The following is a 56,269-nucleotide window of genomic DNA, read 5'->3' on the forward strand; positions in this document are numbered from 1 at the left end:
AAACCGGCTCGCGCATGTCCTACCGCATCACCATGGGCGTACGTCCGTCCGACCAGGAATGGAAGCGGACGCTCAACCGGGTGATCAGGGAAAACCAGGCGGAGATCAACAGGCTCCTGCTGAGTTACAACGTGCCGCTGATCGACGAACACGACAAACCGATCACCCAATGAAGGGAAGGGAGACTGTTTTTTTGCTGGTCGCTGCGAGCCTTATGGGTCTGGCCGAACCGACGCGGGCTGGCGAGATCGCCGAACCCAACGGGTACCGGATGGACGACTATCGGGCGCCGGTGCCGCCGACGCTGCAAGGCGCCAGGGTGGTGACGACGGCGGAAGCTGAAGCGCTGTGGCGAGCGAAGAAAGCTGTCTTCTTCGACGTGATGCCGAACACGCCCAAGCCGACCAATTTGCCGGCAGGAACGATATGGAGAGACAAGGTTAGAAAGGACATTCCAGGCAGTACATGGCTGGCCAACGTGGGATACGGCGCTATTTCGCAAGAGACCACCAGCTATTTTCGCCAAGGCCTCGAAGCCAAGGCCGGCACGGACAAATCGCGAGCGATTCTGTTCTATTGCATGACGAATTGCTGGATGTCCTGGAATGCCGCCAAACGGGCGATCGAGTGGGGCTACAGTTCGGTAATCTGGTATCCACTCGGGGCCGATGGGTGGGAAGGTGCAAATCTTCCGCTGGAGGTGAAAAGACCATATGAAACGAACAATTGAAGGAAGGTTGTGCAATTATTCCCGGTAGTTTTGCTTTTCGATTTTTCAAAACCTACTTTTTCGTTTGTCCATTTTGAGACGTGATGGACGAGCCATTGCTTCGGTGCCCTGCAATGGTTGGCTAACAACAGGGATCGGTCCCTTCGGACTGGTATAAGAGGAGAAATGTCATGAAGAAGAACTGGAAAAAACCGACCATGTGCCAGGTTGCTGCGGGCATGGAAATTTCTCGGTATCTGCCTGCCGAAATTACTCCCAAGAGGTAGGCCGCAGAGGTGCGTGTCCCTGGCAACAGGGGCACGCATCCCCGCAAGGGTTTTGGCGAAAGGTTTTGACGCGTGTAGGGCGCGCGCGGCACTTTTCAGGGCTGCAAATTGCCTGCTGGTCAGAGAAGCCGCGGGGCGGGCGTTTTCATGCATTTGAGGATCATCGGATCGGCGGCAGGCGGCGGCTTTCCGCAATGGAATTGCAATTATCGTCTCAGTCGTGCGGCCCGCTCCGGGATGGCTGGCGTGCATTCACGAACCCAATCAAGTGTCATCGCTTCGACGGATGGCGTCGGCTGGGTTCTTTTCAATGCCTCACCCGACATTCGCCAGCAGATCGCGGCAACGCCAGAGTTGCAACCTGCGCGCGACGCGCCGCTGCGTTCGACGCCTATCCGCGCGGTGGTGCTGACCAATGCCGATGTCGATCATATCGCCGGACTGCTCAGCCTGCGCGAGCGGCAGCCTTTCGCCATCTATGCAACGGCGCAGGTTCTGGCGACGCTGGAGGCGAATTCGATTTTCAACGTTCTCGATCCGGCGGTCGTGCCGCGGCGCATCCTGCCGACAGCGAAAGAATTGGTCATCTGCGATGCCGAAGGCAGCGAGACCGGCGTGATGATCGAGAGCTTTCCGGTGCCTGGAAAGATAGCACTCTATCTGGAGGACAAAGACCATCCGGATGCCAATTTCAGCTCCGACGCCGGTGACACGATTGGAGTCCGAATTGCGGGTATCGGCAGCCGCGATTCTGTCTTCTACATCCCAGGCTGCGCGCGCATCGATGCGACGCTGCGCGCGCGTCTTTGCGATGCAGCCTGTCTTCTGTTCGACGGCACTGTCTACACCGACGACGAGATGATCGTCGCCGGCGTCGGTCAGAAAACCGGCGCGCGCATGGGGCATCTGGCGATTTCGGGAGACGCGGGTTCGATCGCCAGTCTGGCCGATGTGAGGCTGGGCCGCCGCGTCTTCGTCCATATCAACAACACCAATCCGATCCTTGACGAGAATTCGGCCGAACACGCGGCGGTCAAGGCGGCAGGATGGGAAGTCGCAGGCGACGGCATGGAGATGGAATTTTGAACGATTTCCGCGATGCGGCCAAAGGCGGCCTGTCCACGAGCGATCTCGAAGCCGTGCTGAGGCAGGTCGGCGCCGAGCGCTACCACAATCATCATCCCTTCCATCACAGGATGACCAGCGGCGCGCTGTCAAAGGCCGAGATGAAGGCCTGGGCGCTGAACCGTTATTGCTACCAGGCTGTCATCCCGCGCAAGGATGCCATGATCCTCGCACATGCCGAGGATCCGGCGTTTCGCGCCGCCTGGCGCAAACGTATCGAAGACCATGATGGCGAGGACGGCTGGAGCGGCGGTATCGCGCGCTGGCTGCATCTGGCAACCTCGCTCGGTCTGGACGCCGAGGCCGTGAAGAGCGAAAGGCTGGCACTGCCGGCGACACGGTTCGCGGTGGGGGCCTACCTCTCCTTTTGCACCAACCGAACGCTGTTCGAGGCGGTCGCGTCGTCGCTGACCGAGATGTTCTCACCGCTCATCATCGGCGAGCGCGTACCAGCGATGCTGGCCAAATACGATTATATCACCGAGGATACGCTGGCCTATTTCAAGCAACGGCCCGAACAAGCCTCGCGCGACGCCGACTTCGCCCTCACCTACGTGCTCAGCCATGCTGATACGGCGGAACGCCAGCAGCAGGCAATAGATGCGCTGGTGTTCAAATGCGATATACTCTGGGCCATGCTTGATGCGCTTCAACACGCCTATGGCGAGCCGGAAAACATACCGCCCGGCGCCTTCCGCCCCGAGGCAGCCCCATGATGCTGCGCGAAAGAGCCTTGGTGTCGCTGCGATCGATACCCTTCCTGCCGAAGCACGTGCGCATACAGTACGATTCCGTGCGGCAGGCGTTCGCCGTGCTTTCACCGGAGAGAATATTCTGGCCGAACGATATCAGCCTCGACATATTGCGGCGCTGCGACGGACGGTCCACGGTCGGCGAAATCATCGCCGGCCTTGCCACGGATTATGAGGCCGAGGAGGAGGCCGTGGCGGCCGACGTCATCGCCTTCCTGCAAGAATGGTCGGACAAGCTGCTGGTGAAGCTATGAGCACGCCCCTCCTCCCTCCTATCGGCATGCTGGCGGAACTGACACATCGCTGCCCGCTGCAATGTCCTTATTGCTCCAACCCGCTCGAATTGCAGAAGGCCAATCGCGAACTCGACACACAGACCTGGCTCAGCCTGTTCTCGGAGGCCGCCGATCTCGGTGTTCTGCAGGTGCATCTGTCAGGCGGTGAGCCGACGCTGCGCCGCGACCTCGAGCAATTGATCGCCGGACTTTCAGCGCGCGGCGTCTATACAAATCTGATTACCGCGGGCGTCGGCATCGCCGAAGGCCGCATCGAAGCATTTGCCGAAGCCGGGCTCGACCATCTGCAATTGAGCTTTCAGGGCGCACGGCCTGAGACCACCGAACGCATCGGCAACCACAAAGGCAGCCACGACAAGAAGCTGGAGACGGCACGCCGCGCGCGAGCTGCCGGCTTGCCTCTCACCATCAACGCGCCGATCCATCGCCATAACATCGAGGAGGTACCGGAGTTCATCGATCTTGCCCTTTCGCTGGACGCGGAGAGGCTCGAGATCGCCAACGTCCAGTACGCTGGCTGGGCTTTGATCAATCGCGATCAGCTGATGCCCGAGCGTGCAGCAGTCGACCGGCAGGCGGAAATCGTCGCGGAAGCACGCGAGCGGCTGGCCGGCATTATCAACATCGATTTCGTGACACCAGACTATTTCGCCATCTACCCCAAACCGTGCATGGGTGGCTGGGCGCGTGACGCGTTCATGGTGGCGCCTGACGGCACCGTGCTGCCGTGCCATGCCGCGCAGACGATCCCGGCGCTCAGCTTCGAGCGTTTCAAACCACACACCCTCTCCTCGATCTGGGCCGATTCGCCGGCGTTCAATGCCTTCCGCGGCACGGACTGGATGCAGGAACCCTGTCGCGGCTGTGAACGACGCGAGATCGATTGGGGCGGTTGCCGCTGCCAGGCGATGGCGATCGCCGGCGATGCCGCCGCAACGGATCCGGCTTGCGCGAAATCGCCGATCCACGCGCGCATGGCGATGCTGATCGACGAAGCCAAGCGCACCGCGACAGTTCCTTCGGAGGACGAACCATTCACCTACAGGCGTATCGGCGTCGTGACCGAGCCCGCCTGACAGGTTCTTTCATTCCGCCGTATTCTCGCGCTCGCGCACTGCGTCGGCGAAAGCCAGGGCATCGCGATTGATCCCGACATTGTGCACACGAAAAATCGAAGCACCCTTCAATCGCAGGATGACGCTGGTTGCCGCTGTGCCAACGTCCCGCCCTTCGTCGCTTTCGCCGACCAGGTGATGGGCAAGGCGCTTGCGCGAGGTGCCGACGAGCCATGGAAAACCAAGAGCGCGCAGTTCGCCGAAGCGAGCCATGAGTTCAAGGTTCTCCTCTCCGCTCTTGGCGAAAGCGAAGCCTGGGTCCAGCACGATGCAGTCGTCCGGGATGCCGGCGTTGCGAGCGATCTCCAGCGATCTGTTCAGAAACAGGAACTGGTCGGCGATTACATCGGCCAATTTTTCCCGGTCGCGCCCGGTGTGCATGATGACGAGGCCAGCGCCGGCTTCCGCTGCGACGTGCGCAATGTCGGGTTCGCGCTGCAGGCCGTGTACGTCGTTGACGATATGTGCACCCGCCGCGACCGCGAGATGCGCCGTCTCGGCCCGATAGGTGTCAACCGAAACGATGCAGTCGCCGTCCGACGACAGCGCCTCGATGATCGGGAGGATACGCGATTGTTCCTCAAGCGCCGAAACGCTGCCGGCGCCGGGCCTGGTGGACTCGCCCCCGACATCAATGATCGCCGCGCCCTCGCCGATCATACGCCGTGCCTGTTCGAGTGCCCGCTCCGGCCGATCGAATTCTCCACCGTCGGAAAAACTGTCCGGCGTAACGTTCAAGATCCCCATCAGTAACGATCTCGCACCAAGATCGAGATACCGTCCATGAGCAAGTTGCCAACGGTTCATCGGGCGAGCGCGGCGAGCATCGACGCCACGCCTCCCTGGTGATCGCTCGGACATAGTCTGCCGGGTGCATTCTCGCGAGGGATGCTGAGCTCCATGCCACGCAATACCGCAGTTGGTGTCGTGGTCATCGTCATTGTGGAATTCGCGTCGTATTCGATCTTTCGGTCGCCCAGGCTATCATAACCCCACAGTGCGAGAAGCGAATGTTTGGGCGCCGCAGGGTGTGCGAAAGCCGCCGAGGAAGGAACCACGGAGATGGCAATGGCTATTTCGATTTTCGCCTGGTGTCGTCAGTTCGGGCCAGAGATTAACGGAGCCATCGCCGCATAGGCGTCTGCCTCCATGAGTATGGACGGATTCACTCATGCGCAATATGTATGAAGATTAAGCCTGCCGTGGCGCTCACATTTTTGCCCGCGTCGCTAAGGCAAGTAATGCTCGTTCAATGACGCTGCTAGCGCCTCCCGCCTAAGTGTCGATATCAGGGGATCTGGTCAATGACCGACAACAAGTCAGACGTTACCAAGGATTGGCAAGCGACGCAGGGCCAGAAGTCCTCCGCCACGCGTCTTCGCCTTTTCGCCGCACTCTCGTGGATCGTCGCCATTGGCGGCGAAATCTATGGGATTATGCTGCTTCGCCAGAACAAATTCGATCAGGCACACCTGCCGCTGATCATCGGCCTTCTGGTCGGCATCGCGATTTTCGCAATCGCCGGCAACTTGCTGTGGAAGGCGGCAAACAGGCACGATCCGGCCCGTGCATCCGACGCGGCCAGGTTCTTCTTCCAAAACCAGCTCGGCGCAATCATCACGCTGATTGCCTTTCTCCCGCTGGTTTTCCTGATCCTCATCGACAAAAACATGGACCCGCGGACCAAGAAGGTTGCCGGCGGCGTCGGCGCTGCGCTGGCCGTGCTCGCGACGGTCATGGGGATCAGCTTCAAACCCCCGTCGGTCGAACAATACACCCAGGATATGAACGCATGCGCAGCCCAGATCAAGTCGGGGCAGCCCACCACTGCCTGTTCGCCCGACGTCGCCGCTCAGGCGCAGGCGATCGCGACGGACACCGCCGCGGTGGCGGCGGCGACGCGAGACGCGAGCCACCCCGCAGGTCAGGACGTCGTCTACTGGATCGCGCCCGAAAACGGAGCCGCGAAGTCCACCGAGCCACATGTTTTCCACCTCTGCGCAGGCGTGAGTCCGCTAAAGGACAAGACCGTGAATAGTGGCTCCGTGACGGAAGCCTACGCACAGAACGCCGTCCGCATCACGAAGCAGATCGATATGGAACAGAAGCAGTGCGGGTTCACAGCCACAACCAGCACCAACTGAACCTGGTTGCGCTCGATCGCGTCCAGCCGTTGGTCTTGTCGAGAGAGGCGCGCAAGCGCAGGTCAGTATCGACTCGCCGGAGCAACGCTGTTTGCCATGGCTCAGAGCCCTAGCAGTCCGGCATGGCGTTGCTTGCCAACAGTGACGGCCCGATGTCTCGGTCGAGCGTAAAGCGCTCGCAACGCTCGCCGTCGGACTCATCGATGAAGCTTTCGACATGTTTGAATCCAAGCTTCGCAAATATCCGCACCGAGGCAAAATTGCGCGCCGCCGCTTCGCCCGTCACCCGTTCAAGCGCCAGAGTTTCGAAAGCGTAGCGGAGAACTTCGCGCGCCGCCTCGCTGCCCAGTCCGTGCCCCCAATGCGCACGCGCGAGCACAAATCCCAATGCGGCTGCCTTGGCGTCGGTTGCGCCGAAGGACAGGGTTATTGTCCCGATCGCTTCCGAAACTCCTACTTGATCTATGGACCACTGGATCGCCGTACCGTCAGCGAAACGCTGACGCGAACGGGCGAACCATCGCTCGCCCGCGCTTATGTCGTCGGGAACAGGATCGCCGGCAAGAGAGGCGGATTCGACATCCGTCGCGCGCGCAAACCATGCCGGGATATCCCGTTTTCTCGGCGCCCGAAGCACGAGCCTTGGTGTCGTGAGCTTGGGAAATCGGACAGTTTCCATCGAAGCATTTTCCACCTGAGGCGGCGCCAATGATAGCCGGAAAGCGGCGATCATAAGCAGCCGGCAAGCCCCCCGGAAAGCCGTCGGCAAGGCAGGCCGTCAACCCGCCAGGCGTCAGTCGCGCGATATGGACAGTCCCGCGAGAAGCGGAGCGTACGCGGCGAGCCTGCGGGATACAAATTCCGTGAAGAGCCGCACGCGCTTCGTCTTGCGTGTCTCCCCCTGCGTGAGAAGCCAGAGCGTTCCGTACATGTGCAGGTCGGTACCCGGCACCCTCACCAGCAGGGGGTCGGCATCTCCGACGAAGCACGGCAGTGTCGTGATCCCGAGCCCTTGCCGTACCGCAACGATCTGTGCCTCGGCGTCCGTGGTCCTGAATGGAACCTCCGTGGTGCGAACCTCGCCCTCGCGAGCCCAGTCCGGAATTCCATGAATGCTTATGACGATCCACCGGACGGGATCGGGCGCGCCCGCATGCCAGGCGGCAAGTCGATCGCGGGACATATAGACGCCGCCGAACAACTCTGGCCCCTTCAGGCCGTGAAGATTGAGCGGCAGGGTTTTGCGGTCATAGACGACGCGGATCGCCACGTCGGCCTCTCGGTTGGTCAGATTTGCCAGCTCCCCGGACGACAAGACGTCCATCTCGATGTCCGGATGCAGACGCGCGAACTCGGCGAAATCAGGCATGAGCAGGTGTGTCGCAAGGGTCGGAGCCAATGTCACCCGCAGAAGCCCGCGCACGCTCTGGTCGCGCCCGAAGACGCGTGTCTCCAACTGGTGCGACGACGCTTCCATCTGGTTCGCGAGCTCGAGCACCTCCTCGCCCGCAGCCGTCAGGCGGTAGCCCGAAGGCAGCTTTTCGAACATTTGCGCCCCGAGGCGTTCCTCGAGCTGTGCAACGCGTCGTAGCACGGTCGAGTGGTTCACACTGAGGCGCTCGCCGGCAGCCCGCACCGAGCCTCCGCGCGCCACGGCCAGAAAATAGCGAACATCATCCCAGTCGATCATGGCGCGATCCCGCACCGCGCGGTGCGCTTTCCAAAGCCCGTATCCAACGCAGTCGTACAGCAGTGTGGGCGGTTATCATAGCTTATGTCGACGAGCGCGGCCCAATTCCGAACGACGGACCCGACTCGTCGCGGCTGGCGGCAGTCGTCCGACCGGATCGATTTTGCACCACCGATGTGCGCACATCCGCACTCAAAGCCTGACCCCTGCAGACTTATTTCCAGGCTCTCGGGGTTCTTCCCGAATGATCAAAGGCAGAGCCTGGAAGGAAAAGTCATGGGAAAGCTAAACGGTAAGGTTGCAGTCATCACGGGCGGCGCTACCGGCATCGGCCGCGCCGCGGCAAAGCGCTTCATCGAGGAGGGCGCCTTCGTCTTCATCTTCGGCCGCCGGCAGGAAACGCTCGACGCGGCTCTGGCCGAGCTCGGGCCCAATGCCCGCGCGGTGACGGGCTCGGTCTCGGATGAGGCCGACCTCAACCGACTCTACGCGACGGTGAAGGCCGAGCGCGGAACCCTCGACATCGTCTTCGCCAATGCCGGGGCGGGAAGCCAGCTTGCGCTCGGCGAGATCACCGCCGAGCACATCGACCAAACCTTCGACACCAATGTGAAGGGTACGATCTTCACTGTCCAGAAGGCGCTGCCGCTGATGGGCCAGGGCGGTTCGATAATCCTGACCGGATCGAGCGCCGGCACCACGGGCGCCGCGGCAATGAGCGCCTACAGCGCGAGCAAGGCGGCAGTGCGCAACCTCGCGCGGACCTGGGCAGAGGACCTGAAGGGCACCGGCATCCGGGTCAACGTGCTATCGCCCGGGGCGACCGCCACCGAACTCGCGAAGGAAGCGCTGGGCGAGGAGGGCCAGAAGGTCTTCGCCGCGATGACGCCGCTCCAGCGAATGGCCGATCCGGCGGAGATCGGCGCCGTCGCCGCCTTTCTCGCGTCGTCGGACAGCAGCTTCATGACCGCCAGCGAGGTCGCCGTCGACGGCGGCCTTGCGCAACTCTGAGGCGCCACGCCCGGCCGGCACTCCATTCAATTAACCAGCGCCGTTGAGGGCCGGGAATCGACATCAACACGGATCGGAGAAGTATTATGAGCTATGCAATTGTAGGATTCGGCAAGATAGGCCAGGCCCTCGCCCAGGCCTTCGCCCGTAAGAAAATCAAGGTGGCCGTCGCGAGCCGCCGGCCGCCCGAGGCATTGGCGCCGCAGGCTCGGGCGATTGGACCCACGGTCATTGCCAAGTCGCTGCGGGATGCGCTCGAGGCCGACACAATCATCTTGGCGGTCCCGTTCTGGGAGCATCGCGAGGTCGCGAAAGCCCTGCCGAACTGGGAAGGCAAGACGGTCATCGACGCGATGAACACTTTTGGAGTTCTCCCCGAAGAGCTGGACGGTCTGCCGTCCTCCGCCTTCGTCGCGAAGGCGTTCACCGGCGCCAAGCTCGTCAAAGGGTTCAATCACCTGGCTGCGGCCACCCTGGCTGCCGATCCGATCGTCGAGGGCGGCCACCGGGTCGTCTTTCTGTCTGGTGACGACGAGGACGCGACCGCCGCCGTGGCGGCCTTGGCCAAACAACTCGGGTTCGCACCCGTCAAGCTGGGAAAGCTCGACGAGGGTGGCGCGCTTGTGCACGCACGCGGCCGCACCTGGGGCCACCTCATCTTCCAGGATTTGTTCAAGAAGGAGCAGTAGTCAATCTACAACCGCGTGATCAACGCCGAGACCTGGTCGCGCGCTAACTTCTTCGAGCAGCGCGCGACCGAATATTTGAAGACCACAAGGTCGCGAAGGCTGGGGTGGGCCTAACGGCGTATAGGCGCCGTTCGAAGAGCGGGGAGCGGTCAAGCCTGCGCCATGCGGCGGCCGCAATTGGTCGTAGAGCTTTGGGCTGCGGACTAACCGATTGCGCCGGCAGCAATGCCATGCGGCGGCGCAAAAAGGCACTTGGTTGCTGGGCAACGCCCTAAAAGGGCGGAAGTACCGCGGTCACTCTAATGATCCCTGACCAGCTGCATGAAAGCCTCTATCGGACGTAGCGTTTGGCGAACCTTCAGACACGCCGCGAAGGATTGCGTGAACGGCTTGTGATCCGAGATCGAAAGCGCCGTCAAACGATCGTCCGGAAGGTACTCGGTCCTGGAAACAATACCGGCGCCAAGGCGGCTATGGCACGGTCCACGGGCGGGCCCATCGGCGCTTCACGGTTCGGCCACAGCACGATGCCATCATATTGCTTGGCGATCACGTATCGATCACCTGGCCCATCTTGTTGTCGTCGAACTCGGCGTCGATGACCTCCAGTTCGATATTCGGATGGCGCTTGGCTTCCCAGGCGGCGGTGTCGGCGAGGCTGATCAGCCAGGGATGGTTGAAGCCATGGAAGACGAGGCCGATGCGATATTTCTTGCTGGCGTCGAGCACCGGACCTTCAGGCAACGGCAGATAATCCGTGAAAGGCGCCTTGATCTGCAGCTTGCTGTAAGGGCCGACGAAGCTGGCGCCCATGCCCGGCTTCCAGACGAATCCGCCGGCGGGGTCCCCGACCGGATAGACGTCGAGAAGTCCCGGAAACCGTCCTTTTCGAACAGCGCACTGACGTCGGCATTCGATATGCCCGCCTTGGCTCCGTCGGAGTATTTCTTGATCAGGCCATTGAGAACGGCGTGGACGGAGTCTTCGGCGAAGGCCGGAACTGTCGTCAGCGGTGCAGCAGCGAGGACGGAAAGCGCCGCGGCTGTCTTCAGCAGATGGCGGCGTGATAATTTCAGCATTTTAGGTCTTCTCCCATATTTTGGTTTCAGCCCGGGATATATCCCGACAAGTTCAAGTCACTCCTCCTTCCACCAGGATGTGGACGTAGCCGTCCGACACCTTGGTTTCGTAGGTCTTCAGCCGCTCGGTGACGGGCGGTGAAAGCGGTGTGCCGGTGGGAATGTGGAACAGTCCCTGATGCAAAGGACACTCCACCGTCTGGCCGTCGATATAGCCTTCCGAAAGGAAGGCGTGGGCGTGCGTACAAATGCCTGAAGTGGCGTAGAACTTGCCGGCAAGATTGAAGATGGCGATATATACCCCCTGGTGCTCGATGCGCGTCGCATCGTCGACAGGAAGACTGTCGGCACGGATCGCCTGGATCCACTGCCTGCTTTCTGGATTAGTCTGCGCGTCCATGCGCCTCCCCATATCCGTTTTGTTTCGTTTATTTTCGTTCTCTTTCCTTCGCTCGCAAATTCATTGTGGGAATAGAGATATCGATGAACCCCATGCCGAGTGATCGACCACAGGCAAGCAATCGCCGAAAATACAGCTGCATGGCAGCCGGACGCGGCGGTATGTCAGGCCCGGAGATCTATCGGAGAATTCGAACCGGTCGTGCCCGAGACGATGCGCCAAGCGCCAATCTGGTGATCAGAAACAATGCCCTCACGTCCATCGCGATGCGAACGGCCGGAGGGGCCTGCAATTCGTGCACGGAACGCTCCAAAGGAGCCGGAAACGCGAACTTGGAAGCGGGCTGCCAAGGCAGCATCAAGCCGGCAATTGGCGACGATAGTGACTTGCTAGCTCGCTTCGAGATGGAAAAATCGTCTGGGGCAGATGTACCAAAACACTGATCCCGTATGCCGAAGATCGTGGACCGTGAATGGCTCTAGCGGTAACCTTCCTTCTTCGCCCGAACGCTTCCTCGGAGATGGAGTCAGCGGGAAGCGTCATCAGAAACGTCCGTAGTCGATCACGCTGCTCTGGCTGCGCGAGCTTGCGATCGAGATATTCCACCCGCTGTTCTTCGAGCTTGGCCAGCCGCCTGCTCGGCACGCCGCTGGCGGGCAATCTCCACGAGCCGTGCCCGCTCGTGGGTGAAGCGGAACACGCTTGTTCGTTCAGATCGCGGCGAGCGCGATCTTTCGCAAATCGTCGGCGTAGAGTTCCGGCGTTTCCCAGGCCGGAAAATGCCCGCCACGCGGAAAGACGGTGTAACTCCGCACATTGTAGAGCCGCTCGGCCCGCTCGCGCGGCGCGAGCGCCAGATCATGTGGCCACATCGCGACGGCGGTGGGAACATGCACGAAGTCATCTGCCCGCAACGGCGGCCGCAGCCGGGCGGTATCGTAATAGTAGCGGACAGACGACCCGATCGTGTTGGTCATCCAGTAGATCATCAGGGTGTCAATCAAGGCTTCGAGGGGCCAGACAGAGAAGACGTCGCCATCGCAGTCCGTCCAGGCCCGGAATTTCTCGACAATCCACGAGGCTAGGCCAACAGGACTGTCGGCAAGCCCAAAGGCGAGCGTTTGTGGCCTCGAGCTCTGGATCGCCTGATAGCCCCCTTCCTCCCGGCTCCACAGTTGGAGGCGCTCGTCATAGTCGATCTCGGCTTTCGACAGGGGCGACGCATCTTCTGGAATCGGCTTCGGCGCGACCGCCGAGACATGGAGAGCCAGCAAACGCGCCGGATGCCGAAGCGCCATTCGCGTGGCAAGGCCGGAGCCGATGTCAGTCCCAGCCACGACGAACCGCCTATAGCCCAGCATCGTCATTAGCTTCGGATAAAGGTCGCTGGGCTCCGCCTCGTAGGGCCGGGTTGGCCTGTCCGAGTAGCCGAAGCCGGGCATGGTGGGGATCACGACATCGAATGCCGGCGTTCCCTGGGTAAGCAGCGGTGCTATACGCTGAAACTCCACGAAGCTTGACGGCCAGCCGTTCATCAGCAGTAGCGGGATCGATCCCCTTTGGCCGCTGCGAAAATGCAGAAAGTGTATGCCATGGCCGTCGACCGTCGTCCGGAAATGGGGAAGCTGGTTAAGCCGGTCTCGTCGCTGCGCCCAGTCATAGCCGTCACGCCAGAAATCGATGAACTGGTTGAGGACGCCGCGCTCGGTTCCCATGGTCCAGTCGTCAGTTACCGCGTCGGCCCAACGCGTCCGTGCGAGGCGGCTACGAAGGTCAGCGGCCTGGTCCGCATCATAGGGAATCTGGAAGGGAGTGATCATGATCGATTCCTTGGCTGTAGTGCAGCGGAGGGCTGATGTCGGTGATTTAGCCGATATCGACGTTCATGGCGAAGTCCCAGGTGCCGGCGCCGTTTTTGGCGAGGCCAATCATCATTAAACCGAGCGCCTCCAGCGTCTGGGCCATGTGCAAGCCGCCCACGTCGAGCGGACGCAGCCCGAGACTTTCGAGAAACGTCGAGACGCGCGCTTTCGCCTCCGCATCGTCGGCTGCGATGAACGCGTCGAGGCGTCCGCCCTTCGCAAGCACGTGACCAAAGATCGTGTTGAATGCCTTCACAACATGCGCGCCGGCGGGGAGGCCCTTTGCGGTCTCCTGCGCGCCGGAACTGCCGTGGGGCGTGACGAGGCCTGAGAGGTCGGGGGCAACCGGGTTGGCGATGTCGACGATCACCTTGCCATCGAGCGCTTTCCCAAAGTCGGCTACCGCCGCCGCGGCACCGCTGTACGGCACGGCGAGGATGACGATGTCGCCCGCGGGGGCGGCGCCGTATGTCCCGGTGGTCGCTCCGACTCCAAGTTGGTCGACGAGCACCCGCGCCTTGGCGGGGTCGCGGCTGACAACCTCGACGGTATGTCCGGCCTTGGCGGCACGGCCCGCGATCGCGGCGGCCATGGCTCCTGAGCCGATGATGCTGATAGTGCTCATGTGTTGTCTCCTTGTGAGTTGGGTGGACGGATCACGGGATCGCGATACGATCCGCCGGGAAGTAATGGCCGTTGTCGAGGTCCTCGAGCAGGCCCGGCTGAGCTGGCTCCCAGCCGAGCGTCTGGCGGGTGATGGCGTTGGACGCCGGAAGGTCCAGCGTGACCAAGTTCGCGAGAAAGCCGAAGAAGCCCGGCAACATCAGTACGTCCGCAGGGATGGGCACAGCAGGCATGCCCATACGGCTGCCAATGGCCTCAGCGATCTCGCGGAACCGGATGCCCTCGCCCTCAATCCCGTGCCAATATTTGCCAGCCGGCCCCTTCTCCAGCGCCAGGCGGAACAGGGAGGCCAGGTCGCGGGCATGCACAGCCGGCCAGAGGTTCGCGCCGTCTCCGGGGTAACCGATTACGCCCTTCTCCTTCGCGAGACCGATCAGCAGCTGGAGGAAGCCGGCATCGGTCGTGCTGTGCGCGATGGGAGGAATTCGGACGACCGAAGACCGCACGCCCCGTCCCGCTAAGCCGATCACGGCGAGTTCCACGGCGTTGCGAACCCGCAGGGTGCCCTTGTATGCTTCGCCGCCGGGAAGAGCCGGATCTTCCTCGGTGGCTGGCCGGCCCAGGCCTTCCCACCTCGGCGAGCCGATGCTCCCTGAGACGACGAGCGGCTTTCCGGTCCCCGCCAGCGCCTCGCCGTAGGCGAGCATGATCTGGAGCTCCGCGGCTGCCACGGCGTCGATCCCGCCGGAGGGCAGCAGGTCTTGCCGGTGCGCGACGTGGATGACGCCGTCGGACTCCGCCGCCGCGACCTTGAGCCCATCGAGGTCGGTGATATCCCCGCGACGTACCTTGGCGCCGAGTGCCGATACCGCAGTCGCGGACGTGTCCGACCGGGCCAGGCCAATGACCTCATGTCCGGCCGCGATGAGCTCGGGGATGACATACGAACCGATATGGCCGGTCCCGCCAGTAACGAAAACGCGCATGCTGCTGCTCCTTGGGTAATGTGATGCGAGACGTGGTGCCGCGGGCTCAGCCGAGGAGGCTGACGCGGATTGAGAAGTTGGTGTGTTTGACGGAGTGGGTCATGAGGCCCAGCCACAGCATGCAGGCGTGCTCCAGCGTTCGGGCCATAATCAGCCGCCCGGTATCCATCGGACGTAGTCCGAGGCTGTCGATGAACGCCGAGACGCGCGCCTTCGCTTGAGAGTCGTCCCCGGCGATGAACACGTCCAATGGATGGCCCCCGATTGGACCGGCAGCCAAGACCCGGGCGTTCTGGGTGTTGAACGCCTTGACGATAGTGGCATTGGCAGGAGCAACCTTGGCGATCTCCTGCGCGCCGAAACTGTCTTCAGGAGTCAAGAAACCCGTGAAGTCGGATTTGATGGGGTTGGTGATGTCGACAATGAGCTTGCCTGCCAGCTTTTCGCCGTACTGCTTCACCACGTCGAGAACGGCCGAATAGGGAACCGCCAGGATGACAATGTCCCCGACCGGAGCGGCGCCAAACGTTCCGGTCGTCGCGCCGGCTCCGACCTGCTCGGCCAGCGCCCGCGACTTGGCACCGTCGCGGCTCATCACCTCGACGGTGTGTCCGGCCTTGGCGGCAAGGTCGCCGATCGCTGCGGTCATACCGCCTGACCCGATGATGCTGATAGTGCTCATGTTCATTTTCCTTGCGGGGCGGGCGGCGCCTTTGTTGCCATTTGTGCAGACGCACTCTATTTAGTGGTTCACCGATCCGCTTAGTAACCGGATCATCGATCCACATATACGGATCACTGATCCGCTTATCAAGGCATCTCATGCGAGCCGACGCAAAAAAAAATTACAGCCATATCCTCGCGGTCGCGCGTGACGTCGTCGCCGAGCACGGTATCAATGCGTCCATGCGCGATATCGCCCGTCGGGCCGAGGTCGGGTTAGCCACGCTGCTTCGTCATTTCCCGACGCGAGAAGCCCTGTTCGAGGCGCTGCTGTGTACGAATCTGGACGCACTGACTCAGAGGGCAGATGAACTCGAAACCTCGGATTCGCCTGACGAAGCGCTCATCTCCTGGTTCCAGGAGTGGTTGGCGTTCGCCCAAAGCTATAGGGGCGTCGTCGCCATGATGGCCGCCGCCCACACGAATCCGAACTCCGCTCTTTACGCTTCATGCGCAGCGGTGCACTCGGCGAGCGCGCGACTGCTGCTCCGCGCACAGGCCGAAGGCGCGGCGCGGCTCGACATGAATGGGGATGACCTGTTCGCCCTGATGACGGCGCTCGGCTGGGCGGTCGACCAACCCTCATTCGCGCCGCGGGCCGATCATCTCTTTCGCATCATTACGGGCGCCATCCTGGCGAACCCGTCGACCGGATCGGCTTCTGCTGCGGTCGACCGTCAAAACTAAGTATTCATCATACTGCTGACGAGAGGCGGAGCACTTCATCGTTTGCTTCCAAGCATCACCTCGGCCGCACGCATCGGATAGTGCTCGATCCGATGCGTGCATCGTGTCCCTGCCGGTGGGGACGTCATGTTCATCATTTGACCAGGTCCTTGAAGACCAGCCGGCCCCAGTTGTTCCTGCGCGCCTGCACGAGCAGTCGCCTTCGGAAAGCCCGCCTAGCTTTATCGGCGCAAAGCCGAGATTTTCCGCGAGCGTACCAATCTGCGCCGCGGCGTCTTCATCATCGCTCGCCAGGAATATGACTCTCCTGCCGCCCTTTACGGCCGGATCCTGGTCAAGGATGGCAGCGATCAAATGATTGAAACCCTTGACCAGTTTGCACCTGAGAAGGCCTGCTCAATGAACTTGGAAGACGGCTGTCAGAGTTGGGCTAGGCCGCCGTCGACCGCTACCTCGCTGTCATGAAGCTGCTGTCCGATGAGGCGAGGAAGGGTGCCGCCGCCCCGAGCTCTGCCGGATCGCCCATGCGCTGAAACGCAGTCATTGAGCCGTAAGCCTTCAAGCCGTCCTCTCCGAGCGCTTCGGTCGCGAGTTCGGTCGCGATGCAAGCGGGAATAGCTGCAAAGTCCAAGCTGAAACGTGAGTGTACCGCTTCTCAGGCCGCATACGGAACGGCCGGTTTCGGAATCGCCGTGCACACTCCTGACCGACGACAATGGGGCTGCCGGCTTGCGAGTTGAGCCGCCTCTCCTTAGGGCCGCCATCTGTCAGGTTACGATCACCAGAAGGCGCAAGCGAACAGAGTGATTGAAAAGGAACTCGATTTGCTGTCGCGAACGAACTCGGTCGCCTCGCGCGCCAATTTGCTGTCCGGGATCTTGATCCTGGAAATCACGTTACCATTCATTATTCTGCTCCATCAATTCTCGAGAACGGCCTGGGGCGTATTCCGAAAGCTGATGGCCATTCGGTTGTAGCTGTTCATCAGGCTGATCGCGATCGTCAGGTCGACGAGCTGCTTTTCATCGAAGACGGCACGCACGGCTTCATAGGCGGCGTCCGGAACCCCGGTCTGTGCAACATTGGTCACGCTCTCGGCCCAGCGAAGCGCGGCGCGCTCTCTCTCGCTGAACAGGCTGCCGCCTTCCTGCCAGGCTTGCACCAGCGCGATCTTCTCGATCTTCACGCCCTTCTTGACGAGGTCACGCGTGTGCATGTCAAGGCAATAGGCGCAGTTGTTGATCTGGGAGACCCGCAGATAGACGAGCTCGACCAGTTCGGCAGGCAAGCCGCTCTGGAGAACATAGCCGTAGACGGTGCCGAGTGCCTTGGCGCCGCTCGGGGCGATCTGGTTGTAGTCGAGCCTCTTGGCCATCGTTCCGATCCGTTCAATTGAGGGGAGTAGTGAGGGCCTTGTCGTCGGAATCGACGACGAAGACCGCGAGCAGCTTCGCTGGCCTGGTCTTGCTGGCGTTGCGGCTGACCGAATGGATTGCGTTGGGCAGCTCCGACCAACTCTCGCCCGCTTTGTAGATGCGGGTCTCGCCATCGTTCACCTTGGACTCGATCTCGCCCGAGACGACATAGGCGAAGATAAAGGCGGACCTGGCATGCCGGTGCGGCTGCGAAGCGGCGCCCGGCGCATAATCGACCTCGACGACGACCATCGATTTGCCGGGGATGTTGGGGATCACCTGCTCGAACTTCGGCGTGACCGTCTCCGATTGGTCGTCGCGCGCCCAGGCCGGCCCGACGATGGCAATCGCGGCGCAGGCGGCGGTGAAAATGGCACGAATTCGCATTGGCATCTCCTTGCCCGTCTAGATGCCGGCGAATCGGGCCAGGAAAAAGCACCAAGAACGCAAAAAAATCGTGTACTGAGGCTTCATGAGCAAGCCGCTGGACCTGGATTTGGATCGCGCCGCCAAGACTTCCCTTGCGGAGCAAATTCGCAAGGGCGTGGCCGTCGCAATCGAGGAAGGCGCGCTGGAACCAGGCGCACGGTTGCCCTCATGGCAGGACCTGGCAGCACAGCTGGGCGTCGCGCGCGGCACCGTCCGGACCGCCTATGAGAAGCTCGCGGCCGCCCAGTTGATCGAGGCAACGCCAGCTGAGGGAACGCGCGTCGCACAGCGCCCCCGCACCGTCGCGAAATCCGAGCCGGTGCCGGATGAAGGCTCCTTCATGCGGATTTATCAGGAGATGACGCAGGGTCCCCGGATCTTCCAGATGGGCATCCCCGCAAGCGATATCTTCCCCGCCACCTTGTTCGCGCGGATACGCGCGCACGCCATCCGCGCCGAAGCCGCTGCCGCCGCCCTCTACCCCGATCCTCGCGGCGAACTCGAGTTGAGGCGGGAAATCGCTGGCTACCTCGCCGTAGCACGGGGCATCATCTGTCTGCCGTCGCAGGTCATTATCACTGGAGGTTTCGGTGCGGGGCTCGGCCTGGCGCTATCCGTTCTGAAGCTGGCGGGGGAGACCGCCTGGATCGAGGAGCCCAGTTTCCCATGGACCCGAAAGGGGCTCGAACTCGCCGGTTTGTCTCTCGCTCCGGTCCCGGTCGATTGCAACGGCATCGATCTCGATGACGCACTGTGCCAGCATCCGACCGCGAAGCTTGCCCTGGTCACACCGGGTCAACATGCGCCGCTCGGCTCGACCTTGTCGCTCGAGCGGCGCCTGCGCCTGCTCGAATGGGCAGCTTCGACCCAGGCCTGGGTGATCGAAGACGATTATCTGAGCGAGCTTCAGCTGACCGGCAGGGCCGCGCCGGCGCTCGCGTCGCTCGACCGCGACGGGCGCGTCATTCACATCGGGTCCTTCAGCAAGACAATCAGCCCGACCCTTCGGCTGGGTTTCGCGATCGTGCCGGCCAGCCTCGCATGCGCTTTCGCTGAAGTCGCGGCGTGCTTAGCGCCCGCCCCGGGACCGGCAGTGCAGCTCGCGACCGCCGAATTCATGCGGGAGGGCCACTATATTCGCCATCTCCGCCGCACGAAGCGGGCCTATGTCGCAAGGCGCGCGACGTTGCTCGAGCAGCTTTGGGCGAATGTGAATGCCGACCAGATTGCAACGCCGGGCCTGGCCGTGCTGCTGAAGCTGCCGAGGGAAATATCGGACATTGCCGTGGCGCGCGAGGTTTCGGCCTTCGGGATGTCGCCCGCACCGCTCTCCGCGTGGTATGCGTCGCCCGCCACTGCCGAATCCGGCCTCTTGCTCGGGGTCGCCACCACGCCGGGCAAGAACCTGGCAAAATCCTGTGATCGGCTCTTCGAGGCGATTAGGCGGATCGACGGCGGACAGCCGATTTGAGACTGCTCCAAGTAAGACGTTGCTAGGCAGCGACACTCGTTGAAACAAGCGACCACTGAACGAGGCCGTCTATGGTAACGCGAATCTTCGCCGGCAGCGCCTTTGTCTGCGGCCACAGGACGCTGATCGGCAGTTCGCCGCCTGACAGGCCCTCCAGGACAATCTGAAGGGCCCCGTCTTGAAGATCGCCTTCCACCATCCATGACGGAAGTTGCGTCAGACCGTGTCCTGCCTTAGCGGCCATTAGCACCGTCTCGAAATCCTGCAGTTCATGCTTGACGGGGACGGCCTGCCGCGCTGTCGAGCCGTCGGGTTGCTTCATCAGCCAGGCGATGCGGTTGCCTTGCCGTCGTCCGACGATGCAATCGTGTCCGGCAAGATCGCTCCAGGATCGCGGAACGCCCCGCCGTGCGAGATAGCCAGGTGCTCCGACTATCACCGTCTGCTGGACCCCAATCTGTCGCGCGACGAGGTCGGTCGAATCCTCAAGATTGCCGATACGCACGGCGAGGTCGATGTTTTCGCCGATCAGGTCGACCCGCCGGTCGGTGAAGCTGACATTGAGGTTCAGCGCCGGATAGCGTTTCGCAACCCCTAACAGTACGGGCATGACGTGCAGTCGACCGAACGCCGTCGGGAGATCGATGCGGACTTCGCCGCCAGGCGTGTCCCGCGCGAGCGCGAGGGCGCTCTCGCCACGCTCAAGTTCGTCGAGTGCCGCGACGCAGTGCTCCAGCCAAGCCTCTCCGGCAGGCGTCAAGGTCAGGCGGCGGGTCGTCCGATGGAGCAGCTTGGAGCCCAAGCGCGCCTCCAGACGCGACACCGCCCGGCCGATCGCGGACTTGGCCATGCCCATTTCCGCCGCAACCGCGGTGAAACTACCGAGCCGAATAACGGCTACGAATTCGGCGATGCCATCGAAACGCGAGTTCATCCGCCTATTGTAGCTTCAGACGCAATAGTGAGTCCACCAGTCCGGCACTAATCTGCTGAGGAGTACCCCTTTATATCGTCTGGAGCTTTAATTCTCCACAGGAGCCGCCCCATGCCCTCTCTATTCGATTCCTTCGATCTAGGTCCCGTCCACCTCACGAGCCGCATCGTCATGCCGCCGATGACGCGCACCCGCACCTCCGAGGGTGCTCTTCCGACAGATGGCGACCTCCCGAACGAACTGACCGTCAAATATTACGGTCAGCGAGCTAGCGCCGGCCTGATCATCTCCGAAGTCAACGACGTGGATCAGTCCAGCCACGGCTACGCGCGCATTCCCGGGATTCACTCCGAAGCCCAGAAGCAGGCCTGGCGCCCGGTGACCGAAGAGGTTCATCGTCAGGGCGGCACCATCTTCATGCAGCTGTGGCATGTCGGCCGACTGGCGCATTCCTCGCTTCTGCCGAACGGCCAGGCGCCAGTGGGCGTGACCGCGGAACAGGCCGTCGGCTCAGAGGTGTTCGCCCATGGCCCGGACGGCCGGTTGCGCTTCATGGCGGCAGAGACGCCGAGGCCGCTCAGCACCGAGGAAGTGACGGCCATGGTGGGAACCTTCGCCAAAGCCGCCGCCAATGCGCGGGAGGTCGGGTTTGACGGCATCGAGATCCATGCCGCCAACGGCTATCTGATCGAGCAGTTCATGAACTCGGTGCTCAACACCCGCACCGACCGCTACGGCGGCGGCAGCATGGAAGATCGTGCGCGCTTCCTGATGGAAGTCGTCGACGCGGTCGTGGCGGAATTCGGCGCGGGACGCGTGGGGGTTCGCCTCTCACCGTTCGGCAAATATGGTTCAATGCCCGCTGATCCGCTCGTCGAGGAGACGTTCCTGTACATCGTCGAGCAGCTCGGGCGCCGCGGCGTGGCCTATGCCCATCTGCTGTATGAGCTGCTGCCCGACGGCAACATGGAATCGGCCACGTTCGAGGCGCGCCATCTCGACCATGACATGCTCGCCAAGGCGCGAGCGTCGTTCCCCGGCGCGTTCATATGGTGCGGCGGCTTCAATGACGTCGAGCGTGCCCAAGCCGCGCTCGCTACCGGGCTGGTGGACCTGATTGCCTATGGCAGGCCGTATATCGCGAACCCGGATCTCGTCGAGCGTCTTCGGAGCGGCTGGCCATTGGCCGTAGCGGACCGGTCCGTCTATTACACCCGCAATGGCGAGGTGGGGTACACGGACTTCCCCACCTATTCGAAGAATGGCGCCGCAAGCAGGGCCGCCTGACACGACGATAGGCCGAGCAGGAGTCCGGCGCAGCGCTACGCACTCCTGCCGGTCGAGACGACCTCCATAGGTTCCGGCGGAGTCGCCCTGTGCCCGCGCAGATCCTGGATCTGGGTGCGCCTGACCGCCCTTCTTTCACTACAGGCAGAAACATCATGACAAAGCGAACATTTCTCGTCACCGGCGCCAGCAAGGGCATCGGCCGCGCGCTCTCGGCGCGGCTCGCCGCCGCCGGTCATCACGTTGTCGGCATCGCTCGTGGCGATGATCCAGCGGACGAGCTTGGCGTGAAGGCCATCGCGAAATGGAGGAGCAGCCCGCCTCGAGGCCATTGGCAGGAGGCGGGCGTGAGGATTAAATATTCGCTTGTGCTAATATAAAAATGACGTAACGTAATGTCCGGCATCTTGATGATGCGCAACCGTGGGGGAGTACGATGAGAGTTGCTATATTTTGCGCGGCTATCATGATCGCTGCGACTGGTGGCACCATTGCCAAGGAAAAGAAAGTGGTGGTCGGTGATGCTGCGGCCCTGTGCTCTACGAAGCATTCGACCAAGAAGCAGGTGAGAGATCTGGACTGCGGTTTGACTGGCACGGCCAAAATGCCGGATGGAGCAACCCCGGAAAAGCCGCGCCTCGGATACGACACCGATCCGTGGATGGTCATTGGCTTTTAAAGCTGGCTGCAGATAGCCGCCAACTTGCGGCGTGGCCGATGGTCGCCAGGTACTTGGAATGACACTCGTATCAAATTCCAGCACGACCAAACGAATTACCGCAATCCACCAGCAATCCCCAATTGCCGTGAGCCCATCGGGCGCTTGGCGAGTTGGGACGTGGTTTCGGCACGACTACCTGCCGACGAAGTAGCTATCTGCGTGCCGATTGTCGCTGATTATCTATGGAATTTTTTTACTTTTGTTTTCAGTATGTTGCGCCGCAGATTGACGTATTTTCGGGGGGCAGTAATGATCGGGTGGTGGGCCGAACTCGACAATCCTGCCACGATGCATGACAGAGAACCGCTCGCCAAAATGGGCGACGACGGCAACATGGCATGGTGCACCGGCTGCATACGATCTGAGGCGTCACGTTTGCACTCACAAAAAGCTCCATCTCGGCCCTGCGATATTCATGGATGAGGCGTACGTGTGATGGTTGTGGTAAGGGAATGACGCTTTCTTTTCATGGAGATTGCGATGAGGGAGAGAACGATTGAAAGCGGCCTCAGCCCGCAAATGCAGGAGGCCATTCCGATAATTCGACGCGTTTTCAGACAACATGCGCCGAGGCGGCTTGAGCTTGAGCTTACTGCTGGAAAAGAGTGGTATAATCATTCCCGCTGGTCCCTGCATCATTCCGGCAATGCGGTTGATATTAGGACGAAAAAGCTGGCGGATCGCGGGACCGGTATGTTGTCAATCCTTTTAGGATACTTTTTGCAGCAGGAACTTAACTCTGAACTTGGCAAGGCCAAGTATTTAGTCCTGGTGAACGATCAAGGGCCTATGTTTCCGCATATTCACGTTCAGTATAATCCAGGGGCCAGAATGAGCACACCTGGGGACTATGACGGCAAGCGACGGCGAGAGGTCTAGCCGCCCAAAGGAACTCATTTGCGTGCTTGGTTGCCTTTTGCACGCTAGCGCGGACAAAAGCCTCGCCGCGCTCTTGCGCCATGCCGTGGAAGGCATCCTTCAATCCACCGCGGGATGCAAAAGCCGTTTGATGCGCCGGTACCATCCGCCCAAATTACTCGAAGAAATAAGTAAAGCCCCCGTCGGAGGCTCCGACGGTCACCTTCGTCATCTTTTCACCGTCAAGCGACCGGTTGAGCACGCCGCGGCTTAATTCCGGCAGAAGCGTGTTGGTTAAGATGGCATCGATCATCCGCCCGCCGGATTCGATTTCCGTGCAGCGTGCCCTGACCAGATCGATGACGCCGTCGCCGATCACCAGTTCCGCGCCACTGGTTGCACGCAGCCGGCGAGCGATCCTGGCGAACTGATGACGGGTGATCGCCTCGATCATCGAATCCGACAGCGGGTAGTAAGGAATGGTTACCACCCGTCCAAGAAACGCCGCCGGAAAAACCTTCAGCAACGGCCGGCGCAAGGCCGTATCCAGATCTTCGAGGCCGGTCCGAACCGTGCCGTTCCTCGTCCGGTCCATGATGACTTCGGAGCCGACGTTCGAGGTGAGCAGGATCAATGTGTTCTTGAAATCGATGCGCCGCCCTTCGCTGTCGTCCATCATGCCCTTGTCGAAAACCTGGAAGAAGATTTCGTGGACGTCCGGATGCGCCTTCTCGACCTCGTCGAGCAGGATCACCGAATAGGGTTTGCGCCGAACCGCCTCTGTCAGGATGCCACCCTTGCCGTAGCCGACATAGCCGGGGGGCGCTCCCTTTAAAGTCGAGACAGTATGCGCCTCCTGAAACTCCGACATGTTGATCGAGATCAGGTTCTGTTCGCCACCATAAAGCGTCTCCGCCAAGGCCAGCGCGGTTTCGGTCTTGCCGACGCCGGAGGGGCCACAAAGCAGGAACACCCCCACCGGCTTTTCCGGCGCGCCGAGCCCGGCGCGGCTGGTCTGCACACGCTTGGCGATCATCTCCATGGCATGCTCTTGGCCAACCACGCGCTCGCACAGAGTGGCCGCGAGCCGGAGGGCTTTTTCGGTCTGGCTCGACAGCATGCGCCCCGTGGGGATGCCGGTCCAGTCCTGGACCACCGCGGCCACGGCATTTCGATCAACCGAGGGCAGGATCAGCGGCGCCTCGCCTTGCGCCTCGGCCAGTTCAGCCATGCGTTCGCGCAACCGGGTAAGATCGGCGACCGGATCAGGTGGAAGTCCATCGGCAACAGCCGTTTTCACTTTGGGATCGGATGCCTTGTCCTTGGGCGTTTGGATCTCAGGCAACTCAGACTCAGAGGCGTTGGCATCCGCTGGCGTTTCCATCGCATCGAGCGGCATACCGTCGCCGCGCAGCCGGGCACGCAATTCGAGTATCTCGGCAACTAAAACTCTTTCGCGGTCCCAACGTTGTTGCGCGGCAGCCAGCGCGACCCCTGTTTCGGCAAGTCCGGTGTCGACCCGTGCCTGCCGTTCGGTCACCTCGATCCCGATCGCCGCCTCACGATCGATGATGCCGTGCTCGACCTCCAGCGCCTGGCGCCGCCGTATGATATCCTCGAGCTCGGCCGGCGTGGCATGCTGCGAGATTGCGACCCGGGCGCAAGCGGTGTCGAGAAGGCTTACCGCCTTGTCGGGTAGTTGCCGCGCCGGGATATAGCGGTGTGACAGGCCCACTGCCGCCTCGATCGCCTCATCCAGTATCTGCACCCGGTGGTGCTGCTCGAGAACTCCGGCCACCCCGCGCAACATGAGAACGGCCACAGCTTCGGAAGGCTCGTCGATCTTTACCACCTGAAACCGACGGGTCAGCGCCGGGTCTTTTTCTATGTGCTGCTTGTATTCAGCCCAGGTCGTTGCCGCGACGGTACGCAGTTCACCGCGTGCCAGCGCCGGCTTCAGGAGATTGGCCGCGTCGCCGGTTCCAGCAGGGCCGCCTGCGCCGATCAAGGTGTGAGCTTCATCGATAAAAAGGATAACCGGTGTTTCGGACGACTGCACCTCGTCGATTACAGCCTTAAGCCGTTTTTCGAACTCGCCCTTTACGCTTGCCCCGGCCTGCATCAAACCGACATCGAGCATGCGCACGCTGACGCCCTGTAGCATCGGCGGTACATCGCCCTGGGCAATACGCAAGGCGAAGCCCTCGACGACCGCGGTCTTGCCTACCCCGGCTTCGCCCGTCAGGATCGGGTTGTTCTGCCGCCGCCGCATCAGGACATCAACGATCTGCCTGATCTCGGGGTCGCGGCCAACGACGGGATCGATCTTGCCGTCGCGGGCGCGCTGGGTCAGGTCGGTGGCGTATTTCGCCAGCGCCGAATCCCCACCCGGAGCCCGCCGTGGCATCTCCGTTGCGGAGACCGTGGTCGAGGTGCCAGCTTCGAGTGAGCCCTCCATGACATCGGCGAACCGCGCGATCACCGCGTCGGCGTCGATCTCGTCGAATGCGCCGCTGATCTTCGACAGCAGGCCTTCTAGGACCGGGGTCTTCAGGCAAGCGAGCAGAATATGCGCGCTGCGGACTTCCTCGACGCTGAACTCAAGCGTCGCCAAGTTCCAGGCCTCCTGGATGGCATGAAAGATGTGGTCGGAAAATTCCTCGATCGATGTGGCGCCGTATGGCAGCTTGTCCACGGCGCGGGTCATATCGGCCGTGAGCCGGCTGGCATCCACTCCCGCATCGGCGATGATCATTTGCACGTCCGAGCGATCGGAAAGCACCAGTTGCTCGATGAAGTGGACGAGTTCGACGTAAGGGTTGCCGCGCAGCTTGGCGGTGTCCGCGGCTGCCTTGAAGGCGCGCACGCCGACAGGATTGAGCTTGCCGACCAGTTCCTTACGCTTGAAGCTCTGTGACGACCGGCGCTGTTCCATCGAACCTGCTCCTGCAATCTGCCAGTCGACAACCTGCCACATAAGCCGTCGCTTGACAAAGCGCCCGATGGACGGCGTCGCCAAGGCCGTTCGCGGGGCCGTCAGCCTTTGGAAGCCCGAACCACTGGCGGCAGAAGAATTCGCGCATCCGTGTGGTGTATTTTGCCGATTGGGTTCGGCAGTCTCGCCAAGCCATCCCATAGCGAACACGCGGTGGTCAGCTTTCGTTAGCTTTTAAGCAGCGGCTTTAATTGGCGTACGGCACATCAGTGTGGTAACCTTGGGTCAGGTGCCGTTGAGGGCCGGTCGCTGGGGGTCTGTGTGATTGATGTCGCACTTTGGCTTACTCCGCTCGACGGTGAAAATCCGTCAGGGGAGGATTTGCGCAACGACCCGGCCTTTCATGAGCTGGAGCGACTGACGGAACAGCAGAAGAAAGTCGAGTTCCAAGGCAGCAAAAACACTGAAGTCGACGTTCCGATAGACTGGCCTACCGTGCTTACCAGGGCTGAAGAGCTGCGGTCTCACGGCCGTGACCTGCGCCTTCTCGTCATTGTTACGCGTGGACTGGCCAACGAGCATCGGTTGGCCGGCCTGGCTGCCGGCCTGACCCTCATCGCGCAAACTGTCGATCAGCATTGGACGACCATGCATCCGGCCCTGCGGTCCGGTGCCACGCCGCGCGAAGCAGCCTTGCGCCGCATCAATGCGCTTACCGACCTTCAGAACAGCCAGGACGGTCTACTCAAAGATTTGCGGAAAATGACATTCTTTGCGCCGCGCGCCATTGGGCCGATCCTGGGCGCGGATCTGGAGAAGGGTTCGCTTGACGAGCGGGTCATGCTGCAGGAGGCTGCTTCGGGACTGAATGCGGCCGAGAAGGCGAAGCTGGCAAGCGAGCACAGCCAACTGGTGAACCGGGTGCGCAGCGCATGCGCGGCGCTGATTGATCAGGCCGGGCCAGAAATGACGTTGCTCATAGCCGACGCCCGCGCCGCGATCGCCGCTCTCGAGAGCGTCGAAGCCGCCCTTAACTCCCGCCTCGAAGGCGCTGGCGCCACGCTTCCCGAGTTAAAGCGGTTTCTGCAGCGTCTGCTGACGACCCTCGAACGAAACGCGACCGGTGCCACTGCCGCGAACGGCCTCGCAAAGCCGGTCGCGACGCCAGCAGAACCGGCAGCACGTGTTCGCAACGGCGATGGAGCCGATACGATGGCAATCGTGGCAAGCTACGCAGAATCCGGCGACAGCGGCCTGCCCGACCGGATCTCCTCGCGCGACGATGTCGTCAAATGCCTCGATCTCGTCGTCGCCTTCTATGACAGCACCGAACCGTCCAGCCCGATCCCGCACCTGGCGCGGCGCGTGCGCCGAATGGTGCATATGGATTTCGTTGAACTGATGGAAGATCTCGCCCCGTCGGGACTGAAGGAATTTCGGCTTCTTGCCGGCGTTCCCGATGTCAAGAAGACGGCACAGAAAGATGAAAGGTAAGACACATGCCAGCCGAAAGCAAAGCCAAGGTCATCGAACGAAATCGCGCGCCACGGGTGCAGATCGCCTATGACGTGGAAACCTACGGCAGCCCGACGACGATCGAACTGCCGTTTGTCATGGGCGTGATGGCCGACCTTTCCGGTGCTTCGCAAACCAAGGAAGCGTCAAAGTCGGTTCTGGACCGCTCCTTCGTCGAGACCGACGCGAACCGCTTCCCCAAGTTCATGGAGGCGCTCGGACCCCGCGTCAAAGCGCGGGTGAAGAACACGCTGCCGCAGGCCGAAGGCCAAGAGCGCGACGAGGAACTGGCGCTCGATCTCACCTTCACCAAAATGGGCGATTTCGCCCCCGACAAGATCGCCGAGCAGGTTCCGCAACTGGCCGAGATCCTCAAGATGCGTCGTCAGCTCGAGGAATTGCTGGGCTTCATGGATGGCCGCGTAGACGCCGAAAAGCGTATCGCGCAGTTGCTGAACAACGAGCCACTTCTTGGCAAGATCGCCAGCCAGGCGCTGACTGACGACGACAAGGCGGGAGAATAAACCATGGCCGAACAGCAAAAGACCGCCACCCTCGCCGCCGAGGCTGAAGCCATAGACCTTGGAGAATTCAGTGGACTCCTCGAGAAGGATTTCAAGGTCAAGAAAGACGACAGCGAGAAGCTGCAGCAACTCGTGCGCAATCTCGCGCTCGCAGCGCAGTCCCGTTCCGACACCACAACCATCTCGTCCAATGCCATCAAGTCGATCAAGTCGCTGATCGCCGGTATCGACAAGATGCTGACGGCTCAGGTCAACGAGATCCTGCACGCGCCGGAAGTGCGCGAAATGGAAGGCACATGGCGCGGCCTGTGGTACCTCGTCAACAACACCGAGACCGACCAGAAGCTTAAAATCCGGGTGATGAACATCTCCAAGGAGCAGCTGGCCGACACGCTCGAAGACTACGAAGGCCAGATGTGGGATCAGAGTCCGATCTTCAAGAAAGTCTACACAGACGAATATTCGATGCTTGGCGGTGAGCCGATCGGCTGCGTGATCGGCGCCTACGAATTTTCCAACCACCCGCGCGATGTCGGTCTGCTACGCAACATCTCCGGCATCTGCGCTTCTGCGCACACGCCTTTTATCGCGGCCGCCTCGCCTCGACTGTTTCGTATGGATAGCTGGCAGGAATTACCGAACCCTCAGGATTTGCAGCAGATCGTTTCCAACCCGGCCTATGCCTCCTGGCAGTCGCTGCGCGAAAGCGAGGATGCTCGCTACATCGGGCTGACCATGCCCCGCGTCCTGGCCCGGCTGCCATATGGCACGGACACCGTTCCGGTGAAGGGCTTCACCTTCGAGGAAGAGGTGCAGGGCGATCACAACAAGTATGTCTGGATGAATGCCGCCTTCCCGATGGGCGTCAACATCAACCGCAGCCACAAGCTGTTTGGCTGGGGTACCCAGATCCGCGGCGTCGAGAACGGCGGAACGGTGCTTAATTTGCCGGTGCACAGCTTCCCGACCGATGATGGGTCGATAGCGATGAAATGCCCCACGGAAGTCGCCATTGATGACCGGCGTGAGGCGGAACTCGCCAAGCTTGGCCTGATGCCGATCCTGCACCGGAAGAACACGGATCTTGCGGCTTTCATCGGTGCCCATTCGTTACAGGACGACGAAACGCGCGCCGGCCGACTGGTGGACCCCGATGCGCAGTCTAATGAGCGGCTGAGCGCCAACTTGCCCTACTTGTTCCCGGTTTCGCGCTTTGCGCACTATCTCAAAGCCATAGCGCGAGACAAGGTCGGGTCGTTTAAGGAACGCTCCGACATGCAGATCTGGTTGACCGAGTGGATCAACCGCTACGTGCTGGCCAACCCGGCCTTTGCCGACGACAAGGCGCGCGCCAAGCGCCCGCTCGCCGCCGCCGAGGTCCAAGTGGACAGCGTGGAGGGGCGGCCGGGCTACTACAACGCCCGCTTCTATCTGCGCCCGCATTACCAGTTGGAGGGCATCAATGCCTCGCTTCGACTGGTGTCGGAACTGCCGTCCGTTAAGACTTGATTACAGCAACAACAATCTTTTTTTTGACAATGGTGGAGAGAGACAATGCCAGTAAAGATTGATGGTTTTCTGAAGGTTCCTGATATCAAGGGCCCCAGCACCCGCGACGGCCACGATGATGAGATCGAAATCCATGGCGTCGACTACAAGATGGTCGCACCCTATGACCCGAATTCGCTCTCACGTCGGGGCCGCGTGTCCATGGGCATGATCAAGTTCATCAAACACTACGACAAATCTTCGCCCTATCTCAAGAAAGCCTTGTTCGAGAACAAGGCCCTCGATGAAGTGGTGTTCTCGGCACGTCGGACGATCGATGGCGAGACTAAGGATTATCTGGTCGTCACCCTCACCGACGCCTCGATCATGGAATACGACATGTCGCAGGCCGAGGATGAGGAAGACCTGATCCAGGAAGAGGTCAGCTTCGCCTACAAGAAGATCAAGTTCGTCTATGACGGCAATGATGAAGCCGAAATGGATGTCTATGTCGGCAAGTGAGGGTCGGCGACCCGACGCTGGCAAGCAGCAGAGTACCGGCAGCTTGCGGGCAAAAAGCGAGGCCGTCCAGCCGTCGCTTTGGGATCGCCTCGTCAATGACCTGCCTGGTCTGACCTCGGAGATAGACGAGCTGCGCCATGTCTTGCTCGACGAGCTTGGCGCCGACCGTGTCGACGCCCTCGTTGGCGCCAGCGCGCGGGCCATCGACGCTGATGCCGAACTCACAGCCGAGCAAAAACGGCGCCTGCATCGATTGGCCTTTCAGACCCAGCATCGGGTCGAGATCGAAAGTCGCGGCGTTGTGGTGTCAGCCCGCGTCCTCAGAGAAGCAGTGCGGCGTGACGTCGAGGCGCTCTTCAACACCGAGCGCTTCGAGGCCACGCCGCTCCTGTCCGATCTGGAAAATGAACAGGTATCGGACAACCCACCATCGCTCGCAGATTTCCCGGAGGTGCGCCGGAGCGTGGTCAATTACGGCGTCCCCTCCTTCTCGGGCAGGTCTTCGCGCGACTTTGATCGCGATGTGCTGGCGCGTGAGATCCGTGCGGTGCTCGCCACCTTCGAGCCCCGCCTCAAGGAAAGCGCAACAAAGGTCACAGTGACGCTTGGCGACAAGACCGCGGGCCTCAAGATCGAGATTGACGGTGTGCTGATCATAACCCCGACACCGGAACGCATGCGCCTGCGCACTACGATCAATCTCGATAACGGCGCGGCGCGGACCGAAATCAGGGACGCCTGAGATGGATCGGGTCTTCGTCGAATATTACGAGGAGGAGTTGACCCACATCCGCGGCCTTGCGGCCGAATTTGCCGATATGCATCCAGCGGTCGCGCGCAACCTTTCCCTCGACACGGTCCCCTGTCCGGACCCCTATGTTGAGCGGCTGCTGGATGGCGTGGCTTTCCTCGCGGCGCGCACCCGGCTAAAGGTCGACGCCGAGCGTTCGCGATTTTCGCGCAGTGTGCTCGACGTTCTTTATCCCGATCTGGTCACCCCGGCGCCGGCAACGGCGATGGTGGTGCTCAAACCAGGCCAGCAGGTCCAGACCATGCTCGACGGCCACGTCGTCAGGCGCAACACCCGGCTGGTTTCCAGCCTGCGGCCCGGCCTTTCGACGCGCTGCACTTTCTCGACCGCGCAAGAGACGACCCTGTGGCCGATAGCAATCACTTCGGTCAGCTATTTTCAGGACCGCAGCGCGTTGGCGGCGGCCGGGATGGCCACGGTCGGCGGTGTGCGCGGCGAGGCGGCGCTCCGCATCACGCTGGCCCCGACCGGAAAAGGCAAGCTCCACGAATTGACGCTCGACCGGCTCGATATTTATTTTGCCGGGCGAACCAAGGCGCCGCTGCTATTCGACGCGATCTTCGGCACTTGCTCAACCGTTGGCGCACGCGCTGAGGGCAAGAGCAACCCGTTGTCGCCCTTGCCAGCGCCCGAAATGGTTGGCATCAGCGACGACGAAGCCTTGATGCCGCGTACCCGCCCGACATTCGAAGGATATCGCCTCCTGCGAGAATACTTCATAATGCCCGAGCGCTTCCACTATGTGCGGGTTTCGGGGCTACAGCCTGTCGTGCGTCGATGCGACGGAGGGCTTGAGATCGTCTTCCAATTCAGGCGTCCGGTGCCAGAGTTGGCCGATCTGACATCGGCCGACTTCGAACTTTTCGCAACGCCGATCATCAATCTTTTCGAACGTGAGTGCAACGTCGTCGAGATCGATGCGCGTAAGACACGCCAGGTTTTGCATGCAGACCGCACGAGGGCGCGCGACTTTGAAATCTATCGGATCATTCGTGTTGAGGACGCCGACACCGAAGGCAACGACGCCGAAATTCCGGAACTGTTCAGCCTGGGGCAGAACAGCGGCAGTGGGTGGGTCTACTCAACCGAGCGGCGCCCTCGGCGCGCGACCGAAGACGAACGGCGCGACGGTCTAACGCGCACGTCATACACCGGCGACGACGTTTTCCTGGCCGTATCGCGACCGCTCGCAAGCCCGGCGTACCGACCTCTGAAGCGTCTCGACGTCGTAGCACTGTGCACCAATCGTGACCTGCCGATCCTCGATGACAATCCCACATTGACGCTTGAGGCCGGCGACCCGGTCGAAATCGTCAGGCTCCTTGGAGCCCTGCGTCCACCGCAGCCGGCGATCCCCGCAGCACTGCCCACAGGGGCCGAGGGTGAATCGCGCGCCGACGATCTCGCCTGGCGGCTGGTGGCACAGCTCATGCTCAACTTCCTCAGCCTTGCCAAGGAGGGCCGCGGCGTCGACCCGTTGCATGCGCTTCTCGATATCTATGCCGACCGAGGCGATCCCAGCCTGGCTCGCAATGTACATTCGATCGCCCGCATCGACTCGCGGCCCGTCGTGGAGCGGCTTCAGATCGAGGGGCCGATGTGCTTCGGACGCGGCACCGAGGTGACGTTGCATGTCGATGAATCCATCCTGGCTGGCCAAAGCACTTTGCTGCTTTCGGCTTTGCTGGCGCGGCTGTTCGCCCGATATGCCGGAATAAACGGTTTCGTGCGGACCCGCACGCGGCTGCTGCAGAAGCAGGAGGATGTGCCATGGCCGATGACGCCCGGCAATCGCTCCCTGATCTAGACAAGCCCAGCCCAAACCCCGCTGAAGGTCTGTCCGAAGGGTTCGACTTTTTCGAATTGCTGCGCCGTCTCGAACAGCAAAATGCCGTGTTCGGCCATTCCGGCCGTCCCGACCGTGAGCCGGCAAGGCTTGGCCAGCATGTGCGCCTCGCCTTCTCGGCCAGGGACCTGGTCCATTTCCGCGAAGCCGACAACGGCAAGCCGGCCCGGGTCACGATTGCAAATCTGGGTCTCTTGGGCCCCGAGGGTCCAATGCCGCTGCATCTGACGCGCTGGGTGCTCGACCGGCTGTCGCAGCGGTGGTTCGCCGGGGCCAACGCACAGCTGACCAGCGACACTACTTTCGTCGATTTCGTCAACATTCTGCAGCACCGCATGATCGCCCTTTACTATCGGGCGTGGGCGGATGCGAATCCGGCCGTTCAGGTTGAACGCGCGGTCGGTGGCCGGGTTCGCGCCATGCTTGCGGCCATGGCCGGTATCGGACTTCCCGGCACCCGAAACATCGATCTCGACATGGTGAAGCTTCGCCAGGCGGCTTCGCTCGCCAGCCAGGTCGAGGGCCCGGAACGACTGACACTGTTCCTGGCGGAAGCCTTCAAGGTGCCGGTAAAGATCAAGGAATTCGTCGCCGCCTGGACAATCATACCAGCAGGCCTCCAGACCCGCCTCGCAAAATCCTTTGCTGTGCTCGGTCGGGGGGCGACGATCGGCCCACGCGTTTTCACCCGCCAAAGCAGGATCGAACTGCGGGTCGGCCCTTTGAAGTATGATGATTTCAAGACATTCCTGCCGGGCAGCCAGCGGCTCAAACTGTTCCAGCACGCGGTTCGCGACATGGTCGGAGAATCTCTCGATGTCGATCTGCGTATCGTGCTTGCGCGTGAAGCAGTGCCGCCGCCCCGTATCGGAGCGGTGCAGCTCGGCCGAACCGCCTGGCTTGCGCGACCCGCTGAAAGGGGAGATGCTGATGATATGCGGCTGCGCACAATCGTCGGATGGCGGCCGGAAATGGCGGGGGGCGCGGCATGAGTCTGCTGCTAACGCTAGAGCAAGGGCCACGCACCCAGGCGGTGCGGCAAACTCGCCTGGACGAAGGTGAGCTGGTGATCGGCCGCAGCGCCGATGCAGGCTGGCAGATCGATGATCCCGACATGTTCGTTTCACGCGCTCACTGCAAAATCTCTGGCGGGCGAGATGGATATTTCGTCACCGACACATCGAGCAGCGGTTTGTTCATAAACGATTCCGATAGCCCGCTTGGTCCAGGCAAGTCCGCACGCCTTCAAAGCGGCATGCGGCTCAGGCTGGGCGATTACGTCGTCTGTGTCGACCTGCAGATCGCGGCCGCTCAAGCGCCCGCAGTCATCCAGCCGGTACCAGAACGTCTGCCAGCGGCATCGCGGGCGCCGGTAAGCATCGGCCGCGATGACTTCTTTTCCGCCAAGGTCGAAGAAGCGCCGCAACCGCCTCGACCTGCTGATCTGCCGAACCCATTCGAGCAGCCGATCCCAGGGGCGTTCGAGCGCGCGTCCTCCGGCCAGCGCAACTCGCCTGCTTTCGACGACCCGTTCAGCCTCGATCCGGTTTCAACGCCGGTGTCGAAAAACGCCGCCGTTTATGTCGAGCAGGGCGGGGTGGGCAGCCGGGCGGATCCATTCAGCCTCGACCGGCCCCCCCCTCCCAGCCACGGAGCTGAATCCGCAGCGGGAAAGCTGTCCGACTTCAACGATGATTTTGGTTTCGGACCGGTCTCCTCGCCCAGTTCGACAAATAACTCGGCCTCGACCGGCCAGCGCGAGCGCATTGCCCAACGGCCACCATCCGCCAATCCCTGGGATATTCCCGCGCAACCGGCCGATGTCCTGCCTCCAGCGCGCATGGGTGCTGCTTCCAAACCTGCCCGCCCGCCGGCAAGCGCGCAGCCCGCCGAGATGGCGCTCCGCGCCGCCTTCTTGCGCGGCATGGGCGTCGAGGAAGCCGATTTCCCCGGGCGCGACAGCATCGTGGAAATGGAGAAGTTCGGCCGCGAATACCGGCTGATGATGGAAGGGCTGATGCAGCTTCTGCGCAAGCGGGCCGAGGAGAAAGGAAATGCTCGCGTCGCCCAGACAATGGTCGGTGCCTCCGAAGTCAATCCGCTCAAATTTCTGCCGTCGGTCGACGACGCCATCGTGACGCTGATCGCCGAGCGCAGCCCCGGATTTCTCGCCGGGGAGGCGGCCATCGCCGATGCAGTTCGCGATCTCGCGCAACATCACGTGCGCGCTTGGCGAGGCATACAGGCCGCTTTGCGACGGATGATCGATCGTTTCGATCCCGCAGCGATCGAGGACGAGCTGAAATCGAATTCGGCGATCGGCACCCTGCTTTCGGGCGGGCGCGGCGCCAAGCTGTGGGAGCTCTATCAAAAACGCCATCGCGAAATCGCCGAAAGCGCGGAAAAAAGCTTCCTTGGCGAAATCGGCACTGATTTTCGAGATGCATATGAGGAGGAGTAAGCCATGATCGACCGACGTGAATTGATGATTGCCCTGGGCGCGACCGGGCTGGTTGCAGCGTGCCAGAGCGGTCCGCCAAAGCCGTCGGTGATCACCGTCAACGTGACCGGCGGGGCCGGCATGAATCCGGGGCCAGGTGGCGGCGACCGGCCGGTGACGGTTCTCGTGATGCGGTTAAAAAGCACCGGCAAATTCAATTCCGCCGACTATTTTGCGCTGCAGGGGGATGCCGGCAGCGCACTCGCAGGAGATCTTATCGGTTCCGACCAGATCGCCGTCGGGCCCGGAAAATCCGCATCCAAGACCATCACTGTCGAGCCGGACGCGACGGCTCTGGGCTTCGTTGCACTGATCCGCGAACCTGGCGGCAGGAACTGGCGGACAACCAAGTCGGTGTCGCCGGGATCAAAGTTCACCATCAATGTCACGTTGGGCAGCGGCGGCATCTCCGCCTAGCAGCCAAGGTAAGGGAGCTCAATGCAGAGAGTAGCGGCATGAGCGATGCAAACAGGGTGCTATGGTCCGAAGGACTTTTCCTGCGAACCCAGCATTTCCAGCAGCAGGATCGTTTCTTCGAGGCGACGGTGCGCGGCGCGTTGCAGGCCGGACAACTGCATACGTTCGGCTTTCGACAGCTGACGCTGGACCAGGCATTGCTGGAATCCGGCCAGGTCGCGATCCTGTCGGCCCGGGGCATCTTCCCGGATGGGACACCTTTTTCCATTCCGGATTGGATGGACGCGCCGCGACCGCTGCCGGTCACCCCCGAGACGGGCGCAGGGCCGGTGCTGGTCGCCTTGCCGCTGGAGCCTCCCGGTGGTGTCGGCTTCGATCCGGCACACGCCGCCGCCTCTGGAGCGCGATATCACGGGCGGATCGTTTCGGTGCGCGACGCTGTCCAGGGCGGTTCGGATCCTGAAGAAATAGAAATCGCCCGTCCGCAGGCGCTGCTGCTTGCACCTGGCAAGTCGGTTGGTGGCTACACCGCCTTGCCGATAGCCGACCTCAACGGAGTTCGAGCCGATGGCGGCGTCTCTCTGGACGAGACCTTCCTGCCACCGGCACTGGTTACCGGCGCGGTGGCCTGGTATCGGCAATTGCTTCTGGAAGTTGTCACCGGCCTCGACCAGATCGCCGAGGCGCATGGCAAGATGGTCATGGGCGGGCCTGGGCGCAGCGTCGAAGATCTGTTGATGCTCAATCTCGCCAATGCGGCGCGTCCGCGTCTGGCTCACATGCTGGCGCAGGATGTCTTCCATCCGGCCGAGCTTTACCTGGAACTTGCCGGGCTCGCCGGTTCGATGGCAACTTACGGATCGAGCGCGCGGCGGCTGGGCGAGTTGCCCGCTTACGATCACATGGCGCCCGGCCCTGCCTATTCGGCGCTGGCGGACGCGCTGCGCTCGCTCATTCTCAGCCTTCGTTACATCGAGCCGAAATCGCGTGCGCTGCCTGTCATGCGGCACTCGACCAATGTCTGGAAAATTCGCATCGACAACCCAAAGCTGCTGGTGGCCAGCCGCATCGTCATCCGGGTCGGCTCGGAGCTGTCGGAGGATGCCCTGCGCAAGATCTTCGTCAATCAGGCGACCGTCGGCTCGGCCGACGAGTTCGAGGGCCTGTGGAAATCGCGCTTGCCCGGCATTCCGCTAAAACCGCTTCATTCCCAGCCACGCGAAATCCCTTACGACGGCGATCGACTGTGCCTCGAATTGGATCAGAAAAGCGAACACTGGGCCTCGCTGCTCGACGCACCAGGCTTCGTCATCGGTGTTTCGGGCGTGTTGCCAAGCGAGCCGCAGGTGGACTGCTATTCGGTGAACAGGTGAGATCATGAGCCGCGATGATCCTTTCGGACTGTCGGAGGATCGCGAACGCACTCGCATACGATTGAGCGGCGCGCCGATGCCAAGGCCCATGGCGCCACTTTCGCCGGGCGCACTGGTAAAACGCTCTCGCACCCACCCGAACGCGCTTGTCAACGCCTTTGCGCCCTTGCTCGAGTTCGCCCCCGAGCTCGAAAGCGCAATGCCGCCAGACAATCCGGAAGTCTTGCGCACCCGTTTGCTCGAAGAACTGGTTCGGGCACGCGACACGGCTATGTCGACGGGGTCCTCGATGGAGCGAGCCGACCAGGCAGCTTGGGTGGTGGCTGCGTTGCTCGACGATCTGGCCCTGAACACGCCTTGGGGCGGGGCCAGTGCCTGGCCGCGGCAGCCGCTCGTCGTCATGCTGCGCGGCGATGTCGATGCCGGCACGCAATTCTTCACGCGACTCGACGAACTGGAACGACATCCTAACCGGGACCGAGAATTGCTCGAACTGCAGTACCATTGCCTGGCGCTCGGCTTCCGTGGCAAATATCGCGTGCCCGGCCGCTCAGGCGACCGCTCGCTCAATGCGGTTCGCGTGGCGACGGCCCGCTTCCTGCGCAATGCCGACGCCGAAGGCGCGCCTTTAGCGCCAAACTGGAAAGGTGTCATCGCCTCCGACCAGCCGCAGCGCTTCATCGTGCCGATCTGGGTCATGGCGCTCGGTGCTGCGGTTGCAGCCGCGGCGATCCATATCGGGCTGTCGATGGGACTGAGCAGCCAGGCGGTCGAGCTTTCCGCACTTGTTCGTGCCCTGCCACCGCCTGCCCGCGGCGACATCACCCGCGCGTCGCCCAAAGTCGACGCCCCGCCACCGGAAAAAGTGGATTTTGCGCTGTTGCCGGAATTCCAGGCGGGGGCGCCGGCCGAGCTCAAATCTGCTCTCAGCGGCACGGAGAGCGTTTCACTGGCCAAGCTGATCATCCAGGCCTCCAACCCCGAACTATTCCAGTCATCGCGGCCACAACTGACCGATGGTTTCGAACCCTTGATCGGTTCGATCGCCAAGGTGATCCTCGCCAATCAGGAGCTGATCGGAAACATCACGGTGGTCGGCCATACTGACAGCGTTCCTTTGCAAAAGACCAACCCGCTGTCGACCAACCAGCGACTATCCGAGGCTCGCGCCCGGACGATTGCCGACATGCTGGTTCAAAACGGAGTGCCGCAGGATCGCGTCCATTCGGAGGGCCGGGCTGCCACCGATCCTGTGGCCAGCGACAGCACGCGCGAGGGGCGAGCCTTGAATCGCCGCGTCGAGGTGCTCGTCGAAAAGAGGCTGTGAGATGTTCATCCTGCGCTTCCTCTGGGCGGTCCTGACATCGCGCTGGCTGTGGACGCTGATCGGCCTGACGCTGCTATCCCTGGTTATCTGGATCTTCGGTCCGATCGTCAGGGTTGGTCCCTACGACCCCTTCGCCTCCGAAAATGTGCGCATCGTCATCATCGCGCTGCTGGTCATCTTCTGGCTGGTCTGGCTGATCGTTGCCCAGCGCCGGGCGATCCGCGCCAACCGCATGTTCGTCGCCGAGATTGCCGCGCCAGCGGTGGAAAAGCCGCTCAGCCCAGGCGAAGAGAACGTCGCCGCCGTGGGCGCCAAGTTCGCCGAGGTGATGACCGAACTGAGGCGCCGCAAGCTGGGCGGGCGCAAGTTCCTGCGCGAGATGCCTTGGTATGTGATCGTCGGGCCGCCGGCCACCGGCAAGACCACCGCCTTGCGGCAGTCCGGACTGAATTTTCCGATCGACCTCACAGACGACTTGCAGGGGGTCGGTGGCACGCGCAACTGCGACTGGTTCTTTTCCGAAAACGCGGTTCTAATCGACACCGCCGGCCGCTATGTCCAGCAGGAGAGCCAGCCGGATGTCGACGCGGCCGAATGGCTCGGTTTCCTCGACCTCTTGAAGAAACATCGCGGCCGCCGTGCGCTGAACGGCGTAATCGTCGCGCTTTCGATCGACGTCCTTTCGGAGGGCGACGAGGCCATCAAGGCGCACGGGCGCAAGATCCGCCGCCGGTTGGCCGAGCTCAACGACCGGCTTGAAATCCGCCTGCCGGTCTATCTGATGCTGACCAAGGCCGACCTGATCAAGGGCTTCGAGCCGTTCTTCGGCGGCCTGTCGACCGCCTCGCGCGAACAGGTGTGGGGGACGACCTTCGCGCTGGATGCGCGCGTCGATGGCAAGACCATCGAACGAGAAATCGCGACGCTGGCGACCGAACTCGAGCGGCGCTTGGTGACGCGCCTGGAGGACGAGGACAAACTCGCCGCCCGTGCCGAAATCTTCAGGTTTCCCGCCCAACTGGCAAGCTTGTCCGAACCGATACAGGTGCTGGTCGAAGCCATGTTCGGCGAAAGCCGGTATGAGGAGGCTGCCTGGCTGCGCGGCCTCTACCTGACATCGGCGACGCAGGAAGGAGCGCCTATCGACCGGCTGACCGCCGCGCTGTCTTCCTCCTTCGGTCTTCCGCCGCGGCGCGCCCTGCCCGCATCTCGGGTCGAGAAACGCAGCTTCTTCCTGAAGAACCTTCTCACTGAAGTCATCTTCAAGGAAGCAGGCCTCGGTACATTCGACCCGCTGGCGCAACGCCGCCGCGCCTGGATCTGGCGCGGCGCCGCTGCCGCATGCTCTGCGGCGGCGTTGCTGGCAGGCGGCCTGTTCACCTGGTCCTATTTTGACAACCGCCATGCGATCTCGGCGCAGGCAGGCCAGTTTGAAGCGCTGCAAACACCACTGACCTCCGCTGCCGCAACCCCGGCATCGGTGGAGCAGCCTGTCATGGACGGCGCGCTCGAGGCGATGGACGCGGTCGCAAATGCCCGGACAGCACCGCCGGGCGCTGCCCACGATCTGCTTGGCCCATCGGCCTCGGCGGAACTGGTCAGGGCACAGGCCGACACTTATGACCACGCCCTCCGCAACGTGCTCGAGCCCCGGATGGTGGCCCTGCTCGAGGCGACGATGTGGCGCCAGATCCGCGATCCCGACTTCATGCTCGGGGCGCTCAAGACCTATCGCATGATGACGGGCCTGTCGCAGATGGATCCCGACTACGCCCAGAACTGGTGGGTGAACAGTCTGCCCGAATTCGCGGCCGCGGCGCCATTTCCGACAGCCGACGCCGAAGAGCATCAGCTTGCCGCGATCCGCCGGATGACGGTCGACGAAAGCTATGTCGCGCCGGACCAGGCCCTGGTTGCCGAAGCTCTGAAAACGGTCTGCACGATTTCGTTGCCGGCGCGTGGCTACAAGCAGTTGTTGGCCGATCCGGCAGTGGCCGGGCTGAAGGAGTGGATACCGGCCAATTTCGCCGGCCCAAACGGCGGCAAAGTGTTTGCACGGCGTTCGGGCAAGACATTACGCGTCGGCATTTCGGGCGCTTTCACCTATTCCGGCTTTCACGACGTCATTCTCGACCGCATCGACGATGTCGCCGCCCAGGCGGCGCTCGATCGTGCGGTTTTCGCCGGCGGTTGCTCGGAAAATTCCGAGACATCCGTCTCGGCGCTGTCCGAGGATATTCTGAAGCTCTACTACGACGACTACATCGCGCAATGGGACAGCTTCCTGCGCGACATGAGGCTTGCATCATTGACCGATCTCAATGTCGCCGGCGAAAATCTGAAAGATCTCTCGAGTGCTGATTCAGCGCTGAAGCGGCTGCTTACGGCGGTCGTCCAGGAGACAGAACTGACCCGTTCCGACGAAGCGCCTGCCGACGACAAGGCGGCAGCCAAGGGCGCTTCGAAACTACTCGGCAAGCTGGGTAAGCTTGGCAAGCTGGCGACATCGGGTGCGAAACTACTTCCCCGCGCCGGATCCGCCAGTGAGGTGGACCTGACCGGCAATCTGGTGGCCGAACATTTCAAACCGCTGAAGAGCACCATCGCAGAGGTCGACGGCCAGCCACCGGCGCTGGATGCTGCCGTTGTCGCACTGACCGCGCTTTCGAACGTCCTGCAAACGGTCACCGCGAACCCCAATCCACAGGACGCCATCAAGAAACAGGGGGGCCTTGCCGAACTGACGGGCGCGGTGGCAAGGCAGGCCCAGATTCTGCCCGATCCCATCAACAGCTGGTTGGGCGGGATAGCCGGCGACACCAGCAATTTGACTCAAAAGGCGGTCACTTCGGAACTCAACGCCATCTGGCGGGCCGACATACTGCCTTTCTGCCAGGCGGCGCTGAACAATCGCTATCCCTTCAGCGAAGCCAGTGCGGTCGACGTCAACGTGCACGATTTCGCCCGCCTGTTCGGGCCGGCCGGGCTGATCGACGGTTTCATCAACGACCACCTGATCAATTATGTCGACACGACCGGCGAGCCTTGGAAGTGGCGCGCCGATTTCGGCCTCGACCCTTCGGCGCTGGCGGCGTTCGAGCAGGCCAGGCACATCCGCGACGATCTTTTCCCCGGGGGTGCCGGACCGGTGATGAGCTTCACGCTCGAACCGAAGGATTTGTCTCCCAACCTCACGCGCGTCACGCTCAATCTCGATGGCCAGAGCCTCGTCTACTACAACAACGCAACGCGGCCGCAACCGATGACCTGGCCCGGCAAGGACGGCACCGGGGTCATTTCGCTCGCTTTCCAGCCGATCGACGGATCGCCCGAAATCATGCTCAACGAGACCGGCAGCTGGGCATGGCTGAGGATGCTGCGCAGCGGCCGCTTCGCCGGCACGGCGCTGACTGACGTCTACACTCTGCGCCTAGGCACGAAAGGCATGTACGCCGATTTCGAGCTCAAGGCCGCCAGCGTCGAAAACCCCTACAACCTCGAAATGTTCAAGAAATTCACATGTCCACCGCAGATATGAACGCGCCCGGCTTCTACGGCAAGATCCCGGCGACGGGGGATTTCGTCGCTTGGAACCTGCCGCGGACTTTTATCGACCGCTGGGACCGCTGGATGTCGATGGAATTGCTGGCGCGGCCGGATGAAGGTGAGTTGGACTCGCGTGTCTGGCGCTTTACTATGCAGCCCGGTATTTTTGGTGACCTACCCTGCGCCGGCGCATGGCGCATGAGCGAGGACCGTGTCGGGCGCCGATACCCCTTTGCCATTGTGCGGCTTGGACCGCCACCGGAACCTACCGCCAGATGGTTTGACGAAATCGCCGCCTGCCTTAACGGCGCTGTGGAAGGAAACTGGTCAACCACCAAGCTAGCAGAGACGCTGGCCTTGCTGAGAGAGACGAGCACGGGCGACGCTTCCGCCATAACGTTCTGGTGCGATGACTTCGACGTCATCGAGTTTAGCTTCGCTGATATCCACGACCTCGCCGACAACGCCTTGCCGAAGCTACGGGCCACCAAGCCCACAATCGAGGATATCTGACGATGGGCCTTACTGTCTTCGCTGAGAGCATGGGCTTTTTTCACAAGGGGAGTGGTGGCAAGGGCATTGCGCCAGGCGACGTTTGTCTCAGCCCTCCTCCGCCACCGGCCGGGCCGGTGCCTGTGCCCTATGTAAACATGCTGCAGGCCGGCGACCTTATTAAGGGAAGCAAGAGCGTTAAAATTGATGGCGAGCCTACCGCGCTCGAGAACGCGTCCGAGATTATGATGAGTTCCGGCGACGAAGGCGGTGTTCAGGGCGGCAACGTCGTTACGCACAAGATCAAGGGTAAGGGCTTCTTCATGCTCTGGTCCTTCTTGGTGAAAGTCGAGGGCAAGGGGGTTGGCCGCCACGGCGATCCGATGGGCCAGGCGGCGGCATCCGCGCCCGCAGGGGCATGCGACATGTCCGCCCTTGCCCGCTTCAAGCGACGCAAGGCTTTCTCGGGAAAGAAGAGATGCTCCCGTCACTACGAGCGTTCAGGCAAAGGATATGGTCCTACTCCCACGCAGACTGCCCATATCCAAGGCAAGCCGTGCTGGGTGATCGGGCCAACAGGAGCACGTTGCGGAAAACCGGGCAAGACGGCCGACCACCAGCCCCCGATCGTCATCGCATGGTACAAAGGTGGTTGCCGGAACGGAGCAGCGTTCAAGAGGTGGGCAACATCCAACGCCGCAGTTCAGCCACAATGCGCCAACCACAGCCTTAATAATGTGCAGAAAGGTATGGCCCATTTCACGCGGTATAATGAGACCATTGCCCAGGTTCAGCAGCGCATCAAGACCTATCTGGCGTAGGACACACGCGCATGAATGCCTTCGATCGCCTGTATGGAAATTACGTTTTTGACCTGCGTGAAGCCTTAGGCGCGGCCAACGAGTGGTGGGCAAAGCTTCAGGTGAAGATTGCAGGCGAAACCTCTTCAAAGGAGGAAGCCGCCCGTATAATCGAGGCCCGCTGGCCGTTCGGTCCGTCCTCGCATCCATTCGTGCTGGCGGTCTTCCGCAAATATTACCTTAGCGTGGTGGCGATCAACGAGGAAATCGAGACCTACGGCGACGCACGTGATTCTGTTGAAAGGATTCCGCCGTCGGAGGACGACTGGGGTATCGACGACGAAGATGATGACAATCGGCGATTTGAAGACGGTGTTCCAATCGCTCCCTGGCTGCTGCTCGTGGATGCGCTGCATGGCGAGGACGAGGATCTCGTCGACGCCGTTGTTTGGCTGGTCTACCAGCCGGTTGGTCTCGACGCCAGCGACCACGTGGTCTGAGAGGAGCCGAGCCATGTCCCCGATCCTTACTCAGCATCGACGCGAGCAGAACATTCGTCGCCTTCTGGAAGCGCCGGACGACCTCATGCTCTCCGGCGCGCCGCTTGCCGGATCGGCCGTGCCACAGCCGGGAGCGCCGCCACATCGCGAACTGTTCGCGACCTATCTCGACCAACTCCGGCCGCACGTGGAGCGTGTCGCCTCTGATTGGCAGGAGGCGATGACCTATCAGACCGTCAGGCTCGGCAGCCCCGAGGCCGCGCGCGACTTCCTAACTCAGGAATATCCGGCTGGTCCTGCTGCCGATATGCATTTCATCGCCGTGGTGCGCAAGTTCTGGCTGGCCTGCGACGCCCTCAACGACGGTGGAGCCGAATCCGTCGACCCGCCGATATTCCTACTTGCATGGGTGATCGAAGCTGGCGAGAACCTTTGCGTCGAAGTGCTGGCCAGCCAGCCCTACTGGCCTGTCGGCCTGTCCAAAGAGGGGCGTTGGTGCTGACATGGCTGCTTTCAACGTCTGGATAGAGAACCGCACGCCGTTTGCCACCGCCACCATGGTACAGGTCGACGCTGAGGGTCAGGAACTCATGGTCGCCATGTTCTCCGCGAGCTTCGAGGCGGCCGACGCGGGCGCCCCATTTTGGCCGGCCGCCGAACAACTTCCCGTGGCGTTGAGCGACGAGCCGTTCGGCGACCCCGCAGCCTCCTCGATACGCTATGAGGCCGATATCGCGCCAGTGAAGACGGTCGCCGAGGTCGTGGTCAATGGCACCGCATACGCGCCGAACGACAAGCCGGTTCGCGAGATGCAGGTTGGCTTGAGAATTGGCGTAGTGCGCAAGGCGCTTCAGGTTGCCGGCGACCGTATCTACGACGCTGGCAGCTATTCGACGCCGCACCCTTTCCGCACCTTGTCGCTGGTCTATGAGCGTGCATATGGCGGTACGACCGAGGACGGGCGCGTCGAAACACGCAACCCGGTTGGCGTTGGCTTCCACCATGCTCGCTCGGCCGACCCTGCGGTAAAGACCCATGCTCCCAACATCACCTATCCGGGGGAACCCTATCTCAGTCCTTCCGACCGGCCGAAGCCTGCGGGATTCGGTGTAATCGGGCGGGGGTGGCAGCCTCGCATCCGTTATGCCGGCACCTATGATCAAGCGTGGACTGACACGCAGTGGCCCCTTCCGCCTAAGGACTTCGATTCTCAGCATTATCTTTGCGCGCCGGCCGACCAGCGCCTGCCGCAGATACTAGGTGGGGAGGCTGTGACGCTAGTCGGGCTAACGCCCGAAACCCGCTGGGATTTTCGCCTCCCATCCGTCACCGCGCCGGTACGGCTGATCTTCGACGATCGCATCGAGAACGCTGCGTTCCGGGCCGACACGGTAGTGATCGAGCCTGATCTCAGACGCGTCACGCTCAAGGCCCGTCTTGCGGTCTTGACGCGGCGCAACGCGCCCGCGCTGCGGGAGATCGTCTTCGGCCACGTGACACCGATGTTCCTTACTGCTGCCCGCAAGGGCAAGGAATACACAGGCATCGGCGGTGACGGAACACTACGCGACCAGCCTGTGTGGCGGCCATGAGGCGACCGCTTTATATCACAGGCGCAGGCGCAGTCACAGCTGCTGGCCTCAACGCTGCGCAGACGCTCGCCGCTATACGCGCCGGTCTATCAGCAGTCGATGCGTGGATGACCGAGGAGGGCGAAACAATTACCGTTGCCCGCGTGCCGGCGCGCTCCCGGGTACGCCGAAACGAAGGCGAGTGGCTTGCCAACATAGCCGCCCGCGCGATCAACGAAGCGATGCGCACCGGCGAATCGCGCACGGAGGCGACGGCGATTCTTATGACTCCACCTGAGAGCTTTCGCCAGCATACCGCCTACGGAGACATCCGCCCGTCAGCCTTCCCTGGCGCGATCATTGCGGCGACGGGGCAGCACTTCCACCGCGCGTCACGGGCTGTGGACGGCGGCGCGGCGGCCAGTCTCGGCCTCCTTGAACGCGCCATCAATATCCTAGAAACTGAGGGCGCCGAGCAGGTACTGCTCGGCGGCGTCGACAGCCTTGTCAACGACACCGATCTAGCCCGGCTGGCCCGGGCCGGACGCCTTTCTGGGGATGACAACGCGCAGGGTCTAGTGCCAGGCGAAGGCGCCGTCTTCGTACGTCTCACCCGCGAGCCTAAGGCGGTGGATCGTGTTCATGTGGCGATCCACGGCGTCGGCACGGCGCAGGAGACCGATGGCGTGTTATCGAAGCGGTTCAGTCAGGGCCGGGCAATGCTCGGTGCCCTGCGCGATGCGATGAGCGGACCGGGTCCGTCCGAACCAGACATCAATTTCGTCGTAAGCAACGGCAATGGCGAGCGCTACAACGGCTGGGAGCAACTCATTGTGCGACAGCGCTTTTACCGCACGAGCCGTGAAATCCTGCCCACCGCCTATCCAGCGATGACGATCGGCGACGTAGGCGCTGCCGGAGGGGCGATGGCCCTGATGCTGGCCGCTGATAGCTTTGTGAACGACTATGCGCCCGGGCCGACCGCCATCTGCGAGGTGTCTTCCGAAGGCGGCCTGCGCGCGGCAGCGGTGATGGCCGGCATGACCCGCCGCTAACCCTGCGGCCGAACTCACATCCAAGCCGAGAACCGGCGCGTCCTGCGCCAATCGGTCAGCGGCGCATCCGGCTCAACGAGTGCGGCGCGTATTGCGTCCAGCCGAAGCCTGCGCATCGAATGGAAGGGCTCGTGATTGCCTCCGCCGCGCACCTCATCCCACCACGCCGTGATGCGATCGGCAACCGGAAGCGGGCTGGCGGTCAGGAATTCAAATTCCCTGCCGAGCAAGGCCGGATCTATCGTGAACAGGTTGGTATCATTGAAATCCACGTCGAAAAGATCTCGCAGCGCCAGCCCGGCGGCGAAGACAAGCTCCGGCTCACGCATCTTGGCGATCAGCCAGGGCATGACCGACCGGTCGCCAAAGAGTCCGATCGCCGCTGTTGCGGTGGCGCGCAAGGCAGACTGCTTCAAATGGTCCTGCAACCAGCCCCTGCCGGTCTTCAGGGGCGTCGTCAGAAGGCGCATCTCGATCGCCGCGGGCGCGAGGCCGGGTTCTGCCAGCACTATCCGGTCGAGCGCCGAGTGAGCCGAGCGCGCTTCGCCAAGAAGGCAAGCCGCAAGAGCGGCAGTCAGACGTTCCTTCGGCGTGTCGCCCTCAAGTCCGGCCAGCACCGCCGGAAGGAGGTCGCGCCGTTTGAGCCCGCCGGCAAGCCGAAACGCACGTCCACGAACATCCGGGCACGGATCGCTCAGCAAAACGCCGAGGCGGGCACCGGGATCCACGCGATGATGCCAGAGTGCCGCGAGGCCGAGGGCGCGCAGCCGCGCGTCGCGCGCGTCCAGCCAGTCCGCCATGAACGGACGCAGGTTTTCGCGCGGCGTGCGCGCGATCGCGCCGGACAGGCCCGACACGCCAACCTCGCCCAGCGTCGCCGCGGCGTCAATCGCCGAAGCAACGGCTTCGGAATCGCCCCAGCGCAACGCCAGCGCGCCAAGCACGAAAAGCTCGCCGAGTTCGGCATAATCGGCGAAATGCGCCTGCGCCGCCTCCCAACCGGCTTTTCCGGACGCCATCAGCCCGTCGAGATTTGCATTCAGGCGTTGGTCGATGCGGCCGATATCGGTTTCGCCCAGGATCGGCCGATCGATTTCATGGCGGCGACGGAACCAGAGGAAGGCTGCGTTGCTGGCGTGCTGGTCGACGATGGCAGCGATAGACGCGATACGCAGCATCGTGAATGCCTCAGTTGAGATGGATGGCTCCGCCACGGATGCAGTTGGTGCCGCTGGCCTGGCTCGTCAGCTGGCTGCCGCGAATTGTGATACGCCCATCCTTCTCCAGGATGATCGACGCCTGTCCGCAGCGCAGCTCAATGCGCTGGTCTGCGGTTATCGACACCCGTTCACCGTCGCGGAGGATCTGCAGGTCCTTGTTCTTTCGCAGGGGCTCAACGATTCGTCCCACCACAAGCGGCCTCGTTGGATCGCCGCCTTCAAAAAGTAACGCCACTTCCGAACCAATGGCGGTCGAATCGAGCTCGGCCAAGCTGCGCGCCGGGATCGCAGTCTCGCGGGGATTGCCGACAAAGACCACAAGCGGCATTCCGCCGTCAATGCCGATCACAAGCCCGATTACCACTCCGTCAATCCGATTGAGCACATCCATATTGCCTGTCCTCAATTATTGTGAACGTTGCTGCCTTTAATATTCACATTGCTGGAAGCACTGATGTCAATCTTACCGCCGCCCTTTATGGAGATATTCTTCCCATCGATCAGAATCGTTCCATCCTTCTTCATAGTAATCGATGCACTTCCGCATTCTAATGTGATCGAATCCTTCGCATTGATCGTTATATTCTTGCCAGAAGCGATCGACATGTCTTCAGCGACGTCGATGGCGCTGCCCTTGCCGACCTTGAGCGAATGCGCTCCGTCGATTTGAGTGCCGTCGTCCGCTGTGATCTTGGCGGCACGGCCCTTGCCGATTGTCGAAGCATGATCGCCGTCTACCTTGAATGTCTGATTTCCATTAATTTTCACCGTCTGGTCGGATTTGACGGTCCAACTGTCGGAAGCACCGACGTCATGGCTCTGCCCCAGCGCCACGCTGACGGAGCGGGTCGCGCCGATCGTATTTTTCTGAAACCCGGCGACAGAGCGGGTTTCCGCGGCGCCGACGGTGTCGAAACGCGCCGCCTTCACCGTAATCGTCTGTACAATCCCCACTGTCTGAGAATGATTGGCGTCGATGTTTTCCGTCGAGTTCGACACGACATGAATGGTCTCGTTGGCCATGACTGTCAGCGAGCGGTTGGCGCCCACTGTCTCGGTGTCGTTCGAGCCGATGTTGGTGGTCTGGTCGACGCCGATCTTGACCGTCTTGTTGTTGCCGACGTCCTCGTCGAGGTTGTGGCCGACGGAGTGTTTGGCGTCGTGGTCAATGCGGTCGGACTGATCGTGCTGGACCAGCTTTGTGCGGTCATGCTTGATCAGAAGGTTGTGATCCTTCTGCGCCTGGAAATTGACCAGTTCGGAGCCGGCCTTATCCTCGAACATCAGTTCGTTGTAGCCGCCACCGCCTTTGGAAGAATCCGACTTCCAGCCCGATTGTGTGGCGTTGCCAGGCAGGCCGTAGGGCGGCATCTGCGAGGCATTGTAGACCCGGCCGGTGATGATCGGCAGGTCCGGGTCGCCTTCGATGAAGTCGACGATGACCTCCTGGCCGATGCGCGGTATCTGGATGAACCCCCAGCCACTGCCGGCCCAGCTCTGCGACACCCGTACGAAACAGGAACTGTTCTGGTCCTTCTTGCCGACGCGGTCCCAATGAAACTGGACCTTCACCCGCGCATATTTGTCGGTGAATATCTCCTCGCCGAATGGACCGACCACCGTCGCCGTCTGCGGGCCGCGCATGATCGGTCGTGGCGTGGTCCGCGGCGGGCGATAGGGCAAGGCTGTCGGCGCCACACCGAGGACCACTTTGAAACTCTCGCTTTCGACGTCGGCCTGGGCTCTATAGCCGGGGTCAAACAGCCTGTATTCGGCGCTGACCACCAGATATTCCTGGTTCTGGTCTTCGCGCGGAAAACCGTCCAGCTTGAACGTGCAGCCGGAATACAAGCCGCGCACGGTGCCGGCCGCGGCGATGCGCTGGTGCAAGGCCTGGATCTCCTCGCGCCGGATCGAAGCCAGGCTGTCGCCCCGGCTTACTTCGAGATGCGCGCCCGGCTGGCGGTAGTTCTCACCCGCGGACAGTTTGTGACTGAACGGCTGGGCCGACTTGGCCATGAGGTCGGCGCCCGGCTTCTTGAAATCATAATCGGTGTGGGCATAGGCGCCTGGGCGCACCGAGCTGCCCGGTATCCATTCGGTGATGTATTCGACGTCGCGCCGGGAGCCCTGACCTTCAAAGTTATAGAGCACTTTCTCGTAGCCCGGCGCAGGCTTCAGCTTGCTCATCGCATCGGCCAGGACAAGCGTATGCTTGCCGTCATCGTGCTCGAAGAAATAGAAGATACCTTCGTGCTCCAGCAGCCGCTGCACAAAGTCCAGATCGGTCTCGTCGTATTGCACGCAGTATTCACGCGCCGGATAGGACCCTTGCAGGCGTAGATCGAATTCGGAAATACCGTATTTCTTGAAGACATCCTTGACGATGTCGACGACGCTCTTGTTCTGGAAAATATAGCAATCTGTGGTGTTGCCGAGAAACCAGAGCCACGGCCTCATGACGGCCTCGTAGTAGGCTAGCCGGTCCTCCATGCGGGTGAGCCGAAACTCCGATACGATTCCACTGAGCCAGCGCTTTGGATCGGATTCACCTTCGATCGAGACAGGCCCGCCCAGCATCTTCAACGGGTCGATATCGGAGTCTGTGCTCACGAACCCGACCGTGTAGGCAAAGCAACGGCTGATCTCATCGCGTCCGACAAGATGCGTGAAGGTCAGCAAATCGGAGCCAACCGGTGTGCGGACAACGGTGGCACGTTCATTCGGCATGGGTCGAGCCCCCTCCTGGACGCGGCCGCCAATGTGATGGATTTGAAGTTCCCGCTATATCAACGGTGTCATTAGCGGTGTTACGTTCAGGAACTTTCCAAATCCGCCACGCCAGGCCATGTTTAGCCTACCACATGTTTTCCCGCTGACCAAAGAGGACAGGCGGGCGACAGAATCTTATCCGTCGACTCGTCGGCTTGAAACGCCGCTGTCCTGTTTTGCCTGCAAGCTGCTAGAATGTTGGAGTATCGATCAACGATCGACGGCGATCTTGGATGTACATCAGTCTGCGGATCAACAATGTCGACGCCCTGCTCGCTGGCACCTCGACCAGCTACGTGGCGCGTGATAGCGGCTTCGAAATCGGGCGCGATGCTTGTGACTGGACCTTGCCCGACCCCGACAAGTTCATCTCGGGTCGGCACTGCGAGGTTCGATACGAGGCGGGCGCGTTCTGGCTGTACGACATCTCGCGCAACGGGACCTTCATCAATGGATCGAGCCAGCGCATGAGTGGCCCGCATCGGCTGGTCGATGGCGACCGGATGCTGATCGGCCGCTATGTCGTCTTGGTATCGGTCGAAGAAGAGCGCGCCACGGCAGACCACCCCAGCCGCGATTCGACACAGCGGGAAACGCCGGTCGCGACAGGCCGGCCGCTGGAGTTCGGAGATGGGCCTTTCTTCGAGCCCGCGCAGCAACGGTCGGCACAGCGCATTTCCGCGCCGACATTCCCGTCGCCCGCCCTGCCCTCAACCAGGGACGAGGTGCTGCGGGAGATCGCGATCGCAGCCGGCATTTCGCCGGAATTGCTTCAATCGCGCGACCCCCATGAAGTTGCCGCCGAAATCGGCGCGGTCTTGCGGGACGTGGTCGAGGAGCTGACCCTGCTGCTGAAAGCACGCGCGGCCGCGAAAATGTTGGCCAAAAGCACACAGCGAACGATGATCAGCGCCGCCGACAACAATCCGATGAAGTTCGTTCCAGGAACCGACGACATCCTGGAAATCATGTTCGCCCGGCGCAGGACCGGCTATCTTGATGCCAGGCGCAGCATCGAAGATGCGTTCCGCGATCTCAAGACTCACGAGTTTGCCACTTATGCCGCGATGCAAACCGCGCTCTCCCGGCTGCTTGACGACCTGTCGCCCGAGGCGATCGGCAGGAAACTCCCGCCTACCTCGTTTACGAGGAAGAAGAGCCAAGCCTGGGACGTCTATGTCGCGACATGGCGGACCATGGAGGAGGCACATGAAAACGGCATGCTTGATATATTCCTGGCCTATTTCAGCGAGGCCTACGCCAAGGCCGGCAAGCAGAAATAGGAGACCCCAGGAAGGCACGGCCCCGGGAAACGTATGGCACATGGCCAAAAATGCATGGCACGGCAGTCGGCGAAGAAAAGTCTCGCTGACGCCGGCGGCCGGTTCCAATCGACGATTTCTGAGATTACGATCGCATAAGACAGTTCGCCAAGCGGGTAAGACTCATTAAGCTGGGGGTCTGCGGCAAATGTCATGCCACGGCGGGATAGCATCTTCTAGCCACTGCCACGGCCGGCAGCGGCTGTTTTTCCTTTACCCGACTGGAAACCGTTCTGCGCCCATCTCACCCCATCGCCGGCGCCCCGCCTGCACGGACGATCTGCGATGAGTTCGGAGGACGACCCCTTCGGCCCGGCGGGCAAGACGGTCATTCGCGCAAATCCGCGGAGCAAGCAAAAATCGACGCTAATTCCCGAGCTGCCCGTCGCGGACCGAGGCCAGTCCTCTCCAATCAAGGATTCGACGGTGTTCGATCCAGGCGGCGGGCGGTCGCCAGGCTGGGCATCCGGAACCGTGATTTATCAAGGTGGCCCCGGCGATGTTGGGGCGCCGGCAGGCTCTGCTGGAACTGCGCCGGCGACAGGGATCGAGCAGGAAAGCCTATTCAACGCCGGGAGCGGCATCAAATACGCCGCGGCAAACCCCATTCTCGCCGCGGCGGCACCTTTGCTGATGCTGCTCGGACAGTTCAGGCTCTTGCCCGTTGAAAGACAGGCGGCGCCATTGGCGCAACATGTCACCGAGGCGATTGAGAAATTCGACCGGATAGTTGAGAAGTCAGGGGTTGCCGAAGAGGATGCCCGGATCGCGAAATTCGCCCTCTGCGAAACCGCCGACGATCTCATCGGTAACCTGCCCTGGCCCAGGAATGACGCCTGGGCGCCACACGGGATGCTGCGGCAATTCTTTCACCTCGAGCCCACCGGCACCGGCTTCTACGAAGCGCTGAACAAGATCCTGGCCAGTCCCGAAAAACACTACGATCTGCTCGAACTGATGCATGCCTGCCTGTCGCTGGGTTTCGAAGGCCAGTATCGAGGCGTGACGCGACAAGACAACAATCTCGAACGCGTTCGTCGCGACGTCTACGAGACGCTTCGCTATTTCAGGCCGCGTTCCAGTGGAGACATCTCGCCGCATTGGCAGGGCGTAGCGGCGACGATGGCGCAGTCCTCCGCCCGCCTGCCGCTTTGGGTCGTCGCGGCAGCGGCGACCGCGTTGCTGACAGCGGCGTTCTTCGCATTGCGGGTCTTCATAACCAATGAAGGCGAGGCGGTCGCGGGTGAATTGCTGGCGCTCGACCCATCAACACCAGTCGTCATAGAACGCGCCAGCGTGGCGCCGTTGGCTGAGCCGGCGAAAGTCACCCCACCAGCGGCCACCGCGCAGATTGATCGTATTCGTGCGGCATTGGCCAAGGATCTCGAAGGCGGCGGGCTGACCATCGGCACCAAGGGCGACTTCATCGTCGTGGAGATCAACAATCTCCTGCTGTTCCAGTCCGGCAGGGCCGAGGCGAGGCCGGAATTCCAGCCCATTGCCACCGACATCGCCGCGGCTCTGGAACACGAGCCTGGACCAATCCGGATCGTCGGCCACACGGACAATGTGAAACCACGAAAGTCGAGCGCGTTCAAATCCAACTTCGACCTTTCCGTCGCCCGGGCGAAGGCAGTCGAAGTGTTGATGGCAGTGAAATTCAGCGATCCCTCGCGACTGACGGTCGAGGGTAAAGGCGAGGACGAGCCAATCGCCGACAATGCGACACTGGATGGCCGCGCCAAGAACCGCCGTGTCGATGTGATGATCCCCCGGGAGGAAACACTGTGAGCACGGCCCGCTGGAACCACCCATGACGCGTTGGCTGTTGCGGATATTCAGCGTGATCGCGCTGGCCGGCTTCGTCGCGGCAGTGTGGTTTGCCGGGCCATTGATCCGCTTCGCCGACATCCGGCCGCTCGGACCTGGGTGGCTGCGCGCGACGATCATTGGTGTGATCCTCGCGCTGCTGGCGCTTTTTTACGCGCTGCGTTTCTGGAAAGCGAGGAAGGCGCAAAAAGCGCTCGAAGCCGTCGTTGCGCACAATGACGACCGCGATGACGATTCTCGGGTGCTCGAAGCGCGGATGAATGAGGCCGTGGCGGCGCTCAAACGGTCGAGCGGCAAGCGCAACTTTCTCTATGAGATCCCCTGGTACGTTGTCATCGGCCCGCCGGGTGCCGGCAAGACAACGGCTCTGGTCAATTCAGGCCTGAATTTTCCGCTTGCCGGTTCGGGGGACGCCCAACCGGTGGCCGGTGTTGGCGGAACACGTGCCTGCGACTGGTGGTTTACCGATCAGGCCGTGCTGATCGACACCGCAGGTCGTTATACGACGCAGGACTCCAATCCCGAGATTGACAAGAAGAGCTGGCTCGCATTCCTGTCACTGCTCAAGAGGTACCGCACCAGACAACCGATAAACGGCGTCATCCTGGCCATCAGCCTTGCCGATGTGATGAGCTTCGATGATCAGCAGCTTGATGCCCACATCGTCGAGATACGCAGCCGCCTGAGAGAAATTCACGAGACGCTGAAGATCCAGTTTCCCGTCTATCTGCTTTTCACCAAGGCCGATCTGGTTTCAGGGTTCACGGATTATTTCGGCGGTTTCGACGAGGCGCGCAGACGCAAGGTATGGGGCACGACATTCCAGACGGCGGAGCGCGATAGGAACATGGCCGCCGCGGCTCCTGCCGAACTCGATGGGCTGGCGGAACGACTCGCGGACGAGATGGCCGACCGCCTCCAGGAAGAGGCTGATCCGGTCACGCGCATCTCCATCTTCGGCTTTCCGGCTCAGTTCGGCGCGCTGAGGGGGCGCATAACCAGTTTTGTCGCCGGTCTATTCGACCCGTCCCGCAGCCAGGTGAACGCCAGCCTGCGTGGACTCTATTTTTCGTCAGGCACGCAAGAGGGAACGCCCATCGATCAGGTGCTGGGCGCAATCGGCCGCAATTTCGGGGGCAATTCCCGCCCGCATCTTTCCGGAACCGGCAAAAGCTTCTTTTTGCATGATCTGCTGACGGACGTCATTTTTGCCGAATCGGGATGGGTTTCGTATGACAAATCAGCTGCGAGGCGGGCGGCGGTGGCCAGATTTGGCGGCCTCGGTACGATAGCGCTGATCGCTGCTGCCGCACTCGGTACGCTCGCTCTGAGCTTCGCGGCCAATCGCTCGCTGATCGCGTCCGCAACGGTTGCCATGGGCCAGTATCGCGCGACGGCGGAAACGCTGCTCAAGGCGGCCACGGTTACCGATGTGGACCTTGAAAACGTCATCGGCCCGCTCGACCAGTTGCGCGACCTGCCGGCCGGGTTCGAAGCCGCTGAGCTAGCGACACCGATCGGGGAGACGTTCGGCCTCAGTCAGCGGGAAAGGCTTCTTTCCGCGTCCCGGACCGCTTATCGGAAAGGCCTGGAACGCATGTTGCGCTCGCGCCTGCTGATCCAGGCCGAGCGAACGATCCAAGCCAAGATGGGCGATCCCGCCGCACTCTACGAGCCGTTGAAAATCTACCTCATGCTTGGTGGCAAGGCGCCGAAGGTCGATGACGCGCTGATCGTTTCCTGGATGAAGCAGGATTGGGAACAGAACCGATACCCGGGCGAAAACAACCGCGAGGGACGAGCGCACCTCGAAAAGCACCTGCGCGCCATGCTCGCCTTGGACGACGCCTATGACCCCGTTTTCGAACTGAACCAGCCCCTTGTTGAAGCCGCACAACGCTCTCTCGAACGCATGAGCCTTGCCGATCGAGCGACCGCTTTGATCAAGTCGGCGATCTACGCGGCGGCGCTGGAGGACTTTTCCATTTCCCAGCAAGGTGGTCCCGAAGCGCAACTGCTGTTCGAACGTATCGATGGCAGCGATCTGGCGGACCTTCGTGTTCCCGGTCTCTACACTAATGCCGGCTTCAACAGGTTCTACCTTGCCCAACTCTCGCGCATTGCGCAGATGCTCGTCGACGAGCAGTGGGTTCTCGGTGGTGGCGGAGAGCAAGGCGACATCGATCAGCAATTGCTCAGGCTCGGCCCCGAACTTCTCGATCGCTACGGCAAGGCGTTCGCCGCGGCGTGGAACAGCGTTCTCGACCAGTTGAAATTCAAGGCGATGCTGACAGACAAGCCGCACTATACCGCGCTTTCAGCCGCTGCCTCCCCCAGTTCGCCGATAAAGCGGCTGTTTTCGGCGATCGCCAACGAGACGGCGCTGACACGGGACCTAGGTGACGGTCCTGGCGCCGAGACAGAATCCGCGGCTCAAAACCAGCAACGCAGCGCCGCAGAATTAGCCAAGGGCTTAGCCCGTATCGGCATACACATAGCCAACGGCAAATCGCAAATCCGCGCCGGCGCACAGCCCGCTGACGTACAGAACTTGAATCCGGGCGCGAACATTGAAGCGCGATTCAAATCATTCCAGGTCCTGGTGAACG

51 protein-coding genes and 4 pseudogenes (2 of these 55 only partly in view) are annotated in these 56,269 nt (G+C 61.8%); 37 read left to right on the top strand and 18 right to left on the bottom strand.

From position 1 onward, the window contains the following. From FJ426_RS14060 to pqqE, 6 genes are all read left to right on the top strand, one after another. Positions 1-173: the end of a substrate-binding domain-containing protein gene (locus FJ426_RS14060; RefSeq protein WP_140515132.1), read on the top strand. Its footprint begins 721 nt before the window's first position; the window shows 173 of its 894 coding nt (coding positions 722-894); its start codon lies beyond the left edge, outside the window; it ends in the stop codon at positions 171-173. Continuing rightward, positions 170-730 (top strand): PQQ-dependent catabolism-associated CXXCW motif protein, encoded by a 561-nt coding sequence (locus FJ426_RS14065; RefSeq protein WP_140825235.1) that lies wholly within the window; start codon positions 170-172, stop codon positions 728-730. The genes FJ426_RS14060 and FJ426_RS14065 overlap by 4 nt, the downstream gene beginning before the upstream one ends. Positions 731-1,143: 413 nt before the next feature. After that, a complete protein-coding gene (gene pqqB / locus FJ426_RS14075) occupies positions 1,144-2,082 on the top strand; it encodes a pyrroloquinoline quinone biosynthesis protein PqqB (protein ID WP_140498251.1) in 939 nt (312 codons plus the stop codon). After that, positions 2,079-2,837: a pyrroloquinoline-quinone synthase PqqC gene (gene pqqC / locus FJ426_RS14080; RefSeq protein WP_140560470.1), complete on the top strand. Its 759-nt coding sequence runs from the start codon at positions 2,079-2,081 to the stop codon at positions 2,835-2,837. The genes pqqB and pqqC overlap by 4 nt, the downstream gene beginning before the upstream one ends. Next, the gene (pqqD, locus tag FJ426_RS14085) at positions 2,837-3,127 is read left to right on the top strand and encodes a pyrroloquinoline quinone biosynthesis peptide chaperone PqqD (RefSeq protein ID WP_224680292.1); all 291 of its coding nucleotides are present in this window, start codon (positions 2,837-2,839) and stop codon (positions 3,125-3,127) included. The genes pqqC and pqqD overlap by 1 nt, the downstream gene beginning before the upstream one ends. Next, positions 3,124-4,245, top strand: coding sequence for a pyrroloquinoline quinone biosynthesis protein PqqE (pqqE, locus tag FJ426_RS14090; RefSeq protein ID WP_140560469.1), 1,122 nt, complete (start codon positions 3,124-3,126; stop codon positions 4,243-4,245). The genes pqqD and pqqE overlap by 4 nt, the downstream gene beginning before the upstream one ends. Before the next feature lie 9 nt (positions 4,246-4,254). On the opposite strand, the gene folP is transcribed toward pqqE, so the two are convergent. Beyond that, positions 4,255-5,031: a dihydropteroate synthase gene (folP, locus tag FJ426_RS14095; protein WP_246678461.1), complete on the bottom strand. Its 777-nt coding sequence runs from the start codon at positions 5,029-5,031 to the stop codon at positions 4,255-4,257. Positions 5,032-5,588: 557 nt separating this feature from the next. On the opposite strand from folP, the gene FJ426_RS14100 reads away from it, so the two are divergent. Further along, on the top strand, positions 5,589-6,428 hold the full coding sequence (locus tag FJ426_RS14100) for a hypothetical protein (protein WP_140560467.1): 840 nt from the start codon (positions 5,589-5,591) through the stop codon (positions 6,426-6,428). Between the two features lie 109 nt (positions 6,429-6,537). Here the strand turns inward: FJ426_RS14100 and FJ426_RS14105 are convergent, their stop codons facing one another. Together FJ426_RS14105 and FJ426_RS14110 are read right to left on the bottom strand one after the other, a co-directional pair. Then, positions 6,538-7,107: a GNAT family N-acetyltransferase gene (locus tag FJ426_RS14105; protein ID WP_140560466.1), complete on the bottom strand. Its 570-nt coding sequence runs from the start codon at positions 7,105-7,107 to the stop codon at positions 6,538-6,540. A gap of 114 nt (positions 7,108-7,221) precedes the next feature. Further along, complete coding sequence (locus FJ426_RS14110; RefSeq protein ID WP_140560465.1) at positions 7,222-8,118, bottom strand: LysR family transcriptional regulator; 897 nt, start codon at positions 8,116-8,118, stop codon at positions 7,222-7,224. 276 nt (positions 8,119-8,394) lie between these two features. Between FJ426_RS14110 and FJ426_RS14115 the strand changes: the two genes are divergently transcribed. Beyond that, entirely contained in the window at positions 8,395-9,129 is a 735-nt protein-coding gene (locus FJ426_RS14115) for an SDR family oxidoreductase (RefSeq protein WP_140560464.1), read from the top strand. Positions 9,130-9,215: 86 nt separating this feature from the next. Beyond that, the gene (locus FJ426_RS14120) at positions 9,216-9,818 is read left to right on the top strand and encodes an NAD(P)-binding domain-containing protein (RefSeq protein ID WP_140557393.1); all 603 of its coding nucleotides are present in this window, start codon (positions 9,216-9,218) and stop codon (positions 9,816-9,818) included. Between the two features lie 549 nt (positions 9,819-10,367). Here FJ426_RS14120 and FJ426_RS14125 read toward each other — a convergent pair. From FJ426_RS14125 to FJ426_RS14150, 6 genes are all read right to left on the bottom strand, one after another. Next, positions 10,368-10,631 (bottom strand): hypothetical protein, encoded by a 264-nt coding sequence (locus FJ426_RS14125; RefSeq protein ID WP_140557391.1) that lies wholly within the window; start codon positions 10,629-10,631, stop codon positions 10,368-10,370. Positions 10,632-10,949: 318 nt separating this feature from the next. After that, positions 10,950-11,297 (bottom strand): non-heme iron oxygenase ferredoxin subunit, encoded by a 348-nt coding sequence (locus FJ426_RS14130; protein ID WP_181172753.1) that lies wholly within the window; start codon positions 11,295-11,297, stop codon positions 10,950-10,952. A 710-nt stretch (positions 11,298-12,007) separates the two neighbouring features. Further along, positions 12,008-13,117, bottom strand: a complete 1,110-nt coding sequence (locus tag FJ426_RS14135; protein ID WP_140560461.1) for an epoxide hydrolase family protein — start codon at positions 13,115-13,117, stop codon at positions 12,008-12,010. A 46-nt stretch (positions 13,118-13,163) separates the two neighbouring features. Next, on the bottom strand, positions 13,164-13,784 hold the full coding sequence (locus FJ426_RS14140) for an NAD(P)-binding domain-containing protein (RefSeq protein ID WP_140557388.1): 621 nt from the start codon (positions 13,782-13,784) through the stop codon (positions 13,164-13,166). Positions 13,785-13,815: 31 nt separating this feature from the next. Next, positions 13,816-14,769 (bottom strand): SDR family oxidoreductase, encoded by a 954-nt coding sequence (locus FJ426_RS14145; protein WP_140560460.1) that lies wholly within the window; start codon positions 14,767-14,769, stop codon positions 13,816-13,818. A gap of 46 nt (positions 14,770-14,815) precedes the next feature. Next, entirely contained in the window at positions 14,816-15,451 is a 636-nt protein-coding gene (locus FJ426_RS14150) for an NADPH-dependent F420 reductase (RefSeq protein ID WP_140560459.1), read from the bottom strand. 140 nt (positions 15,452-15,591) lie between these two features. Here FJ426_RS14150 and FJ426_RS14155 point away from each other — a divergent pair, with 140 nt between their 5' ends. Beyond that, entirely contained in the window at positions 15,592-16,179 is a 588-nt protein-coding gene (locus FJ426_RS14155) for a TetR/AcrR family transcriptional regulator (RefSeq protein WP_140560458.1), read from the top strand. 133 nt (positions 16,180-16,312) lie between these two features. Here the strand turns inward: FJ426_RS14155 and FJ426_RS31815 are convergent. From FJ426_RS31815 to FJ426_RS14175, 4 genes and pseudogenes are all read right to left on the bottom strand, one after another. Beyond that, positions 16,313-16,598: pseudogene (locus FJ426_RS31815) on the bottom strand (NADP oxidoreductase coenzyme); the annotation flags it as partial. Beyond that, positions 16,599-16,780 (bottom strand): annotated as a pseudogene (locus tag FJ426_RS14165) (SDR family oxidoreductase); the annotation flags it as partial. A 318-nt stretch (positions 16,781-17,098) separates the two neighbouring features. Then, positions 17,099-17,554, bottom strand: a complete 456-nt coding sequence (locus tag FJ426_RS14170) for a carboxymuconolactone decarboxylase family protein (protein WP_140498278.1) — start codon at positions 17,552-17,554, stop codon at positions 17,099-17,101. 13 nt (positions 17,555-17,567) lie between these two features. Then, the gene (locus FJ426_RS14175; protein ID WP_140825236.1) at positions 17,568-17,981 is read right to left on the bottom strand and encodes a cupin domain-containing protein; all 414 of its coding nucleotides are present in this window, start codon (positions 17,979-17,981) and stop codon (positions 17,568-17,570) included. A gap of 85 nt (positions 17,982-18,066) precedes the next feature. On the opposite strand from FJ426_RS14175, the gene FJ426_RS14180 reads away from it, so the two are divergent. Further along, the gene (locus FJ426_RS14180; RefSeq protein WP_140560457.1) at positions 18,067-19,494 is read left to right on the top strand and encodes a PLP-dependent aminotransferase family protein; all 1,428 of its coding nucleotides are present in this window, start codon (positions 18,067-18,069) and stop codon (positions 19,492-19,494) included. A 22-nt stretch (positions 19,495-19,516) separates the two neighbouring features. Here FJ426_RS14180 and FJ426_RS14185 read toward each other — a convergent pair whose 3' ends face one another. Continuing rightward, complete coding sequence (locus FJ426_RS14185) at positions 19,517-20,428, bottom strand: LysR family transcriptional regulator (protein WP_140498281.1); 912 nt, start codon at positions 20,426-20,428, stop codon at positions 19,517-19,519. A 111-nt stretch (positions 20,429-20,539) separates the two neighbouring features. On the opposite strand from FJ426_RS14185, the gene FJ426_RS14190 reads away from it, so the two are divergent. The 4 genes and pseudogenes from FJ426_RS14190 to FJ426_RS14205 all read left to right on the top strand — a co-directional run bounded on the left by FJ426_RS14190 (position 20,540) and on the right by FJ426_RS14205 (position 23,315). After that, complete coding sequence (locus tag FJ426_RS14190; protein WP_140560456.1) at positions 20,540-21,715, top strand: alkene reductase; 1,176 nt, start codon at positions 20,540-20,542, stop codon at positions 21,713-21,715. Between the two features lie 155 nt (positions 21,716-21,870). Beyond that, positions 21,871-21,987: pseudogene (locus FJ426_RS14195) on the top strand (SDR family NAD(P)-dependent oxidoreductase); the annotation flags it as partial. A gap of 194 nt (positions 21,988-22,181) precedes the next feature. Then, complete coding sequence (locus tag FJ426_RS14200) at positions 22,182-22,394, top strand: hypothetical protein (RefSeq protein WP_181168590.1); 213 nt, start codon at positions 22,182-22,184, stop codon at positions 22,392-22,394. Positions 22,395-22,916: 522 nt separating this feature from the next. Next, a complete protein-coding gene (locus FJ426_RS14205) occupies positions 22,917-23,315 on the top strand; it encodes a hypothetical protein (protein WP_140524737.1) in 399 nt (132 codons plus the stop codon). A 154-nt stretch (positions 23,316-23,469) separates the two neighbouring features. Here FJ426_RS14205 and tssH read toward each other — a convergent pair whose 3' ends face one another. Continuing rightward, positions 23,470-26,229: a type VI secretion system ATPase TssH gene (gene tssH, locus FJ426_RS14210; protein ID WP_140524738.1), complete on the bottom strand. Its 2,760-nt coding sequence runs from the start codon at positions 26,227-26,229 to the stop codon at positions 23,470-23,472. A gap of 321 nt (positions 26,230-26,550) precedes the next feature. Here tssH and tssA point away from each other — a divergent pair, with 321 nt between their 5' ends. The 18 genes from tssA (at position 26,551) to FJ426_RS14300 (ending at position 46,516) form a co-directional block, all read left to right on the top strand. Then, positions 26,551-27,723, top strand: a complete 1,173-nt coding sequence (gene tssA / locus FJ426_RS14215; RefSeq protein WP_140560455.1) for a type VI secretion system protein TssA — start codon at positions 26,551-26,553, stop codon at positions 27,721-27,723. Between the two features lie 5 nt (positions 27,724-27,728). Next, complete coding sequence (tssB, locus tag FJ426_RS14220; RefSeq protein ID WP_140498287.1) at positions 27,729-28,268, top strand: type VI secretion system contractile sheath small subunit; 540 nt, start codon at positions 27,729-27,731, stop codon at positions 28,266-28,268. 3 nt (positions 28,269-28,271) lie between these two features. After that, positions 28,272-29,777 carry a type VI secretion system contractile sheath large subunit gene (gene tssC, locus FJ426_RS14225; RefSeq protein WP_140498288.1) on the top strand — a complete coding sequence of 502 codons (1,506 nt, stop codon included), beginning with the start codon at positions 28,272-28,274 and terminating at the stop codon, positions 29,775-29,777. 45 nt (positions 29,778-29,822) lie between these two features. After that, complete coding sequence (locus FJ426_RS14230) at positions 29,823-30,278, top strand: Hcp family type VI secretion system effector (protein WP_115143971.1); 456 nt, start codon at positions 29,823-29,825, stop codon at positions 30,276-30,278. Continuing rightward, entirely contained in the window at positions 30,265-31,020 is a 756-nt protein-coding gene (gene tssE / locus FJ426_RS14235) for a type VI secretion system baseplate subunit TssE (protein WP_140560504.1), read from the top strand. Before FJ426_RS14230 ends, tssE begins: the two co-directional genes overlap by 14 nt. A 1-nt stretch (position 31,021) precedes the next feature. Then, positions 31,022-32,896: a type VI secretion system baseplate subunit TssF gene (gene tssF, locus FJ426_RS14240; RefSeq protein ID WP_140560454.1), complete on the top strand. Its 1,875-nt coding sequence runs from the start codon at positions 31,022-31,024 to the stop codon at positions 32,894-32,896. Beyond that, positions 32,860-33,927 carry a type VI secretion system baseplate subunit TssG gene (tssG, locus tag FJ426_RS14245; protein ID WP_140557374.1) on the top strand — a complete coding sequence of 356 codons (1,068 nt, stop codon included), beginning with the start codon at positions 32,860-32,862 and terminating at the stop codon, positions 33,925-33,927. The genes tssF and tssG overlap by 37 nt, the downstream gene beginning before the upstream one ends. Then, positions 33,924-35,396: a type VI secretion system-associated FHA domain protein TagH gene (tagH, locus tag FJ426_RS14250; RefSeq protein ID WP_140560503.1), complete on the top strand. Its 1,473-nt coding sequence runs from the start codon at positions 33,924-33,926 to the stop codon at positions 35,394-35,396. Before tssG ends, tagH (FJ426_RS14250) begins: the two co-directional genes overlap by 4 nt. Before the next feature lie 3 nt (positions 35,397-35,399). Further along, on the top strand, positions 35,400-35,852 hold the full coding sequence (gene tssJ / locus FJ426_RS14255; protein ID WP_140498291.1) for a type VI secretion system lipoprotein TssJ: 453 nt from the start codon (positions 35,400-35,402) through the stop codon (positions 35,850-35,852). A 38-nt stretch (positions 35,853-35,890) separates the two neighbouring features. Beyond that, positions 35,891-37,225 carry a type VI secretion system baseplate subunit TssK gene (tssK, locus tag FJ426_RS14260; protein ID WP_140560453.1) on the top strand — a complete coding sequence of 445 codons (1,335 nt, stop codon included), beginning with the start codon at positions 35,891-35,893 and terminating at the stop codon, positions 37,223-37,225. A 4-nt stretch (positions 37,226-37,229) separates the two neighbouring features. Next, entirely contained in the window at positions 37,230-38,552 is a 1,323-nt protein-coding gene (gene icmH, locus FJ426_RS14265; RefSeq protein ID WP_140560452.1) for a type IVB secretion system protein IcmH/DotU, read from the top strand. A 1-nt stretch (position 38,553) separates the two neighbouring features. Beyond that, on the top strand, positions 38,554-42,090 hold the full coding sequence (gene tssM, locus FJ426_RS14270; RefSeq protein WP_140560451.1) for a type VI secretion system membrane subunit TssM: 3,537 nt from the start codon (positions 38,554-38,556) through the stop codon (positions 42,088-42,090). Beyond that, complete coding sequence (tagF, locus tag FJ426_RS14275) at positions 42,072-42,611, top strand: type VI secretion system-associated protein TagF (RefSeq protein WP_140560450.1); 540 nt, start codon at positions 42,072-42,074, stop codon at positions 42,609-42,611. The genes tssM (FJ426_RS14270) and tagF overlap by 19 nt, the downstream gene beginning before the upstream one ends. A gap of 2 nt (positions 42,612-42,613) precedes the next feature. Then, positions 42,614-43,411, top strand: coding sequence for a DUF4150 domain-containing protein (locus FJ426_RS14280; RefSeq protein ID WP_140560449.1), 798 nt, complete (start codon positions 42,614-42,616; stop codon positions 43,409-43,411). A gap of 11 nt (positions 43,412-43,422) precedes the next feature. Next, positions 43,423-43,890: a hypothetical protein gene (locus FJ426_RS14285; RefSeq protein WP_140560448.1), complete on the top strand. Its 468-nt coding sequence runs from the start codon at positions 43,423-43,425 to the stop codon at positions 43,888-43,890. 13 nt (positions 43,891-43,903) lie between these two features. Beyond that, entirely contained in the window at positions 43,904-44,392 is a 489-nt protein-coding gene (locus FJ426_RS14290) for a hypothetical protein (protein WP_140560447.1), read from the top strand. A gap of 1 nt (position 44,393) precedes the next feature. After that, positions 44,394-45,482, top strand: coding sequence for a DUF2169 domain-containing protein (locus FJ426_RS14295; RefSeq protein WP_140560446.1), 1,089 nt, complete (start codon positions 44,394-44,396; stop codon positions 45,480-45,482). 107 nt (positions 45,483-45,589) lie between these two features. Further along, positions 45,590-46,516: a beta-ketoacyl synthase N-terminal-like domain-containing protein gene (locus FJ426_RS14300; protein ID WP_181171976.1), complete on the top strand. Its 927-nt coding sequence runs from the start codon at positions 45,590-45,592 to the stop codon at positions 46,514-46,516. 14 nt (positions 46,517-46,530) lie between these two features. Here FJ426_RS14300 and FJ426_RS14305 read toward each other — a convergent pair whose 3' ends face one another. From FJ426_RS14305 to tssI, 3 genes are read right to left on the bottom strand one after another with little or no spacing between them, the layout of a single operon-like run. Continuing rightward, complete coding sequence (locus tag FJ426_RS14305) at positions 46,531-47,694, bottom strand: hypothetical protein (protein WP_140560444.1); 1,164 nt, start codon at positions 47,692-47,694, stop codon at positions 46,531-46,533. Between the two features lie 10 nt (positions 47,695-47,704). Next, positions 47,705-48,127 carry a DUF6484 domain-containing protein gene (locus FJ426_RS14310; RefSeq protein WP_140560443.1) on the bottom strand — a complete coding sequence of 141 codons (423 nt, stop codon included), beginning with the start codon at positions 48,125-48,127 and terminating at the stop codon, positions 47,705-47,707. A gap of 11 nt (positions 48,128-48,138) precedes the next feature. Further along, positions 48,139-50,466, bottom strand: coding sequence for a type VI secretion system tip protein TssI/VgrG (gene tssI, locus FJ426_RS14315; RefSeq protein WP_140560442.1), 2,328 nt, complete (start codon positions 50,464-50,466; stop codon positions 48,139-48,141). Between the two features lie 275 nt (positions 50,467-50,741). Here tssI and FJ426_RS32170 point away from each other — a divergent pair. From FJ426_RS32170 to tssM (FJ426_RS14330), 4 genes and pseudogenes are all read left to right on the top strand, one after another. Further along, positions 50,742-51,011: pseudogene (locus tag FJ426_RS32170) on the top strand (FHA domain-containing protein); the annotation flags it as partial. After that, on the top strand, positions 51,012-51,791 hold the full coding sequence (gene tagH / locus FJ426_RS14320) for a type VI secretion system-associated FHA domain protein TagH (protein WP_318013162.1): 780 nt from the start codon (positions 51,012-51,014) through the stop codon (positions 51,789-51,791). Between the two features lie 465 nt (positions 51,792-52,256). After that, the gene (gene tssL / locus FJ426_RS14325; RefSeq protein WP_348640085.1) at positions 52,257-53,621 is read left to right on the top strand and encodes a type VI secretion system protein TssL, long form; all 1,365 of its coding nucleotides are present in this window, start codon (positions 52,257-52,259) and stop codon (positions 53,619-53,621) included. A 22-nt stretch (positions 53,622-53,643) separates the two neighbouring features. Continuing rightward, positions 53,644-56,269, top strand: the 5' portion of a protein-coding gene (tssM, locus tag FJ426_RS14330; protein WP_140560439.1) for a type VI secretion system membrane subunit TssM. It continues 929 nt past the right edge of the window; only the first 2,626 of its 3,555 coding nucleotides appear in the window; it begins with the start codon at positions 53,644-53,646; its stop codon lies beyond the right edge, outside the window.

Source organism: Mesorhizobium sp. B2-6-4 (assembly GCF_006441495.1).
In the GTDB taxonomy this organism is placed as follows: domain Bacteria; phylum Pseudomonadota; class Alphaproteobacteria; order Rhizobiales; family Rhizobiaceae; genus Mesorhizobium.

What these genes read in the sequence shown, in the direction of transcription:
- FJ426_RS14115 (WP_140560464.1), top strand. Translation starts at nt 8,395, where the DNA reads ATGGGAAAGCTAAACGGTAAGGTTGCAGTCATCACGGGCGGCGCTACC.
- pqqB (WP_140498251.1), top strand. Translation starts at nt 1,144, where the DNA reads ATGCATTTGAGGATCATCGGATCGGCGGCAGGCGGCGGCTTTCCGCAA.
- icmH (WP_140560452.1), top strand. Translation starts at nt 37,230, where the DNA reads ATGAGCCGCGATGATCCTTTCGGACTGTCGGAGGATCGCGAACGCACT.
- FJ426_RS14295 (WP_140560446.1), top strand. Translation starts at nt 44,394, where the DNA reads ATGGCTGCTTTCAACGTCTGGATAGAGAACCGCACGCCGTTTGCCACC.
- FJ426_RS14065 (WP_140825235.1), top strand. Translation starts at nt 170, where the DNA reads ATGAAGGGAAGGGAGACTGTTTTTTTGCTGGTCGCTGCGAGCCTTATG.
- FJ426_RS14155 (WP_140560458.1), top strand. Translation starts at nt 15,592, where the DNA reads ATGCGAGCCGACGCAAAAAAAAATTACAGCCATATCCTCGCGGTCGCG.
- FJ426_RS14230 (WP_115143971.1), top strand. Translation starts at nt 29,823, where the DNA reads ATGCCAGTAAAGATTGATGGTTTTCTGAAGGTTCCTGATATCAAGGGC.
- FJ426_RS14170 (WP_140498278.1), bottom strand. Translation starts at nt 17,554, where the DNA reads ATGGCCAAGAGGCTCGACTACAACCAGATCGCCCCGAGCGGCGCCAAG.
- FJ426_RS14150 (WP_140560459.1), bottom strand. Translation starts at nt 15,451, where the DNA reads ATGAGCACTATCAGCATCATCGGGTCAGGCGGTATGACCGCAGCGATC.
- FJ426_RS14110 (WP_140560465.1), bottom strand. Translation starts at nt 8,118, where the DNA reads ATGATCGACTGGGATGATGTTCGCTATTTTCTGGCCGTGGCGCGCGGA.
- FJ426_RS14300 (WP_181171976.1), top strand. Translation starts at nt 45,590, where the DNA reads ATGACCGAGGAGGGCGAAACAATTACCGTTGCCCGCGTGCCGGCGCGC.
- tssI (WP_140560442.1), bottom strand. Translation starts at nt 50,466, where the DNA reads ATGCCGAATGAACGTGCCACCGTTGTCCGCACACCGGTTGGCTCCGAT.
- tssG (WP_140557374.1), top strand. Translation starts at nt 32,860, where the DNA reads ATGGCCGATGACGCCCGGCAATCGCTCCCTGATCTAGACAAGCCCAGC.
- pqqE (WP_140560469.1), top strand. Translation starts at nt 3,124, where the DNA reads ATGAGCACGCCCCTCCTCCCTCCTATCGGCATGCTGGCGGAACTGACA.
- FJ426_RS14200 (WP_181168590.1), top strand. Translation starts at nt 22,182, where the DNA reads ATGATCGCTGCGACTGGTGGCACCATTGCCAAGGAAAAGAAAGTGGTG.
- FJ426_RS14190 (WP_140560456.1), top strand. Translation starts at nt 20,540, where the DNA reads ATGCCCTCTCTATTCGATTCCTTCGATCTAGGTCCCGTCCACCTCACG.
- FJ426_RS14135 (WP_140560461.1), bottom strand. Translation starts at nt 13,117, where the DNA reads ATGATCACTCCCTTCCAGATTCCCTATGATGCGGACCAGGCCGCTGAC.
- tssC (WP_140498288.1), top strand. Translation starts at nt 28,272, where the DNA reads ATGGCCGAACAGCAAAAGACCGCCACCCTCGCCGCCGAGGCTGAAGCC.
- FJ426_RS14305 (WP_140560444.1), bottom strand. Translation starts at nt 47,694, where the DNA reads ATGCTGCGTATCGCGTCTATCGCTGCCATCGTCGACCAGCACGCCAGC.
- tssK (WP_140560453.1), top strand. Translation starts at nt 35,891, where the DNA reads ATGAGCGATGCAAACAGGGTGCTATGGTCCGAAGGACTTTTCCTGCGA.
- FJ426_RS14130 (WP_181172753.1), bottom strand. Translation starts at nt 11,297, where the DNA reads ATGGACGCGCAGACTAATCCAGAAAGCAGGCAGTGGATCCAGGCGATC.
- FJ426_RS14290 (WP_140560447.1), top strand. Translation starts at nt 43,904, where the DNA reads ATGTCCCCGATCCTTACTCAGCATCGACGCGAGCAGAACATTCGTCGC.
- tssE (WP_140560504.1), top strand. Translation starts at nt 30,265, where the DNA reads ATGTCGGCAAGTGAGGGTCGGCGACCCGACGCTGGCAAGCAGCAGAGT.
- tssB (WP_140498287.1), top strand. Translation starts at nt 27,729, where the DNA reads ATGCCAGCCGAAAGCAAAGCCAAGGTCATCGAACGAAATCGCGCGCCA.
- FJ426_RS14180 (WP_140560457.1), top strand. Translation starts at nt 18,067, where the DNA reads ATGAGCAAGCCGCTGGACCTGGATTTGGATCGCGCCGCCAAGACTTCC.
- tssH (WP_140524738.1), bottom strand. Translation starts at nt 26,229, where the DNA reads ATGGAACAGCGCCGGTCGTCACAGAGCTTCAAGCGTAAGGAACTGGTC.
- pqqD (WP_224680292.1), top strand. Translation starts at nt 2,837, where the DNA reads ATGCTGCGCGAAAGAGCCTTGGTGTCGCTGCGATCGATACCCTTCCTG.
- tagF (WP_140560450.1), top strand. Translation starts at nt 42,072, where the DNA reads ATGTCCACCGCAGATATGAACGCGCCCGGCTTCTACGGCAAGATCCCG.
- tagH (WP_318013162.1), top strand. Translation starts at nt 51,012, where the DNA reads ATGCTGATCGGCCGCTATGTCGTCTTGGTATCGGTCGAAGAAGAGCGC.
- FJ426_RS14205 (WP_140524737.1), top strand. Translation starts at nt 22,917, where the DNA reads ATGAGGGAGAGAACGATTGAAAGCGGCCTCAGCCCGCAAATGCAGGAG.
- FJ426_RS14145 (WP_140560460.1), bottom strand. Translation starts at nt 14,769, where the DNA reads ATGCGCGTTTTCGTTACTGGCGGGACCGGCCATATCGGTTCGTATGTC.
- folP (WP_246678461.1), bottom strand. Translation starts at nt 5,031, where the DNA reads ATGGGGATCTTGAACGTTACGCCGGACAGTTTTTCCGACGGTGGAGAA.
- FJ426_RS14285 (WP_140560448.1), top strand. Translation starts at nt 43,423, where the DNA reads ATGAATGCCTTCGATCGCCTGTATGGAAATTACGTTTTTGACCTGCGT.
- tssJ (WP_140498291.1), top strand. Translation starts at nt 35,400, where the DNA reads ATGATCGACCGACGTGAATTGATGATTGCCCTGGGCGCGACCGGGCTG.
- FJ426_RS14280 (WP_140560449.1), top strand. Translation starts at nt 42,614, where the DNA reads ATGGGCCTTACTGTCTTCGCTGAGAGCATGGGCTTTTTTCACAAGGGG.
- tssF (WP_140560454.1), top strand. Translation starts at nt 31,022, where the DNA reads ATGGATCGGGTCTTCGTCGAATATTACGAGGAGGAGTTGACCCACATC.
- FJ426_RS14175 (WP_140825236.1), bottom strand. Translation starts at nt 17,981, where the DNA reads ATGCGAATTCGTGCCATTTTCACCGCCGCCTGCGCCGCGATTGCCATC.
- FJ426_RS14125 (WP_140557391.1), bottom strand. Translation starts at nt 10,631, where the DNA reads ATGGGCGCCAGCTTCGTCGGCCCTTACAGCAAGCTGCAGATCAAGGCG.
- FJ426_RS14140 (WP_140557388.1), bottom strand. Translation starts at nt 13,784, where the DNA reads ATGAGCACTATCAGCATCATCGGCTCAGGAGCCATGGCCGCCGCGATC.
- tssM (WP_140560451.1), top strand. Translation starts at nt 38,554, where the DNA reads ATGTTCATCCTGCGCTTCCTCTGGGCGGTCCTGACATCGCGCTGGCTG.
- tagH (WP_140560503.1), top strand. Translation starts at nt 33,924, where the DNA reads ATGAGTCTGCTGCTAACGCTAGAGCAAGGGCCACGCACCCAGGCGGTG.
- FJ426_RS14105 (WP_140560466.1), bottom strand. Translation starts at nt 7,107, where the DNA reads ATGGAAACTGTCCGATTTCCCAAGCTCACGACACCAAGGCTCGTGCTT.
- FJ426_RS14185 (WP_140498281.1), bottom strand. Translation starts at nt 20,428, where the DNA reads ATGAACTCGCGTTTCGATGGCATCGCCGAATTCGTAGCCGTTATTCGG.
- FJ426_RS14310 (WP_140560443.1), bottom strand. Translation starts at nt 48,127, where the DNA reads ATGGATGTGCTCAATCGGATTGACGGAGTGGTAATCGGGCTTGTGATC.
- FJ426_RS14120 (WP_140557393.1), top strand. Translation starts at nt 9,216, where the DNA reads ATGAGCTATGCAATTGTAGGATTCGGCAAGATAGGCCAGGCCCTCGCC.
- FJ426_RS14100 (WP_140560467.1), top strand. Translation starts at nt 5,589, where the DNA reads ATGACCGACAACAAGTCAGACGTTACCAAGGATTGGCAAGCGACGCAG.